Source organism: Pseudomonas putida NBRC 14164 (assembly GCF_000412675.1).
GTDB lineage: Bacteria > Pseudomonadota > Gammaproteobacteria > Pseudomonadales > Pseudomonadaceae > Aquipseudomonas > Aquipseudomonas putida.
This window is the reverse complement of the sequence record NC_021505.1, coordinates 5,992,108-6,048,407: the sequence shown is the minus strand read 5'-3', so window position 1 is coordinate 6,048,407 and position 56,300 is coordinate 5,992,108. Positions and strand designations below refer to the sequence as shown.

The following is a 56,300-nucleotide window of genomic DNA, read 5'->3' as shown; positions in this document are numbered from 1 at the left end:
TATGATCCGGTTGTTCGCAAGCACGTGGTGTACAAGGAAGCCAAGATCAAGTAATTGATCGGCGACCTGAAAAAAACCCGCATCCGAAAGGACGCGGGTTTTTTTATGGCTGCACGGGCGTCAGATCATTTCTGCTCGAACATCACATAGATCTTGCGGCAAGGCTCCAGCACCTCCCAGGTGCCCTTGAAACCGGCCGGGATGACAAACCGATCACCGGTACGCAGGGTCTTGGCACCCCCGTCCTGGTCGCGCAGCACCGAAACGCCATGGACGATCTCGCAGTACTCGTGCTCGGTGTAGTTCACCGTCCACTGCCCCACCTCACCTTCCCATACGCCCGCGGCAAACTGCCCGCAAGGGCTGGAGTAGTGGTTATAGACCGCTTGGTCTGGCTCGCCCTTGAGGATTTTTTCCGCCGCCGGGCGGTAGCGTTCGGCCTCGGTGATGACCTGCGCGAAGTCGATGATGCTGTCGATTCTCATGGTGCGGCTCCTGTTTTTGTTTAATAAAATGAACATCAGTAGGCTTTTGAGCCTTTCGTGTCAAATATATTGATAGTTTACACCGGCTGGTTTAGGGTATCGCTTGCCAGTGTGCGCTCGTCGCCCGGCCAGAATTCTGACAACGCCTGTGAGTCCTCAGTGCGGCGTTGCACCTAAACAAGAGGAGGAGTTTCGTATGACTACCCTGACCCGTGCGGACTGGGAACAACGTGCCCAGCAACTGAAGATCGAAGGCCGCGCCTTCATCAACGGCGAATACACCGATGCCGCATCCGGTGAAACCTTCGAGTGCCTGAGCCCGGTCGACGGACGCTTCCTGGCCAAGGTTGCCAGCTGCGACCTGGCCGATGCCAACCGCGCTGTGGAAAACGCCCGCGCCACCTTCAACGCTGGCGTGTGGTCGCAGCTGGCCCCGGCCAAGCGCAAGGCCAAGCTGATCCGCTTCGCCGACCTGCTGCGCAAGAACGTTGAAGAGCTGGCGCTGCTTGAAACCCTGGACATGGGCAAGCCGATTGGCGACTCCTCCAGCATCGACATCCCGGGTGCGGCGCAAGCCATTCACTGGACTGCCGAAGCCATCGACAAGGTCTACGACGAAGTCGCCCCGACCCCGCATGACCAGCTTGGCCTGGTTACCCGCGAGCCGGTAGGTGTGGTCGGTGCCATCGTACCGTGGAACTTCCCGCTGCTGATGGCCTGCTGGAAACTCGGCCCAGCGCTGGCTACCGGTAACTCGGTGGTGCTCAAGCCGTCCGAAAAATCGCCGCTGACCGCCATCCGCATCGCCCAACTGGCGATCGAAGCCGGTATCCCGGCTGGCGTGCTGAACGTGCTGCCAGGCTATGGCCACACCGTAGGCAAGGCCCTGGCCCTGCACATGGACGTCGACACCCTGGTGTTCACAGGTTCGACCAAGATCGCCAAGCAGCTGATGGTGTACGCAGGCGAATCGAACATGAAGCGCATCTGGCTGGAAGCCGGTGGCAAGAGCCCGAACATCGTCTTCGCCGACGCGCCGGACCTGCAAGCTGCTGCCGAAGCCGCTGCCAGCGCCATCGCCTTCAACCAGGGCGAAGTGTGCACCGCAGGCTCGCGCCTGCTGGTCGAGCGTTCGATCAAGGACAAGTTCCTGCCGATGGTGGTCGAGGCCCTGAAAGGCTGGAAGCCAGGCAACCCGCTGGACCCGCAGACCACTGTTGGTGCCCTGGTTGACACCCAGCAGATGAACACCGTGCTGTCGTACATCGAGGCTGGCCACAAGGACGGCGCCAAGCTGCTGGCCGGCGGCAAGCGCACCCTGGAAGAGACTGGCGGCACCTACGTCGAGCCGACCATCTTCGACGGCGTGACCAATGCCATGCGCATTGCCCAGGAAGAAATCTTCGGCCCGGTGCTGTCGGTGATTGCCTTCGACACCGCCGAAGAGGCCATCGCCATTGCCAACGACACGCCATACGGCCTGGCCGCTGGCATCTGGACGTCGGACATTTCCAAGGCCCACAAGACCGCCCGTGCCGTGCGCGCTGGCAGCGTCTGGGTCAACCAGTACGACGGCGGCGACATGACCGCACCGTTCGGTGGCTTCAAGCAGTCGGGCAACGGCCGTGACAAGTCGCTGCATGCGCTGGAGAAATACACCGAGCTGAAGGCGACCTGGATCAAGCTGTAACTCCAGGGGGCCGCGTTGCGGCCCAATCGCCGGCAAGTCAGCTCCCACAGGTTCTTCGCAGCCCGCAAGGCCTCCGTTGTACCTGTGGGAGCCCGGCTTGCCGGCGATGGGCTGCACAGCAGCCCCAACAATAGCCGGGTCGGCTCACGCTGACCCGGCTTCGTCGTTTTTGCTGTTCACGAATTCTGCCTGGGAGGCTGCAATGCGTTGGGGTACCTACTTCGCCGTACTGGCATCGGTGCTCAGTGTCGGGCTGGCGCTTGGCGTGAGCATGCCGCTGGTGTCCCTGCGCCTGGAGGCCTGGGGCTACGGCAGCTTTGCCATCGGTGTGATGGCGGCGATGCCGGCGCTGGGCGTACTGGCCGGTGCCAGCCTGGCCAGCCGCCTGGCAGGCTGGGTTGGCGTGCCCTCGGCGATGCGCCTGTGCCTGTGGGGTGGGGCGCTGTCGATCGGCCTGCTGGCCCTGTTGCCAAGCTACCCGCTGTGGCTGCTGCTGCGGCTGATGATCGGCATGTCCCTGACCGTGGTGTTCATCCTCGGCGAAAGCTGGATCAATCAGCTGGTGGTCGAGCAGTGGCGTGGCCGCCTGGTGGCGTTGTACGGCAGCAGCTACGCCTTGAGCCAGCTGGCCGGGCCGCTGGTGCTGGGCTTTCTCGGCTCCGATGACGACTTCGGTTTCTGGGCCGCGACGGGCCTGCTGCTGGTCGCGCCGCTGATCCTGCTGGGGCGTGGCGGTGCACCGAGCACGGAAGCCTGCAACGTTACCTTCGGCGACCTGTTCCGTTTCTGCCGGCGTTTGCCGGTGATCGCCTGGGCCATTGCCCTGTTCGCTTCGTTCGAGGCGATGATCCTTACCTTGCTGCCGGTGTATTGCCTGCAGCAGGGCTTCACCACCGAGATCGCCCTGTTCATGGTCAGTACCGTGGTGGTGGGGGATGCGGTGCTGCAGTTGCCCATCGGCGCGTTGGCCGATCATATGTCGCGCCGCACCCTGTTCACCGGCTGCGCGGTGACGTTGCTGGTGTCCAGCCTGGCGATTCCGCTCTTGCTGCATACCCCGGCGATCTGGCCATTGTGGGTGTTGTTCGGGGCCAGTGCAGGGGGCTTGTTCACCTTGTCGCTGGTGCTGATTGGCGAGCGCTACCGTGATGATGCGCTGGTGCGGGCCAACGCCCATGTTGCGCAGCTGTGGGGTATTGGTTGCCTGCTCGGGCCGTTGCTGGCGGGGGCGGGGAGCCAGTGGGTCAGTGGGCATGCGCTGCTGTGGCTGATGGCGGCGGGGGCTGCGGGGCTGGTGGTGTTGACTCAGCGGCGTGGGGCGTTTGAACCGGTTTCTGCCTGATGGATTTTGGGGCCGCTTTGCGGCCCTTTCGCGACGCAAGGCCGCTCCCACATTGATCGGTGTACACCGTACCCTTGTGGGAGCGGCCTTGTGTCGCGATGGGCTGCGAAGCAGCCCCAACGATAGCGGCTACAACATCTTCTCCAAGCCAACCGCCTTGCTGATCCAGGCATTGAACCGCCGCCACATCCCACCCGGTTCAGACGTCAGTACGTGCCGCTGGCCATTGTCCTCGGTGGCCCACACCAGCTTGTCACCCATCAATTTCACCTGATAGCTCAGCGCGGGCGCCATGCCCTGTTGGGCCAGTTCGCGTGTGTATTCGGCCAGCTCCGGGCTGTCTACCAGCACCCCGACCTCGGTGTTCCACAGCACTGAACGTGGGTCGAAGTTGAACGAGCCTATGAAGGTCTTGCGCCGGTCGAAAACGATCGCCTTGGTGTGCAGGCTCGAATCCGAGCTCCCACGGAAGCTCAACCGCCCTGCGCTGGGATCGCCTGGCTGGCGGCGAAGCTCGTAAAGCTCCACCCCGTGCTCAAGCAAGGCCCGGCGATAGGGTGCATAGCCGCCATGCACCGCCGGCACGTCGGTGGCTTCCAGCGAGTTGGTCAGCAGTTTCACCGAAACGCCGGCGTCGGCGCGGCCGGTCAGGTACAGCAGCCCCGGTTCACCCGGCACAAAGTAGGCCGAAGCCAGGATCAGCTCGTGGTGCACGTTGGCCAGGTCTGGTGCCAGTTGCTGGCTCAGCAGCAGTTGCGGGTCTGGCTCGTCGTCAGCCAACACCTTGCTTGGGGCATCCCATAGCGCTTGGGCGTGTGCCCAGATCAGCTCGTTGCGCCACACATCGAGGCGCGGTTGCGACTGGTAGGCCATTAACCGGTCATACAGGGCTTTGCGCTGGGTGCGCGCCTCGGCCAGGGACACTTCCAGGCGATGGCGGCTGGCACGCAGGTCGTTGGCATCCGGCTCACGCCAGAGGAAGTCGGTGATCGGCCGGCTGAGGGCGCTGTTCCAGTATTGGTCGAAACTGTGCCCCAACTGCTCGGCCACCGGGCCTATACCCAGCAGGTCGATGTCGGTGAAGTTGAGGTTGGGCTCGGCATCGAAATACTCGTCGCCCAGGTTACGCCCGCCGACAATCGCCATGCTGTTGTCCACCAGGAACAGCTTGTTGTGCATGCGCCGGTGCTGGCGCGACAGGTTGAACAGCCGGCCCATGGCGCGCGTTACGCCTGTGCTGCGGCCCAGGTGCAGCGGGTTGAACACGCGGATCTGGATGTTGGGGTGGGCATCGAGGGTGCCCATGATGGTGTCCAGGCCATCGCTGGTGGTGTCGTCCAGCAGGATGCGCACACGCACGCCACGGTCGGCGGCACGCAGCAGTTCATGCACCAGGGCGCGGGTGCTGAGGCCGTCGTGGACGATGTAGTACTGCAGGTCGATGCTCGCTTGGGCGTTGCGGATCAGTTCGGCACGGGCGCGGAACGCTTCATTGCTGTTGGGCAGCAGGCGAAAGCCCGAACGGCCGCCATAGGGTGCTGCCTGGCGCAGTACCGAGCGGCCGAAGGCGGAGTCATTGGCGGGCAGCGCCTGGCTGGTTTCGCGGGGCGAGCTGACGCTGGCGCAGCCGGCAAGGCCGAGCAGCAGCACCAGCAGCAGAGGCAAGGTGTGCTGGAGTCTCAAGGGTGGATCGTCCTGTGCAGCAAGGGCTTTGAGGTTGGACCGTGGCGGGCGGCGCAAAGTTACGCGTTAGCGCTTTCTTCATCCAGTAGACGAAGGGCGGTTTCCCCTACCTTGCGCACGGCAGCCTCGATCTGCGGCGTCGGCCGCGCGGCGAAGTTCATGCGCAGGCAGTGGCGAAACTTGCCCGAGGCCGAGAAGATGCTGCCCACCGCAACTTGCACACCTTGCTCCAGTAAAGCCCGGTTCAGGCGCAGCGTATCGAAATGTTCGGGTAGTTCCACCCACAGCATGAAGCCACCTTGGGGGCGGCTGACGCGGGTGCCCGGCGGGAAGTAGCTGTTTACCCATTCGCTCATCAGGTCTCGGCCACGCTGGTATTGGCTGCGCATGCGCCGCACGTGGGGCTGGTAGTGGCCGCCGGCGATGAAGTCGGCGATGGCCAGCTGCGGCTGGCTGGCGCTGCTGCCGGTGCTGATGTACTTCATGTGCAGCACCCGCTCCAGGTAGCGCCCGGGCGCCACCCAGCCTACCCGCAGGCCGGGGGCGAGGGTCTTGGAAAACGAGCTGCAGAACAGCACGCGGCCATCGTCGTCGAACGACTTGAGCGTACGCGGGCGCGGGTAGGTGTACGCCAGGTCGCCGTACACATCGTCCTCCAGAATCGCCACGTCGTAGCGCTGGGCCAGGCTCAGCAGGGCCTTCTTGCGGGCCTCGGGCATGATGTAGCCGAGCGGGTTGTTGCAGCTGGGGGTGATCTGGATGAGCTTGATCGGCCACTGTTCCAGCGCCAGTTCCAATGCCTCCAGGCTGATGCCGGTCACCGGGTCTGTGGGGATTTCCAGCGCCTTCATGCCCAGGCCCTTCAGGGTTTGCATGGCACCGTGGAAGCTGGGCGAGTCGACCGCGACGATGTCGCCTGGCTCGCAGACCGCACGAATGCTGCACGACAGCGCCTCGTGGCAACCGGTGGTCACGACCAGGTCGGCCGGGCTCAGGCGGCAACCGGAGTCGAGCATCAGCCGCGCCACCTGCTCACGCAGGGCCAGGTTGCCGTGGATGTTGTCGTAATACAGGCCAGGCATGTCCTGGCGCCGGCTCAGCTGAGCCAGGCTACGCAACAGCGGCTTGAGGGTAGGGCTGTTGATGTCGGGCATGCCACGGCCGAGCTGGACCACATCCTGGCGCGGCGTGCTGCGGATCAGCTCCAGCACTTGTTCCCACTGCGAGATATCCACCGGGCGCTGGGCCGGGCGGCTGACGGCGGGCAGCGCTGGCAGGTGGCGGCGGTCGCTGACGAAGTAGCCGGATTTGGGCTTGGGCGAGACCATGCCGCCGTCTTCCAACATGCGATAGGCCTGCTGCACGGTGCTCAGGCTTACTCCGTGTTCCACACTCAGGGCGCGCACCGATGGCAGGCGCTGGCCGGGGCGATACAGGCCTTGCTCGATACGGGCGCCGAGCAGTTCGGCCAGGTTCAGGTAGAGGGTCACGGCATACTCCTGCGCTGCATTGGCATAGCGACCGGTACAGTTGGGCTGAAAATACAGCATTCAGTCGGCCGACGGCCAATTCTGTATGGGAATAATAAGGCTGTATTGGATCTGTATTGTCGATGGTGCCGACGCGCATCCTGTCTCCACGGTATCAACTGAACGAGAGGGTGCGGTGATGGGCGGCATGAGCGATGTGCGCTTGCAACTGATGGCCAGGGAACTGGAAGCCGGGCAGCAGGCCAAGGTATTCAACGCGCCGGAAGGGCTTGGGCGTTGGGGGCTGATGCTGCATCGCTGGCACACCCGTAGGGCGCTGCTGCAGCTGACGGATGACGAGTTGCGCGATGTCGGGCTGAGCTGGGAGCAGGCCCGTACCGAAGGGCGTAAACCCTTCTGGAAAGACTAACAACGAGACGCAAGGCCGGTCCTACACCGACCGCGTCAGTTTTCAGATCAGCTCTTTAAGCCTGTGCCACAGCATGCCCAGCGCCAGTAGCGGCGAGCGCAGGTGCTTGCCGCCGGGGAAGGTGATATGCGGCACTTTGGCGAACAGATCGAAACGCCCGCTTTCCTGGCCACTGATGGCCTCGCCCAGCAGGCGCGCGGCCAGGTGGGTGGCGTTGAGCCCATGGCCTGAGTAAGCCTGGGCGTAATACACGTTCTGCTGGCTGGCCAGGCGGCCCACCTGCGGCAGGCGGTTGGCGCCAATGCCGATCATGCCGCCCCACTGGTAGTCGATACGCACGTCGGCCAGCTGCGGGAATACCTGGAGCATCTTCGGGCGCATGTAGGCGGCGATGTCTTTCGGGTCGCGGCCTGAATAGTGGCAGGCACCGCCGAACAGCAGGCGGTGGTCGGCGGACAGGCGGTAGTAATCCAGCGCCACGCGCTGGTCACATACCGCCATGTTCTGTGGCAGCAACGTGCGGGCGCGCTCTTCGCCGAGCGGTTCGGTGGCGATGATGTAGCTGCCGGCCGGTAGCACCTTGCCGCCCAGCTCGCGGTTGAGGCCATTGAGGTAGGCGTTGCAGCACAGCACCAAGGTCTTGGCGCGTACCCGGCCCTGGGCGGTATGCACCTGCACTTCGGGGCCGTAGTCGATGCGGGTAACCTCGGACTGCTCGAACAGCTTTACGCCCAGGCTGCTGGCCACGGCCGCTTCACCCAAGGCCAGGTTGAGCGGGTGCAGGTGGCCGGAGCCCATGTCGATCAGCCCGCCCACATAGCAGTCGGCGCCGACCACGCTGTGGATATCGTCCTTGCCGACCAGCCGCAGCTCATGCGCGTAGCTCAGGCTGCGCAGTTCTTCAGCGTCTTCGGCAAAGCCCAGCAGCTCGGCCGGCTTGTTGGCCAGGTCGCAGTAGCCCCAGGTCAGGTCGCAGGCGATGGCATGCTTCTCGACCCGCTCGCGTACGATCTGCACGGCCTCCAGGCCCATCAGCTTCATGCTGCGCACGCCTTCCTCGCCTATCACCGGCAGAAACTGTTCCAGGCCGTGGCCGACGCCGCGGATCAACTGCCCGCCATTGCGCCCGCTGGCGCCCCAGCCCAGTTTGCGCGCTTCCAGCAGGATGACCGACAGGCCGCGTTCGGCCAGTTCGATGGCAGTGTTCAGGCCCGAGTAGCCGCCGCCGACGATGCATACATCGGTGCTGTGCTCGCCCTGCAGGAAGGAGTAGTCAGGGTGTGGCGCGCTGCTGGCGGCGTAGTAGGAGGCGGCATGCTGCGCGCTGTGGATCATGGGGTTGGTCCTGAGGCTGGTGGGCTAGGGGAGGAGGATAAGTCGGGGTGGGGTAGTGGGCAACAAGGCGAGGGCTGCGCCCTCGTTCGCGGGCTCGCCCGCTGCCACAGGTACTCTACAATCTGAGACCTGCGAGTTACCTGTGGGAGCGGGCAAGCCTGCGAATGGGCTTATAATCCAACTTTTCCATCAGCTTTGTACTTGGTCATGTCCTGCAACCGCCACAAGATCCACTTCCTGCGCGAACTCATCCCCTCGTTCGAGTGCGAGCCCGGCTGCCACGACTGCTGCGGCCCGGTCACCACGTCGACAGAAGAAATGGCCCGCCTGCCGCGCAAGTCCCAGGCCGAGCAGGCAGCTGCCCTGGAGCGCCTGGACTGTGTGCACCTGGGCCCCAACGGTTGTACGGTGTATGAAGAGCGCCCGATGATCTGCCGCCTGTTTGGCACCACGCCACGCATGGCCTGCCCGCGTGGCCGTGGCCCTGAGCCGATGATCGAGCCAGCAGCCGAGCAACTCGTGCACCAGTTCATCGCCACAACCCGGCAGGTGCTGGTCTAGCCTCAGTCCGGGATCGGCAGGCAGAGGCTTTCTTTCACCTCTTCCATCACGATGTAGCTCTTCGATTCGCGCACGTGCGGCAGCTTCAGCAGGATGTCGCCAAGCAGCTTGCGGTACGACGCCATCTCCGAAATGCGCGCCTTCACCAGGTAGTCGAAGTCACCTGACACCAAGTGGCATTCCAGCACGTGGGGCAGCTTCAAGACCGCGCGGCGGAACTCCTCGAAGGTGTCGCCCGACTTGTAGTCCAGGCTGATTTCCACGAACACCAGCAGGCTGCCCTTGAGGTGCTGCGGGTTCAGGCGGGCGTTGTAGCCCATGATGATGCCCTCGCGCTCCAGGCGGCGTACCCGCTCGGTGCAAGGGGTGGTGGACAGCCCAACTTTCTCGCCCAGTTCGGTGAAGGAAATACGCCCGTCATTCTGCAGGATCCGCAGGATGTTACGGTCGATCTTGTCCAGTTCACGCTTGCTCTGGTGCTGGGTTCTCATAGGGGATGCCCCTCCGTGAAAGGCGATTTTGCCGAGAATTCTCGCCAATAATAGGCTTTTATATAGTGAATTGCACTGGTCTCAAATTCCTATACTGCGCCCATTCATGCCATATCAATAAAAGTCTGCGGCGTGCCGCGTGTGAGGGATATAACGATGCGAGTTCTGGTACTTGGTAGCGGTGTAATCGGAACCGCCAGTGCCTACTACCTGGCCCGGCAAGGTTTCGAAGTGACGGTGGTCGACCGCCAGCCGGCGGTGGCCATGGAAACCAGTTTTGCCAACGCCGGCCAGATCTCGCCCGGCTATGCCTCGCCCTGGGCCGCCCCAGGCGTGCCGCTGAAGGCCATCAAGTGGCTGCTGGAGCGCCACGCTCCCCTGGCCATCAAGCTCACCGGCGACGTCGACCAGTACCTGTGGATGGCACAGATGCTGCGCAACTGCACCGCCAGCCGTTACGCGGTGAACAAGGAGCGCATGGTGCGCCTGTCCGAGTACAGCCGCGACTGCCTGGACGAACTGCGCGCCGAAACCGGCATTGCCTACGAAAGCCGCTCTTTGGGTACCACCCAGCTGTTCCGCACCCAGGCCCAGGTGGATGCCGCGGCCAAGGATATTGCCGTGCTCGAGCAGTCCGGCGTGCCTTACGAACTGCTGGACCGCGAGGGTATTGCCCGGGTCGAACCCGCCCTGGCTGGCGTGAAGGACATTCTGGCCGGCGCCCTGCGGCTGCCTAACGACCAGACCGGCGACTGCCAGATGTTCACCACCAAGCTCGCCGACATGGCCATCAAGCTGGGTGTGGAGTTCCGTTTTGGCCAGGACATCCAACGCCTGGACTTCGCGGGCGACCGCATCAATGGCGTGTGGATCGACGGCAAGCTGGAAACCGCCGACCGCTACGTGCTGGCGCTGGGCAGCTACTCGCCGCAGATGCTCAAGCCCCTGGGCATCAAGGCGCCGGTGTACCCGCTGAAGGGCTACTCGCTGACCGTACCGATCACCAACGGCGACATGGCCCCGACTTCGACCATTCTCGACGAGACCTACAAGGTCGCGATCACCCGTTTCGACAACCGTATCCGGGTTGGCGGCATGGCTGAAATTGCCGGTTTTGACCTGTCGCTGAACCCGCGTCGGCGCGAAACGCTGGAGATGATCGTCAACGACCTTTATCCTCGCGGTGGTGACCTGAGCCAGGCCAGTTTCTGGACCGGCCTGCGCCCGGCGACCCCGGACGGCACGCCGATCGTTGGTGCCACGGCGTTCCGCAACCTGTTCCTGAACACCGGTCACGGTACCCTGGGCTGGACCATGGCGTGCGGCTCCGGTCGCCTGCTGGCCGACCTGATTGCGCGCAAGAAACCGCAGATCAGTGCCGAAGGCCTGGACATTTCCCGTTATGGCAACAGCCGGGAAGCGACCAAGCAAGGGCAGGGCGCGCCGGTTCACCAGCAGTAATAGCCTGTACCGGCCTTTTCGCGGGCTCGCCCGCTCCCACAGGTACTGCACAGTTTTCAATACCTGTGATGCTCCTGTGGGAGCGGGCGAGCCCGCGAAGAATCCAACACCGATTTCAACCCGAACCACCATAAGGCAGCCGCCATGCGTCCCGCCCGCGCCCTGATCGACCTCCAGGCCCTGCGCCACAACTACCGTCTGGCCCGTGAACTGACCGGTGCCAAAGCCCTCGCAGTGATCAAGGCCGACGCCTATGGCCACGGTGCCGTACGCTGCGCCCTGGCCCTGGAGGCCGAAGCCAACGGCTTTGCCGTGGCTTGCATCGAAGAGGCGCTGGAGTTGCGCGCCGCCGGTATCAAGGCCCCGGTGCTGTTGCTGGAAGGCTTCTTCGAAGCCAGCGAGCTGGCGCTGATTGCCGAGCACGACCTGTGGTGCGTGGTGCACTCGCTGTGGCAGCTGGAAGCCATCGAGAAGACCCAGCTGCACAAGCCGCTCACCATTTGGCTGAAGCTGGACAGCGGCATGCACCGCGTCGGCCTGCACCCCAAGGACTACCATGACGCCTACCAGCGCCTGCTGGCCAGCGGCAAGGTTTCGCGCATCGTGCTGATGAGCCACTTTGCCCGCGCTGACGAACTGGATGCCGACGCCACCGCCCAGCAGATCGCCGTGTTCGAAGCCGCCCGCCAGGGCCTGGCTGCCGAGTGCAGCCTGCGTAACTCACCCGGCGTGCTGGGCTGGCCGCAAGCGCCCGGCGATTGGGTACGCCCAGGCCTGATGCTGTACGGCGCCACGCCGTTCGAAGTGCCCCAGGCCCAGGCCGCACGCCTGCAACCGGTGATGACCCTGCAATCGCGGGTCATCAGCGTGCGCGAGCTGCCTGCCGGCGAGCCGGTGGGCTACGGCGCCAAGTTCGTCAGCCCACGGCCAACCCGTGTTGGCGTGGTCGCCATGGGCTATGCCGATGGCTACCCACGCCAGGCGCCCAACGGCACCTCGGTGCTGGTCGCCGGCCAGCGCACCCAGCTGATCGGCCGGGTGTCGATGGACATGCTCAACATCGACCTGACCGACGTGCCGCAAGCCACCGTCGGCAGCCCGGTCGAATTGTGGGGCAAGCAGGTGCTGGCCAGCGAAGTAGCCGCGCAAGCGGGCACCATTCCCTACCAGATCTTCTGCAATCTGAAACGGGTACCTCGGGACTACATCGGCGAATGAAACGCTGAAGCGGACAGGTTGCAGGGCGGTGTGTTGTAAATACTGAACGGCATTGCCATGATATCGTTCACATCCACCCCCTTTACCACCGTTTCAGGAGGCTCCAGCTTTGGACGTCGGCGAACGACTGCAAGTCATCCGCAAGCTCAAGGGCCTGTCCCAGCGTGAACTCGCCAAGCGTGCCGGCGTGACCAACAGCACCATCTCGATGATCGAGAAGAACAGCGTGAGCCCTTCTATCAGCTCGCTGCGCAAGGTGTTGAGCGGCATTCCCATGTCCATGGTCGAGTTCTTTTCAGTCGAGCTGGAACCTGAAAGCCCCGCGCAAATCGTCTACAAGGCCCACGAGCTGATTGATATCTCGGATGGCGCGGTGACCATGAAGCTGGTCGGCAAGTCGCACCCCAACCGTGCCATCGCGTTTCTCACCGAGGTGTATCCGCCAGGTGCCGACACCGGTGCCGAGATGCTCACCCATGACGGCGAGGAAACCGGCATCCTGCTCGAAGGGCGGCTGGAGCTGGTGGTCGGCAACGAGATCTTCATCCTTGAAGAAGGCGACAGCTACTACTTCGAAAGCACCCGCCCGCACCGCTTTCGCAACCCTTTCAACCAGCCTGCGCGCCTGATCAGTGCGGCGACGCCTTCAAACTTTTGATCCAGCGCAGTGCATTGATTCGGCAATACCCCTTTCCCGTGTAGGGTCGTTTCACGGCCTCTGGGTTCCCGCTATACTTTTCAACGCTCGCCGTTCCGTGGCCGCGAGCGTGATTAGCCACCATGAGGGTGTTCGCGTGAACCAAATCAAGAAGATGCTGGCCGTACCAGCAGCCGTATTCGCCCTCTGGGCAATGAGCGCAACCGCTGCGACCAATGACGACATTGCCAAACGCCTGGAGCCGGTTGGCCAGGTGTGCGTCCAGGGCCAGGAATGCAAAGGCATGGAAGTGGCTGTTGCAGCGGGGGGCGGGGGTGCCAAGACCCCAGATGAGATCATCGCCAAGCACTGCAATGCTTGCCATGGCAGCGGTCTGCTCGGCGCGCCGAAGATTGGCGATACCGCCGCGTGGAAAGAACGCGCTGACCATCAGGGCGGCCTGGATGGCATCCTGGCCAAGGCCATTACCGGCATCAACGCCATGCCACCCAAAGGCACTTGCGCGGACTGCTCGGATGACGACCTGAAAGGGGCGATCAAGAAAATGTCCGGGCTTTGAGCAGCAACTGAATTGCACGAGGCCCGCCGTTGATGGCGGGCTTTGTTTTTGTGGCGTCTGTACTCGCCCGCCAATGCCATGTCCCATCCCTGAATCTATGGAAGCGCAGGTGCCCGCTTAGGTCTGAGTCGGGTGACTGTATAACTAGCATTTTTACCAGTTTTGTTTTTCGGGCTTCAGGAGAATGCTTAAGCTTGTCATTGCGCTGGTAGGTGCGTTGCAATGGATTCGGGCTGGGAGAGCAATAACTGTTCAGAGCAGGCTGCAGGCAGTCGGGCGCAGCCGCAAAGGCTGATGCCCGGCACTGCCCGTGGGCATCCAGGCTATTTGCCGTATGGCTATCTCTCAATTTCACAGACCCTGCTCGGTTTTAATGGTGACCGACGGGATCCTGTTACAGACTGTTATCTATTGGGCAATGGTCGTCGAGCATTCAACCCAAGATTGATGCGTTTCATTAGCTCGGACAGGATGAGCCCTTTCGCAGCGGGTGGATTGAATTCATATGCGTATTGTTTGGGTGACCCTGTAAATCGTCACGACCCACAGGGAAATGTTTCGATAAAAAATTAGCCTTGTCGTTATCGAGACGGGGAAACCATAGGACGGCAAAAGGCCCGGGGAAAGTAAATTCGTATGGGGGCAGCTACATTAGTGAAACTAGGGTTCATACAAAAATCGAAGAGAATTTTTCACCCGCCATCAATAAGATAACAATCAATCAGGATGCCAAGATTCCTGCAGGTTATGAATTGATTGGGTATCACGGCAGCAGGCGCCCGAATGCTGAGAAAACGCTGCTGTCAGGGCTTAATTCTCGACATGGCACGGTAATGTGGTATGGGCATGGATTTTATACTTCGCCATATGTCAATGTTGCCAGTATTTACGCTGGTAGGGATGGCAGAATATACGGAGTCTACGCAAAGAATTTTAGCGAGTGGGTTCATGGAAAGCATTTTAAATTGCCCAATAGGGAGGAAATGGTGATTCTTGAGTCAGCCTATAAAAATGTTATTGTGAGGCGCGAAGTCAAATTTCCACTGGTGCTCAGCGATACATTCGAAAAGTTTATGAATTCGCCTCCAGATGAAAATTGGCGGTTATGGTCTTCCTCCCGCATGTAGTCGTCCCCCGAAGGCCATGGCAGTTCGGAATGCTGTTCTCTTCGGTCAAGGCTGTGGAAGAGCAGGCCGGTACAGGCAACCAACCCGCCAGTGCCATGTCCAACCCCTGAACCCATGGATGTCTCAGGAGGCCCCGATGCACCTCTGCTCCATCGACCAGGCTGTCGAGCAGGTCTTGTCCCGCCTGCCAGCCCACATCCACATGGGCCTGCCGCTGGGCCTGGGCAAGCCCAATGCCTTCGTCAACGCCCTCTACGCCCGGGTGCGTGAGCTACCCGAACGGCGCCTGACTATCTACACCGCGCTGTCCCTCGGCCGCCCGCCATTGGGCGATGGCCTGCAGCGGCGCTTTCTCGAACCCTTCGTCGAGCGCGTCTTCGCCGACTACGAAGAGCTCGACTACCTCGCCGACCTGCGCAACGCCAGCCTGCCGCCGAACATCCGCGTCGAGCAGTTTTTCATGCAGCCCGGCAGCCTGCTACACAGCGAGGCTGCCCAGCAGGATTACATCAGCAGCAACTACAGCCACGCCGCACGCGACATCAACGCCAAGGGCCTGAACCTGGTCGCGCAATTGGTGGCCGCCACACCTGAAAAGCCTGTTCACCTGAGCCTTGCCTGCAACCCCGACATCACCCTCGACCTGCTGCCGATGATCTCCAAGCGCCGTGCGGCCGGCGAGACCATACTCATGCTCGGCCAGGTGCACGCCGAACTGCCCTACATGCCCGGCGATGCGGAACTGCCCATCGATGCGTTCGACCTGCTGATCGACGAGGCCGAGCAACGTCGCCTGTTCTCCACACCGAACATGCCGGTGGGCACCCAGGACCACTGCATCGGCCTGCACGCCAGCACACTGGTACGCGATGGCGGCACCCTGCAGATCGGCATCGGTGCCATGGGCGATGCAGTTGCCGCCGCGTTGCTGGCCCGCCAGGGTGACAATGCAGGCTACCGCGCCTTGCTCGACGAGCTGGATACGGGCCCGTGGCATGCGCTGATCGAGCGCGAAGGGGGGCTGGGGACGTTTGCCCAAGGCCTGTACGGCTGCAGCGAGATGTTCGTCAATGGCCTGCTGGTACTGGCCGAAGCAGGCCTGCTGCGGCGCCCGGCCGATGAGCAGGGGCCAGTGGTGCATGGCGGCTTTTTCCTTGGCCCGCAGGCGTTCTACCAGCGGTTAAGGGAGATGCCACTCGAACAGCGCGCACGTTTTGCCATGACCCGTATCAGCTTCATCAACGAGCTGTACGGGCAGGAAGAACTCAAGCGACGTCAGCGCCGCGATGCGCGCTTCATCAACACGGCGTTCGCCATGACCTTGCTCGGCGCCGGGGTGGCCGATCAGCTGGAAGACGGCCGCGTGCTCAGTGGCGTGGGCGGGCAGTACAACTTCGTCGCCCAAGGCCATGCGCTAGAGGGAGGGCGCTCGATTCTGCTGCTGCGCAGCTGGCGCGAGGCAGGCGGGGAGGTGACCTCAAACCTGTTCTGGACGTATGGCCACTGCACCATACCTCGGCACCTGCGCGATATCGTGGTGACCGAATACGGCATTGCGGATTTGCGCGGGCAAACCGACAGCGAGGTGATTGCACGGTTGCTGGCAGTGAGCGATTCGCGTTTCCAGCAGGGGCTCATCGAGCAGGCAAAAGAGGCCGGCAAGCTGCCCAAGAGTTTTGAGCTGGACGCTCGCTTTACTGACAATACGCCGCAGCGGTTGGAGGCGATCAGGGCGCGGCATGCGCGGCTGTTCCCGGAGTATCCGATGGGGACGGACTTCACAGCTGAAGAGCGCGACCTGTTGCGGGCGCTGAACTGGTTGAAGAGCAAGTTCAAGCTGAGCGAGGTGCTGGAGCTGGGCAAGGCAGCGTTGGATGCGCCGGGGCCGGAGGGGTATCAAGGGCACCTGGAGCGGATGGGGCTGGGCGCTCCGCAGGGATTGAAGGAAGAGCTGTATCAGCGGCTTTTGCTGGCAGGGTTGGCGGCGACCTGAAGATTGCCGGGGCTGCTTTGCAGCCCATCGCCGGCAAGCCAGCTCCCACAGGAGTTTCACAGAGGCCGAGCCTTGTGCAGTACCTGTGGGAGCTGGCTTGCCGGCGATGGGGCCGGTACAGGCTTACTCGATGAAGCTGACCACGCCGCCTTCCAGCGACTTCACCCGGGCCAGCGATTCAACGCGGTAGCCCTGGCTGTCCAGCTCGGCACGGCCGCCCTGGAACGACTTCTCGATCACGATACCCAGGCCGGCCACGGTGGCACCGGCTTGCTTGATGATCGAGATCAGCGCCTGCGACGCCTTGCCGTTGGCCAGGAAGTCGTCGATCACCAGCACGCGGTCGCTGCTGTTGAGGTGGCGTGGCGAAATGGCCACGGTGTTCTCGGTCTGCTTGGTGAAGGAGTACACCGAGGCAGTCAGCAGGTTCTCGGTCAGGGTCAGCGACTGGTGCTTGCGCGCAAAGATCACCGGTACGCCCAGCTTCAGGCCGGTCATCACCGCCGGGGCAATGCCCGAGGCTTCGATGGTGACGATCTTGGTCACGCCGGCGTCGGCGAACAAGCGGGCGAACTCGTCACCGATCAACTGCATCAGAGCAGGATCGATCTGGTGGTTGAGAAACGCGTCGACTTTAAGAACCTGGTCGGAAAGCACGATGCCTTCTTCGCGAATCTTCTGATGCAGTGCTTCCACTGTGTTTTCCTCGATGTAGTTAGTGGTCTGTATGGCCGATTTGTAAGCCCAACTTCGGCGCCAGACTTCGTCACACTGCGTTGCCGCTCCTCGCCGTAGCTGGGCTACGACTCGTCGCGGCGCCTTGCGTGTCGAACTCTGGCACTCGAATTTGAGCTCACAAATCGGCCATACAAACCACCGTGGCCGCAAATAGCGGCAAAGTTTAAGAGTAATGGTTGATCAGCGTTTGAGCATTGCCCGGATATCGGCCAGGGCGTTGTTGCCGCGTGCGGCCTTTACTTCGACCGGCGCATCGTCCAGGCCCTCCCAGGCCAGGTCGTCCGGAGGCAGTTCGTCAAGGAACCGGCTGGGCGTGCAGTCGATGATTTCACCGTACTGCTTGCGCTTGGCAGCGAAGGTGAAGGCCAGGGTCTGGCGCGCACGGGTAATGCCCACGTAGGCCAGGCGGCGTTCCTCTTCGATGGTGTCGGCCTCGATGCTGGAGCGGTGCGGGAGGATTTCCTCTTCCATGCCCATGATGAACACGTAGGGAAATTCCAGGCCCTTGGAGGCGTGCAGGGTCATCATCTGCACACCTTCGGCGTTCTCTTCTTCTTCCTGCTGACGCTCGAGCATGTCACGCAACACCAGCTTGCCGATGGCGTCCTCGATGGTCATGTCACCCTCTTCGTCCTTCTCGAGGGTGTTTTTCAGCGCTTCGACCAGGAACCAGACGTTGCTGATCCGGAACTCCGCCGCCTTGTCGCTGGCGGTCTGCTGGCGGATCCAGTTCTCGTAGTCGATATCGCGGATCATCTCGTGCAGCGCGGCAATCGGGTCTTCCAGGGCTACCTTGTGGCGTACCCCGTCGAGCCAGTGCTTGAAGCGCTGCAAACGCTCGGTGTAGCGGGCGTCCAGGTGCTCACCCAGGCCCAGCTCCTCGCTGGCGGCGTACATAGAAATGCCGCGCTCGGTGGAATAGTTGCCGAGCTTTTCCAGGGTGGTGGAGCCGATTTCGCGGCGCGGTACGTTGATTACCCGCAGGTAGGCGTTGTCATCGTCCGGGTTCACCAACAGGCGCAGGTAGGCCATCAGGTCCTTTACCTCCTGGCGGCCGAAGAAGCTGTTGCCGCCCGACAGGCGATACGGCACCTGGTGGTGCTGCAGCTTCAGTTCGATCAGCTTGGCCTGGTAGTTACCGCGGTAGAGGATTGCGAAATCGCTGTACGGGCGATTGGTGCGCAGGTGCAAGGTGAGGATTTCCATGGCCACGCGTTCAGCCTCGGCTTCCTCGTTCTTGCAGCGGATGACGCGGATTTCGTCGCCCACGCCCATCTCGCTCCACAGCTGTTTCTCGAACGCGTGCGGGTTGTTGGCGATCAACACGTTGGCACAGCGCAGGATGCGGCTGGTGGAGCGGTAGTTCTGCTCGAGCATGACGATCTTCAGGGAGGGGTAGTCCTCCTTGAGCAGCATCAGGTTTTCGGGGCGGGCACCACGCCAGGCATAGATCGACTGGTCGTCGTCACCCACCACGGTGAACTGGTTGCGCATGCCGATCAGCATTTTCACCAGCAGGTACTGGCTGGCATTGGTGTCCTGGTATTCGTCCACCAGCAGGTAGCGCACGCGGTTCTGCCAGCGCTCCAGTACCTCGGGGTGCTCCTGGAACAGTTTGACCGGCTGCAGGATCAGGTCGTCGAAGTCCACCGCGTTAAACGCTTTGAGCGTGCGCTGGTAGTGGGTGTAGACGATGGCGGCGGTCTGCTCGCGCGGGTTGCGCGCCTTTTCCAGGGCCTCGGGTGGCAGGACCAGGTCGTTCTTCCAGGCACCGATCATGTTCTTGATCTCGTCGATGCCGTCGTCGCCGGAGTATTCCTTCTGCATGATGTCCGACAGCAACGCCTTGATGTCGGACTCGTCGAAGATCGAGAAGCCTGGCTTGTAGCCCAGCTTGTCGTGCTCCTTGCGGATGATGTTCAGGCCCAGGTTGTGGAAGGTACACACCGTCAGGCCACGGCCTTCCCCCGGGCGCAGCAGGGTGGCGACCCGCTCCTTCATCTCGCGTGCGGCCTTGTTGGTGAAGGTCATCGCCACGATGTACTGGGCACGGATGCCGCAGTTCTGGATGAGGTGGGCAATCTTGCGCGTGATCACGCTGGTCTTGCCCGAACCTGCACCGGCGAGCACCAAAAGAGGGCCGCCGACGTAGTCACGGGCTTCTTGCTGCCTGGGATTGAGTCGGGACATGCTAGAAACCGGGGGTCGCCAGAAAATAGCCGCGCATTCTAACAGGCATGGGGCGGTTGTGGCGCGACCGTCTGACGTCTGAGTCAGACTTTTGTCCGCATCATTATTAGCGCCACTAATGCTAGCAACTGAAAAAATCATATTTGCCGGCTCGTCTGGTTTCGAGCACGATGCACGACAAAATACGTCGGGATGCTACGCCCGCAAATGCATGTATAAAAGTGAAAATCATTTTCATTAATGCAGTAGCATACTGGCAGATATCGTTGCACCGTGAAGTCCTAAGGAGCCCGCTTGTCCACGCCTGTCGAACCTTTGCGTTTGCTGCTGTTGGCTGATGAGCCGCAATGGGCCGCCTTGTTGCACGCCTGCATGCCTGCCCTTAACGGCAGTGCCGTGCTGCTGACCGCGCCTGACTGGGACTCGGTCGATAGCCTGTTCAGCCATGATCGCCAGGCCGTGGTGCTGGCAACTCCGGCCTTGCAGCCGGTGCCTGGGCGCTGCGAGCTGCCAACTATTCTGCTGCTGGACCACGAGCCCGAGGTGGCGCCCAGCGCCGTCAGCGACTGGCTGGTACGCGACCAGCTCAATGCCGACACCCTGCGCCGCTCGCTGCGCCATGTGCGCGAACGCGGGGTGCTGGTGGCCACTTTGCAGCGCCTGGCCGAACAGGACCCACTGACCGGCATCGCCAACCGCCAGGGCTTCCAGGCCTTGCTGACCGCGCGCCTGGCCGAGAACGAGGGCCGTGGCATTGCCTTGGGCCACCTGGACCTGGACAACTTCCGCCACGTCAACGATGCGCTCGGCCACCAGAGCGGCGACCGCTTGATCCTGCAGGTGGTGGCGCGGCTGCAAAACCAGCTCGAAGCAGGCGACCAGCTGGCTCGCCTGGGCAGCGACGAGTTCGCCTTGCTGATCGACACCCGCCGCGACGCCAACCGTGCCGAGTGGATTGCCGAGCGCATCGTCGAGGCCCTGGCCGAACCCTACTGGATCGACGGCGAAAGCCTGCTGCTGGGTTGCAGCCTGGGCCTGGCCCATGCCCGCGCGCAGAGCGGTGCCGACCCGCTGATGTGGCATGCGCACATCGCCATGCGCCAGGCCAAGGGCAGCCAGGGCTGCACCTTCCATGTGTTCAATGAACGCATCAATCGCAACGCCCGCAGCCTTGCCGACCTGGAAAGCGAGCTGCGCCGCGCGCTGCGCCGTGACGAGCTGGAGCTGCATTACCAGCCGCGGCTCGACCTGGCCGACGGGCGCATTGTCGGCCTGGAGGCGCTGGTGCGCTGGCGCCATGCCGAACGCGGGCTGTTACCGCCCAGCGAATTCGTGCCTCTGGCCGAGCAGAGCGGCCTGATCGTGCCCTTGGGCTACTGGGTCATCTCCCGTGCCTTGCGCGACATGCAGGCGCTGTGCGAGCGCGGCCTGGAGCCGCTGCACATGGCGGTCAACCTGAGTTTCCGCCAGTTCCAGGACAGCCAGCTGCTAGCCACCCTGAGTCGCCTGATCCTTGAGCATGGCGTGGACGCCCGCTGGCTGGAATTCGAACTGACCGAAACGGCGGTGATGCGCCGCAACGAGCTGGTACGCCAGACCATGGACGCCCTCGGCCGGCTGGGCGTGCGCTTCTCGCTCGACGATTTCGGCACCGGGTTTTCTTCGTTCGTACACCTCAACAGCTTGCCGATCACTTTGCTGAAGGTGGACCGCAGTTTTGTCGCGGGAATGGAAATGCGCGAGGAAAACCGCAAGCTGGTGCACGCCATGATCAACCTGGCGCACAACCTCAACCTCGAAGTGGTGGCCGAGGGGGTGGAGAGCGAAGAGCAGCTGGCGTTGTTGCGTGGGTTTGGCTGTGATCAGGTGCAGGGCTTTTTGGTCAGCAAGCCGCTGCCGGTCGGGGAGTTGATCGATTTTTTGCTGAAGGTGCCTGGCTGTCAGTTGGATGCTGTCCTTTAGGGCCCTTTCGCGGGCACGCCCGCTCCCACAGGGACCGCACAACCCTGTGGGAGCGGGCGTGCCCGCGAAGAGGCCCTGAAGTCAGGCCGAAGCAGCAGCCCCTGCGCGCGCCACCGCCTTTCTCAAAAGCCGCTTCATCCGCCACTCAAAGCCAAAGGTCAGCGCCACCGCCGCACACGCCAGCCCCAGCGCCAGCCCCCACCAGATCCCCACCGCCCCACCGCCCAGGGTAAAGGTGAACAACCAGGCGCTCGGCGCCCCCACCAGCCAGTAGCACACCAGCCCGATCAGGAAGGTGGTCTTGGCATCTTTCAGGCCACGGATCGAGCCCATGGCAATCGTCTGCATGCCATCGAACAGCTCGAACCACGCCGCCACCATCAACAATTGCACGGCCACCTGGAAGATCGCGGCAAAGGCCGGGTCATTGCGGTCGATGAACAGCCCCACCAGCGCTTCGGGCAGCAGCAGGAACAGGGCGGCGAAGGCAAACATGATCATTGCCCCGAACCCGATACCCACGCGCCCGGCACTGCGCGCCGCCAGCAGGTTGCCAGCGCCGTAGTACAAGCCCACGCGCATGGTCACCGCATAGGACAAGCCCGTCGGCACCATGAACGCCGTGGACACGATCTGCAGGGCGATCTGGTGTGCCGCCAGTTCGGTACTGCCCAGCACGCCCATGCACAGCGCGGCGAAGGCGAACAGGCCCACTTCCACCATGTAGGTACCACCAATTGGCAGGCCCAGCCGCCACAGCTCGCGCAGGGCTGGCAGCGACGGGCGTGACAGGCCTTTGCGCAGCGGGTAGGCGGCGTAGGCCGAATGCCAGCGGATGTACAGGGCAAGGGCGATGGCCATGCCCAGCGATACCACTGCGGTGACCAGGCCGATGCCCATCAGGCCCAGCTTTGGCAGCCCGAACATGCCTTCGATCAACGCCACGTTGAACAGGTAGTTGAGCACCGTGCCGACCACACTGATCACCATCACCGGGGTCGAGCGACCCAGCGCGCTGGTAAAGCCACGCAAGGCCATGAAGGTCAGGTAACTGGGCAGCGCCAGCGGCAGCAGGGTGAGGAATTCGGCGGCCGAGGCAACGTTTTCGGGCTGTTGCCCGAACAGTAGCAGTACCGGCTCAAGGTTCCAGAGGGCCAGCGCGGCGATCAGCGCCAGGCCCCAGGCCAGCCACACGCCGTTCTGTGCCAGGCGGGTGGCACCTTCGATGTCGTTGGCGCCCTTGCGGATCGCCACCAGCGTGCCGACCGCAGCGATCACGCCCAGGCAAAAGATCGACACGAATGAGTAGCTTGCCGCGCCCAGGCCGCCACCGGCCAGCGCTTGCGGGCTGATACGGGCCATCATCAGGGTGTCGGTCAGCACCATCAGCATGTGCGCCAACTGCGAGGCGATCAGCGGCCCGGCCAGGCGCAGCAAAGCCTTGAGTTCTGTGGTGGGCGCGACATGCATGGGGTGGTCCTTTTTCCTGGGGAAAACAACGAAGGGCGATTCTGAGGCTTCGGTCAACTTTGCACAAAAGGATAAAAGCGATCCTTGGCATGAGTCTGACTCATGTATATATGCTCATTGGTGATTCGCTCCACAGTCCCGTATGGCAGGTGCCTCATGTCCCGACAGCTCCCTCCGTTGTATGCCCTGCGCGCATTCGAAGCTGCTGCACGGCTTTGCTCGTTCACCCGTGCGGGCGAAGAGCTGTCGATTACCCAAAGTGCTGTCAGCCGGCATATCCGTACGTTGGAAGAGCACTTTGCCTGCCGCCTGTTCGTGCGCAGTGGCCGCAGCCTGCAGTTGACCGAAGCGGCGCGGGTGCTGTTGCCCGGGGTGCGCGAAGGCTTTGCGGCGCTGGAGCGGGCCTGCGATAACTTGCGCGGCGAAGATGACATCTTGCGCATGAAAGCCCCATCGACCCTGACCATGCGCTGGTTGCTGGCGTGCCTTAGCCGGTTCCGCCACCTGCAACCGGGCAACGAAGTGCAGCTGACCAGCGCATGGATGGACGTCGACCATGTGGACTTCAACCAGGAACCGTTCGATTGCGCAGTGTTGCTCAGCGACGGCGTGTTCCCGGCGGAGTGGGAGGTGCGCAAGCTGTTTCCGGAGTTGCTGATCCCGGTCGGTGCGCCGGACCTGCTCGACGAAGAGCCTTGGGACGTGGGCCGGCTGGCCTCTATCGAACTGCTGCACCCCACGGTAGACAAGCGTGACTGGCGGGAATGGCTGGAGCGCATGGGGCTTGGCGACAAGGTTTCGCTCAAGGGCGGGCAGGTGTTCGACACCCTGGAGCTGGGCATGATTGCCGCTGCACGGGGCTACGGGATTTCCATGGGTGATTTGCTGATGGTGGCCGAAGATGTGGCGCAGGGGCGGTTGAGCCTGCCTTGGCCGACAGCAGTGCCCAGTGGGATGGACTACTACCTGGTATGGCCGCGCACCCGGCCGGGTGGCGAACGGTTGCGGCGCTTGAGTGATTTTCTGGCAGACGAGGTGGCGGCGATGGATTTGCCGGATGTGGAAATCCTGCCGCCTCTCTGATCGCCCGTACCGGCCTCTTCGCGGGCTCGCCCGCTCCCACACGGATCGCACAGGCTTCAATACTGTGTATTACCTGTGGGAGCGGGCAAGCCCGCGAAGAGGCCCGTACGGTTTTACATCGAACCCAGGTTCAACGCCTGCGCACAGGCCTGCAGCGAGCGGCGCTCGCTTTGCGCATACAGTGCCAGCTCATCCTGCACCGGCAGCCCGAGCGCCGCTTCGAACGCATCGCGGTTGGCATTGCTGCCGTATTCGGCCTGTGCATCGTCGCCCAGGTTGGACTGGAAGATCCCCGCCGCACTCACCGGCAGGAAGTCCTCATACACCAGCGCTTCGAAATGCACATGGCCAGCGTCGATCAGCCCTTGCAGGGTGGTCGGGCGGCCCTCCTGGCCACGCGCAGCCAGGCCTTTCTCAGTGGCAAAGTAGCGGAAGTACGCCAGGCCCTGTTCACGCATCTGCGCCAGGTCATCCGGGAATTCGGCAAAGGTATCTTTGAGCAAGGTCATGTAGCGCTCGGCATTGGCTTCGGCCGGTGCGCCACCCAGGGCGGCGCGGGTGGCGTCGAGCAGCTTGTCGTACAGCTGGCGGCCTTTCGGCGTCAGGGCCGCGCCACGTTGCTCGATCTCGCCAAAGCGCGCGGTGTGGCTGCCTTCGCTACCCTGCTGGTCGCTGAACGCGACCTTTTCCTGCAAGGCCTTGAAGCTGGTCTGGCGCAGCAGGATCGGATGGCGGCGGGTGGGCGGGCCTTCGACCACGGCCTTCGGCGGGATGCCCTTGGCCGGCATGCCGAGCTGGATCGCATCGATGTCCAGGGTGCGTGGGGTGAGGTGGTTGATGTGTGGGCCCTTGAAGGCCACCACATCGGCAATCAGGCGGTGCTGGTCGTGCAGTTGCTGGTACTGCTCGGCGGTGACGGTGGCGTCATGGTGCCAGCGGAAAGTGTGCAGCGCTTCCTGCACGAACGCTTCGGCATCGGCTGCGTTCAGGCCGCCATCGCGCTCGCACTGGGCGATCAGTTCCAAGGCGCGGGTGGTGAAGATCTGCCGCTTGGCCAGGATGCTCTGTGCCAGCTCACGCAGCTGCGGGTTGTCGATCAGCTCCAGGCGCAGCAGCGAGGTGAACACACGGAACGGGCTGACGTGCAGCGACTGCTCGTGTACTGCGCGAAAAGCGGTGGAGTGCACCGGCACGCCGGCGGAGCTCAGGTCGTAGTAGCCGACCGGTTGCATGCCCATGACGGCAAACAGGCGGGCGATAGTGGCCAGTTCTTCAGCGGTGCCGACGCGGATGGCGCCGTGGCGTTCGTGGTCCAGGCGCTCGATTTCGCCGGTCCAGCGCAGGGCTTCGGCAACCTTGGGCTGCTGGGCCATGACCTGCTGGTTGATTTCGCTCACCAGCTCCAGCAGCGTGCCGTACAGCGGCACTTCCTGTTTGTACATGAGCGACATGGCGGCAGAGAACTGCGCGCGGATGCTGTCTGGGCTGACGAAATCGTGGGCGGGCATCGCTAGCTTCCTGGTTGGGTTCGGACGCTTACATGAAAGCTGGGAATGCACTTGGCTCACAAGCGAAAAAAAGTGAGTGTGTCATTCCTTTTTTGATCGACCTTCAGGGCCATTGGGGCCGCAAAGCGGCCCCGGCAATCTCAAGGCTGAAGCTGCTCCTGAATCCACTCCACCAACGCCCGCACCTTGGGCACCTCCGCCGCATGCTCGGCATACGCCAGGTAATGCGCCCCGGCACTGCGCATCGCATGGCTCCACGGCACCACCAGGCTCCCTTCCGCCAGTTCCTTCGCCGCCAGGTAACGCGGCACCAGCGCCACCCCGCAACCGGCCTGTGCCGCGCTCAACGCCATATAGAACGTATCGAAGCGCGGCCCGTGGTAGGCGCTGACGCTCTGCAATCCCAGCTCCAGGAACCACTCATGCCAGGCCTCCGGCCGCGAAGTGCTTTGCAGCAGCACCAGGTCGGCCAGGTCTGCAGCATCGCCCAGCGTGCGCCCGGCCAGCAGCTCCGGCGCACACACCGGCACTACTTCCTCACGGAACAGCTCCACGCAGGTGGCCCCCGGCCACGTGCCTTGGCCATAGAAGAACACCACGTCCGCCGAGCCCTGCAGCAGGGCGAACGGCTCCATCTCGTTGCGGATGTCCAGGTGGATGTTGGTGTGGCGTTTGCCAAAACCCTTGAGGTGCGGGATCAACCAGCGCACGCCAAAACTCGGTTGAGTGGCTACCTTCAATATCTCGGTCTGCTCGCCGTAGGTGAGCACGTAGCGGCTGGACATATCCACCTGGGTGAGGATCTTGTTGACCTCGGCCAGGTACAGGCTGCCGGCTGGGGTCAGTTGCAAGCGCCGCCGGATGCGCAGGAAAAGGTGGTGGCGCAGCATGTCTTCAAGCTGCGCCACCTGCTTGCTGACGGCGCTCTGGGTCAGGTGCAGTTCTTCGGCGGCACGGGTAAAGCTCAAATGGCGGGCTGCAGCTTCAAAGCACTGCAGGGCGGTCATGGATGGCACCAGGCGTTTGGACATAGCGGTCTCTGCGGCTCAAATCATTACCTGACGGAATGATATGCGGAATAAAGGTCGTTTGTTGTACCTATGTGATCGGATTAATACTGATCCACATCATTTTTCCACCCCATCACCGATGTAGGAGATGCACAAATGGTTGCTGGATTGCTCGAGCGCCTTGGCGTTGCCGCCGAGGCTTATACCCAGGGCGACTACCCTGTTCACACGCCGATCGACGGCAGCCAGATCGCCTCGGTGAAACTGCTCGGCAAGGCCGAGACCATCGCGCGCATCGATCAGGCCCAGAGCGCTTTCGACGCCTGGCGCACTGTGCCGGCCCCGCGCCGTGGCGAACTGGTGCGCCTGTTCGGTGAAGTGCTGCGTGAGCACAAGGCCGACCTGGGCGAGCTGGTCTCGATCGAAGCCGGCAAGATCACCCAGGAAGGCCTGGGCGAAGTGCAGGAAATGATCGACATCTGCGACTTCGCCGTGGGCCTGTCGCGCCAGCTGTACGGCCTGACCATCGCCTCCGAGCGCCCGGGCCACCACATGCGTGAAACCTGGCACCCGCTGGGCGTGGTTGGCGTGATCAGCGCCTTCAACTTCCCGGTCGCCGTCTGGGCCTGGAACACCGCCCTGGCCCTGGTGGCCGGTAACTCGGTGGTGTGGAAACCGTCTGAAAAGACCCCGCTGACCGCCCTGGCCTGCCAGGCGCTGTTCGAAAAAGCCCTGAAAGCCTTCGGCGACGCCCCGGCTGGCCTGGCACAACTGGTAATCGGTGGCCGTGAAGCCGGCGAAGCCATGGTCGATGACCCGCGCGTACCGCTGGTCAGCGCCACCGGCAGCACCCGCATGGGTCGCGAAGTCGGCCCACGTGTGGCTGCCCGCTTCGGCCGCAGCATCCTCGAACTGGGCGGCAACAACGCCATGATCCTGGCGCCGAGCGCCGACCTGGACCTGGCCGTGCGCGGCATCCTGTTCTCGGCTGTCGGCACCGCCGGCCAGCGTTGCACCACCCTGCGCCGCCTGATCGTGCACCGCTCGATCAAGGACGAAGTGGTTGCCCGCGTCAAAGCCGCCTACGGCAAAGTGCGTATCGGCGACCCGCGCAAGGACAACCTGGTGGGCCCGCTGATCGACAAGCTGTCGTTCGACGCCATGCAGGGCGCGCTGGCCAAGGCCCGCGACGAAGGTGGCCAGGTGTTTGGTGGCGAGCGTCAGCTGGCCGACCAGTACCCGAACGCCTACTACGTGTCGCCTGCCATTGCCGAAATGCCGGCGCAGAGCGACGTGGTGCGCCACGAAACCTTCGCCCCGATCCTGTATGTGCTGGCCTACGACGACTTCGAAGAGGCCCTGCGCCTGAACAACGAAGTGCCACAAGGCCTGTCGTCGTGCATCTTCACCACCGACATCCGTGAAGCCGAGCGCTTCCAGAGTGCTTCGGGCAGCGACTGCGGTATCGCCAACGTCAACATCGGTACCAGCGGCGCCGAGATCGGCGGTGCGTTTGGTGGCGAGAAGGAAACCGGCGGTGGTCGTGAGTCGGGTTCGGATGCCTGGAAAGGCTACATGCGTCGCCAGACCAACACCGTGAACTACTCGCGCGAGCTGCCGCTGGCGCAGGGTATCGTGTTCGACTGATTCGATGCTACATGGCCGGGGGCAAAGCCCCCGGTTCGCGGCACAAGGCCGCTCCTACACAGGCATCGCGATCTCCTGTAGGAGCGGCCTTGTGCCGCGAATGGGCTGCGAAGCAGCCCCAACAAGAACAAATTGCTGGAGCCGGCCATGTCCGAACTGCGTCAAGAATGCTTGTGGGAATTCGTCAGCAAACCGACCGTTGCCGCCCAGGCCCTGGCCGGTGAGCACAAGGCTGATGTCTGCGTGATCGGCGGTGGCATCACTGGCCTGTCGGCGGCCATCCACCTGCTCGAACAGGGCAAGTCGGTGATCCTGCTTGAGGCCTGGAAGATCGGCCACGGTGGCTCCGGGCGCAACGTCGGCCTGGTCAACGCCGGTACCTGGATCCGCCCCGACGACGTCGAGGCCACCCTTGGCCAGAAGCAGGGCAGCCGCCTGAACAAGGTGCTTGGCGAAGCCCCGGCTGAAGTGTTCGCCATGATCGAGCGCCTGGGCATCGACTGCCAGGCCCAGCACAAAGGCACGCTGCACATGGCGCACAACGCCACCGGCATCGCTGACCTCGAGGCCCGCCACGAACAATGGCGCCGCCGTGGTGCCGACGTGGAGTTGCTGACCGGCACCCAGTGCCAGGAATACTGCGGTACCAACAAGATTTCCGCCGCGTTGCTCGACCGCCGCGCCGGCACCATCAACCCCATGGGCTATACCCAAGGCCTGGCGGCTGCCGTGGCGCGCCTGGGTGGCAAGCTGTTCCAGCAGTCTTCGGTCGAAGGCCTGGAACGTGATGGCGATGGCTGGCGGGTGAAGACTGCGCGTGGCTCGGTGCGCGCCGACAAGGTGGTTGTTTCCACTGGCGCGTACACCGAAGGCGACTGGAGCAACCTGCAGAAGCAGTTCTTCCGTGGTTACTACTACCAGGTGGCGTCCAAGCCGCTGCAGGGTGCCGCGGCCGACAAGGTACTGCCACATGGCCAAGGCTCGTGGGACACCCGCACCGTGCTTAGCAGCATCCGCCGCGACGATCAGGGCCGCCTGCTGCTCGGCAGCCTGGGGCGGGTCGATAACAAGCCAGCGTGGTTTGTGCGCAGCTGGGCAGACCGTATCCAGAGCCACTACTACCCGGAGCTGGGCAAGGTCGAGTGGGAAATGCACTGGACCGGCTGTATCGACTTTACCCCTGACCACCTGATGCGCCTGTTCGAGCCGGCGCCAGGGTTGGTTGCGGTTACGGGTTACAACGGGCGGGGCAACACCACGGGTACCGTAATCGGCCGTGCGTTTGCGGAGTTTCTGCTCAAGGGTGACGCGGACAGCCTGCCGATTCCGTTCTCGCCAATGAGCGGCGTGAGTGCGCCTTCGCTGCGGACCGCGTTCTACGAATCCGGCTTCTCGCTGTACCACGCGGGGCAGTGCCTGAGGGTTGTGTTGTAAGTACTGGCCTCTTCGCGGGCACGCCCGCTCCCACAGGAATCGCGCAGATGCTGAAGCCTGTGGGGTTCTTGTGGGAGCGGGCATGCCCGCGAAGAGGCCGGCCAGATTTACTTGTGCAACCAGCTGAGGAAGCCGCCTTTCTTGATCAGGGTTGGCTTTTGCAGCAACAACGACTCTCGGCTTTGCCGCCGGAACCGCTGCAGTTTGCTCAACGCCGTCTGCACCTCGCCACGCTGCTGCAAACAGCTCTTCACCTGGTCCTTTTCGATGCGGTACAGCACGCAACCGGTCAGTGTGCGGAACTCGGCGAACGAGTCATCCTCATCGATGATCCCCTCGATCCCCAGCACCTCACCCGGCCCCATGCGCCCAGCCTCGATCCGCTTGTCGCCATCACGCACCGACGCCGACACCACCCCGCTGCCAATCACCAGCAGGTGCTCGGAATGCTCACCCACGCCCAGGATCACCTGGTCCGCCAGGTACTCCACCGCCGTCATGCGCTGGCTCAGCGCGTCACGCTCCTCATCGCTTAGCGAGCGGAACACCCGCACTTCGTCCAGCACCTCGCGCTGGCGGCTGCGCGGCGGCAGGGCCAGGTCCACGTTCCACATCACCCCGCTGGCCTCCAGGTGCCGGTGGGCAAGGTCGAACAGCTGATTGCGTGCGTCGCCCTTGGTGCCCGCGTCGGCCACGAAGCCGCTGGCCTCGTACTCCACGGACTCCAGCGTCGAGGCCTTCACCGTCACCTTCGGCTTTGGGGTCGCAAGAATGGCACTCACGCCCTGCAAGGCCTTTTCCAGCGCATCGAACACCCGCTTGGGCCGCACCTTGGCCGGCACCACCACGCTGATCGACACCCCATGCACATCGGCCGGGCGGCTGTGGTTGAGCAGCCGCGCCTTGGCCGCGACCGAGTTGGGTATCACCGCCAGGCTGCCGGTGCCGGTCAGCAGCCGCGTGGCGCGCCAGTCGATGTCCAGCACCTTGCCTTCGGTGCCGTCGATGGAGATTGAATCGCCAATCTGATAGGGCCGCGTGGTGTTCAGCACGATGCCGCTGAACACGTCCGCCAAGGTGCTCTGCAACGCCAGGCCGATGACGATGGCCATCACCCCGGACGTAGCCAGCAAGCCCTTCACCGGCAATTGCATCACATAGCCCGCGGCAGCCACTACAGCGACCAGAAAGATCAACGCCCCCAGCACATCCTGCAGCAACCGCCCGCCATGGCTGCCCCGGGCCACCAGCAGCAGGCCGAACACCACCGTGACCGTGCGCGCGCCAAACAGCCACCAGCCGATGGCCAATACCGTGGCCATGAGGTTGCGCGAGACATCGTCGGGCCAGGGTGGCGGTTGCAGCGGGCTCATGCCGGCGGCCACCAGCACCGAGCTGAACAGCAGGAATATCACCAGCCGCGTGCCGATGCGCCAGGCACGGCGCTGCATGGGGATGACTTGCCAGAGCACGAGGTCGAGCAGGATGAGGGTAGTGCCGAGCAACAACGGGGACGACTGGATGAACGCCAGCATGGTGGTCTCGGGGGTGAGGGGAGGGCTGTGGGTAGTAATAGAGCAGGTTTGCCGGGCAGGCAATGCAAGCCTGTGCTGGCCCCTTCGCGGGCTTGCCCGCTCCCACAGGTAAAGCGGTGGTTGTGAATCTTGTGCGATCCCTGTGGGAGCGGGCGAGCCCGCGAAGAGGCCAGCAAAACTAACGCCAATCTATCGTTCCTAAAACAGAACGCTAAAGCCAAAAACCGCTATCTACCGCTCCAAAGGTGATGGTTTTAATCTTCTCCCATCAACGCGAAACACCCAACTTACTGAAGACATAAACCCTTAGGAGCAACCACCATGACCAACTTCAAATACAACCGCCTGAACAAAGACGACGCTGCCGTACTGCTGGTCGATCACCAGGCTGGCCTGCTGTCGCTGGTGCGTGACATCGAACCGGACGCTTTCAAGAACAACGTGCTGGCCCTGGCTGACCTGGCCAAGTTCTTCAACCTGCCGACCATCCTCACCACCAGCTTCGAGCAAGGCCCCAACGGCCCGCTGGTCCCCGAGCTGAAAGCCCTGTTCCCGGATGCGCCGTACATCGCTCGCCCCGGCCAGATCAACGCCTGGGACAACGAAGACTTCGTCAAGGCAGTAAAGGCCACCGGCAAGAAGCAGCTGATCATCGCCGGCGTCGTGACTGAAGTGTGTGTTGCTTTCCCGGCCCTGGCGGCCCTGGAAGAAGAGTTTGATGTGTTCGTGGTGACTGATGCCTCCGGCACCTTCAACGCCATGACCCGCGACGCCGCCCACAACCGCATGAGCCAGGCCGGTGCGCAGTTGATGACCTGGTTCGGCGTAGCGTGCGAGCTGCACCGCGACTGGCGCAACGACGTTGAAGGCCTGGCCGCGCTGTGCTCCAACCACATCCCGGACTACCGCAACCTGATGACCAGCTACAACGCCTTCAACGCCGGCAAGTAAGCCGACGTCCCCGGGCACCGCCAGTCGGTGCCCGCCAAGGCCAGCACACCCATCCAATCCTCCGCCCGTTCACCGTTGCACAGTGGATGCGGGCAAGCTCATCCAAAGGAACGCCGATGAACACTGCACTCCAGGACAACCGTGAAGTGGTGACCGTATGCCTGCAACACCAGGTTCTCGCTAGCCCGACGGGCGCCACGCCGGCCCAGCCGCCGCGCTGGAAGCAGGCGCTGCTGACCTACCTGGTGATCTGCCCGATGACCATGATCATTCCGCAGCTGCTGGCGCCGCTGTTCGCACGCTTTCCGCAGGTGGGCGGCCCGATCACAGGCAACCTCATCGTCAACCTGTTCGTCATCCTGCCCGTGGTGTTCTACATCATGCCTTGGGTAACCCGCCGCTGTGCCAACTGGCTGCGCGGGCAGCACAAAGTATGAACACGGCTAACCTTCTTCAACCCACCGCACATCCATCCAAGCCCTGACCGTGCATCAACCGGCATGCTTCGCAGTCGCCCTGCCGGCCCCAGTCGGAGAAGCCTATGTCCCAGGACCGCAACGACAAGACCCGTCGCCAGTTCCTCGCCACCAGCACCGTGCTCGGTGCCGCCGGCGCGCTCTGGTCTGCATTGCCCTTCGCCGGCCAGGCCGGTTCCGCTTACGCATCCATCCAAGGAGGTTCCATGACCGCTGACCTGATTCTGTTCAATGGCAAACTGCACACCGTTGACCGCGAAAAGCCCACCGCGACTGCTGTCGCCATCAAGGATGGGCGCTTCATCGCCGTGGGCAACGACGCCGAGGCCATGGCCCACAAGGGCACTAGCACGCAGATCATCGACCTCAAGCAGCGCACGGTCATCCCCGGCCTGAACGACTCGCACCTGCACCTTATCCGCGGTGGCCTGAACTACAACCTGGAGCTGCGCTGGGAAGGCGTGCCGTCGGTGGCCGATGCCCTGCGCATGCTCAAGGACCAGGCTGCGCGCACGCCCACCCCGCAGTGGGTACGCGTGGTGGGTGGCTGGAACGAATTCCAGTTCGCCGAAAAACGCATGCCAACCCTTGAAGAGATCAACCAGGCTGCGCCCGATACCCCGGTGTTCCTGTTGCACCTGTATGACCGTGCGTTGCTCAACCGCGCCGCGCTAAAGGCTGTCGGCTATGACAAGGCCACCCCGAACCCGCCGGGTGGCGAAATTCAACGCGACAAGTTCGGCAACCCGACCGGCATGCTGATCGCCCGCCCGAACGCGATGATCCTCTACGCCACCCTGGCCAAAGGGCCGAAGCTGCCGCTGGAGTATCAAGTCAACTCGACGCGCCAGTTCATGCGTGAGCTGAACCGCCTGGGCCTGACCAGTGCCATCGACGCCGGTGGCGGCTATCAGAACTTCCCTGACGACTACTCGGTCATCCAGGAGTTGGCCGACAACAACCAGCTGACTGTGCGCATCGCCTACAACCTGTTCACCCAGAAGCCCAAGGAAGAGCTGGACGACTTCAAGAAGTGGACCTCCAGCGTAAAGCTGCACAGCGGCACCGACTTCCTGCGCCACAACGGCGCCGGCGAAATGCTGGTGTTCTCCGCCGCCGACTTCGAGGACTTCCTCGAACCGCGCCCGGACCTGCCACAGACCATGGAAGAAGAGCTGGAGCCGGTGGTGCGTCACCTGGTCGAGCAACGCTGGCCGTTCCGCCTGCACGCCACCTACAACGAATCGATCACGCGGATGCTTGACGTGTTCGAGAAGGTCAACCGCGACATCCCGTTCAACGGCCTGCCGTGGTTCTTCGACCACGCCGAAACCATCACCCCGCAGAACATCGAGCGCGTGCGCGCCTTGGGCGGTGGTATCGCCGTCCAGGACCGCATGGCCTTCCAGGGTGAGTATTTTGTCGACCGCTACGGCGCCAAGGCTGCCGAGCAGACCCCGCCCATCAAGCGCATGCTCGACATGGGCGTACCGGTGGGTGCCGGTACCGATGCCACCCGCGTGTCCAGCTACAACCCGTGGACCTCGCTGTACTGGCTGGTCAGCGGCAAGACCGTCGGCGGCATGGAGCTGTACCCGGAAGGCCTGGATCGCGATACCGCACTGCAACTGTTCACCCAGGGCAGTGCCTGGTTCTCCAGCGAGCAGGGCAAGAAGGGCCAGATCAAGGTGGGCCAGCTGGCCGACCTGGCGGCGCTGTCGCTGGACTTCTTCAGTGTCGATGAAGAGGCGATCAAGGGCATCGAGTCGGTGCTGACCATCGTCGATGGCAAGGTGGTGTACGGCGCTGGCGAGTTCGACAGGCTTGGCCCGCCGCAGGTGCCGGTACTGCCGGAGTGGTCGCCAGTGGCCAAGGTGCCGGGGCACTGGCGCGTCGGTACGCCATCGTTGGCAGCCGCCGTGCACCAGTGCAGCGGGCCATGCGGCGTGCATGCGCACAGCCATGAAAAGGCCCGGCATTCGAGTGTGCCGGTGAGTGACTTCCAGGGCTTCTGGGGTTCGCTGGGTTGTTCCTGCTTTGCTTTCTAAGCTGCTTTGCCTGGATAAATGACGGCCGCTTCGCCGGACAAGCCCGCTCCCACAGGTTCACCACCCATCCCGAGGGCAGTGGGGTAACTTGTGGGAGCGGGCTTGCCCCGCGAAAGGGCCGTTACTGACAGCCACCGACTCACGCCATGTCGCTGATCGCAAATTCCTCAGCCAGATGATCGATCAGCGCCCGCACCGACGGCAATAACCCCCGCCGCGACGGGAAGATCGCATGCACGATGCCGCAACGCGGATGCCACTCAGGCAGTAATTCCACCAACCGCCCCGAAGCCAGGTCCTCGCGGACCGCCACCCGCGGCAAATGCGCGATCCCCACCCCAGCCACCACGAAATGGCGCAGGGCAAACAGGTCGTCGGTCACCATGCGCGGTGTATGCGGGATGACGATGCTGCGGCTGTTGTCCTCACCCTGGAACAGTTCCCACTGGTACTCGCGCTGGGCGCTGCCCCAATGCACGCTCGGTAGCGTGCCCAGCAGCTGTGGGTCAAACCCTTTGGGCAACTGCGCCAGGTAGTGCGGCTGGCCGACCAGGCACTGGGTGCTGTTGCTCAGCACCTTCATCACCATGTCGGTGTTCTCCAGCGGCGGAAAGCGCACGCGCAGGGCGATGTCGAAGCCCTCGTGCAGCAGGTCGACGCGGCGGTTGGTGCTCTCGATGAACAGTTCCACCTGGGGGTACTTGAGCATGTAGCGGGTCAGCATCGGCCCGACCCAGGAGTTGAGCAGGGTGGTGGGGCAACTGATGCGAACCAGCCCGCGTGGCTCGCTGCGGTTGCGCTCGATGATTTCCGCCGCGCCCTCGGCCTCCACGCGCATGGCCAGGCAACGGTTGTAGTAGGCCTGGCCGATTTCGGTCAGCGAACAGTGCCGGCTGGTGCGGTGCAGCAGGCGCACGCCCAGGCGGTCTTCAAGGTCGGCGATGCGCCGGCTGAGTTTCGACTTGGGCATGTCCAGCGCCCGCCCGGCCGGGGCGAAGCCGCCGTGCTCCACGACTTGGGTGAAGTAGTAGAGGGAGTTGAGGTCTTCCAATGATCGTTCTCCAAACGGAACGCTAAGGACGGTTTTCGCAGTCTAGTGCAGCAAAGGTGATGATTTTAATCTGTGCCCATCAACGCGAAACACCCCGGATTGCTGAAAAATTCATAACCCTTAGGAGCACAGACCATGAGCAAATTTACCTACAACCGCCTGAACAAAGACGACGCTGCCGTACTGCTGGTCGACCACCAGGCTGGCCTGCTGTCCCTGGTGCGCGACATCGAGCCGGACAAGTTCAAGAACAACGTACTGGCCCTGGCTGACCTGGCCAAGTTCTTCAACCTGCCAACCATCCTCACCACCAGCTTCGAGCAAGGCCCTAACGGCCCGCTGGTGCCAGAGCTGAAAGCGCTGTTCCCGGATGCGCCGTATATCGCCCGCCCAGGCCAGATCAACGCCTGGGACAACGAAGACTTCGTCAAGGCGGTGAAGGCCACTGGCAAGAAGCAGCTGATCATTGCCGGTGTGGTGACTGAGGTCTGCGTAGCCTTCCCGGCGCTGTCGGCGCTGGAAGAAGAGTTCGATGTGTTCGTCGTGACCGATGCCTCCGGCACCTTCAACGAAATGACCCGCGATGCCGCCCATGACCGCATGAGCCAGGCCGGTGCGCAGCTGATGACCTGGTTCGGCGTGGCCTGCGAGCTGCACCGCGACTGGCGCAACGATGTCGAAGGGCTGGCTGCGCTGTGCTCAAACCACATTCCGGATTATCGCAATTTGATGACCAGCTATAACGCGCTGACTGCGGGTAAGTAAGCAAACCAGTAGCGGTACGCACAAAGGCCGGCTCCCTCTGCAGGAGCCGGCTTTTTTTGTTTGCTGTACCAGCCTCTTCGCGCGCACGCCCGCTCCCACAGGTACTGCACAGTTTCAGAACCAGTGGTGATCCTGTGGGAGCGGGTTCACCCGCGAAGAGGGCGGTACAGGCAGCATCAATTCATGGGCTGTGGCTCAAGCAACCTTCTGCCGTTTAGAGCGCATTCAGGTTGCTCCGGAACAGGCTTTTGCCGGTGTCATCTGTTCACGCTGGAAGTGGTGAGCATGACGTGCCCCCCGCCTATCACCCTTTTTGGGAAATCTCCTACATGAAAGAGCGGAAGGCGTAACGGCGCTAAACGGGCACGCCAAGAGCAAACTGAGCACCCGGAAATTTTTCAGGAGTGACTCCATGCGCAGCGTCAATGCTAGCTTGAAAAGTGTAAGGTGCAGCCTTACACTCAACCATCAATGATAAGAAGTTTCAGGCACAAAGGCCTGAGGCTGCTCCATCAGCATCGTGACACGTCTGGAGTACGTGCAGATCATGTGAATCGCTTGCGGCGTTTACTGGCTTCTCTTGAAGTTGCACAAACCGCAGCAGACATGAACCGGCCGGGTTACCGTCTTCATCCACTGCACGGAAAGCTGGAAAGCTATTGGGCAGTAAATGTCTCGGGTAACTGGCGAGTGGTGTTCCGCTTCGTGGGCACCGATGTGGAGCTTGTTGACTATCTGGATTACCACTAGGAGGCTTGAGTCATGCCTATGTTCGATCCTCCCCATCCTGGGGAGTCTTTGCGCGAAGATGTGTTGCCCGCAGTTGGCATGAATGTTTCTGAGTTAGCTCGCCACCTCGGCTATTCGCGGGGGCAATTGTCCACCGTACTCAATGGGCGCGCCGCCATTTCTGCCGATCTTGCTTATCGACTTGAGCTGGCAGGTCTTGGGCCTGCCCGGCAATACCTTGCCGAACAGGCAGCTTACGATCTTTGGCAAGCCGCTCAGCGTGAGCATCCTCAAATAGAGCGGTTGGTGTTCGCCTGACTTCTCAATCCGCATCCGAATCAAACAACCGCTCCAGCTCCACCCGCGCCTCCTTGGCTGTCTGCATCACCTTGGCCCGGTCATCGCGTACCTGCCCCTGGGCCACCAGTACTTCTTCGTCATGCTGGGTAAACCGCGCAATTCGGTCCGCGGCCTGTTCATCGCTCAAGCCCAGCCCTACCAGTGCCAGACGGGTCATCTCCAGGCTGGAGTAGAACGTCTCGCGAATCGGCTCGGCGCCTGCATCTACCAACTTGTGCACATGTTGGCGGTTACGTGCCCGGGCCAGCACCTTCAGGTGCGGGTACAGGCGCTTCACCCGTTCGGCGGTATGAATGGCAGCTTCTGGGTCATCGATGGTGATGATGAAGTACTCCGCTTCACCCACCTTGGCGGCGTGCAGCACCTCGGGGCGCAGCGGGTCGCCGTAGAACACCGGCACCTGTTCGAACATGCGGGTCATCTCGATGGTGTCCACCGAGGTTTCCAGGGCTATGAACGGGATTTTCTGTGCCCGCAGGATGCGCGCGACGATCTGGCCCATGCGGCCCATGCCGACGATCACCACCCGCGGTGTATCCGTCTGGATCTGCTTGTACTGCTCGGGCACTTCACGCGCCGGTTGCGGGCGTTTGAGGGCGCGGGCGCAGCCCAGCATCAGCAGCGGGGTGATGGCCATGGACAGGGTAATGGTCATCAGCAGCAGGTCGTAGGTCTGGGTGTCGAACAGGCCTTGGTCCTTGCCCAGCTTGAACACCACAAAGGCGAACTCGCCCCCGGCTGCCAGCACCATGCCCAGGCGCAGGGCGCTGGCGCTGTTCAGGCCACCGACCAGGCGGCCGACGCCTATCAGCAGCGCCAGCTTTACTGTCACCAGCAGCAGGGTCAGGCCCAGCACCACCAGTGGCATGTCCAGCAGCAGGCGCAGGTTGGCGCCCATGCCCACGCTGATGAAGAACAGCCCCAACAGCAGGCCCTTGAACGGCTCGACCTGCGATTCCAGCTCGTGACGGTATTCCGAGTCGGCCAGCAGCAGGCCGGCGAGGAAGGCGCCAAGGGCCATGGAGATGCCGGCTTCTTCCATCAGCCAGGCCGTGCCGATCACCACCAGCAGTGCGGTGGCGGTGGACACTTCCGGCAGGCCGGTGCGGGCCACGGTGCGGAACACCGGGCGCAGCAGGTAGCGGCCACCGACGATCACCACGGCGATGCTGGCGAATACCTTCAGGCCGTGTTGCAGGCTGTCGCCATGGCTGGTGTCCGGACCACTGGCGGCCAGTAGCGGCACCAGGGCGATCAGCGGGATCGCGGCGATGTCCTGGAACAGCAGGATGGCGAACGCCAGGCGGCCGTGCGGGGCGTTGAGCTGCTTGCTCTCGGCCAGGCTCTGCAGGCCAAGGGCGGTGGACGACAGCGCCAGGCCCAGGCCGAGCACGATGGCTGCCGGCAGTGTCTGGCTGAAGCCGAACAGGGCAATGGCGCCGATCAGCGCGCCGGTCAGCAGTACCTGGGCGGTACCGACACCGAACACCGACTTGCGCATCAGCCACAGGCGCTTGGGCGACAGTTCCAGGCCAATGATGAACAGCAGCAGGACCACGCCCAGCTCGGAAATGTGCGCCACGCTCTCGGTGTCGCGGATCAGGCCAAGTGCCTGCGGGCCGATGGCTACACCGGCCAGCAGGTAGCCGAGCACGGCGCCCAGTTGCAGGCGCTTGGCCAAGGGGACGGCGACGACGGCAGCGAGTAGAAAGATCACCGCGGTTTGCAGAAGGCTGCCTTCGTGTGGCATTGGCTCTTACTCCATGAGCTGCCGGGGCAGCGTTTGAACAGTTTGGCCGACGATTCTGAGGGGTGAGGTGGCGTCAGACAATCAGCTGCCCGGAAGAAACATTGTCCCGTAAAAAGGGACAGTTGCCGCGGGCCGTTGCCAATTGCAGGTTCTGCTGATGGGGCTGAAATTTCCAGGGCCGCTTTGCAGCCCTCATCTAACTGCTCCCCGGCCGGTACTGCAGGGCCTCGGCCAGATGTGGCCGGCCAATCGCCTCGCACCCCTCCAGGTCCGCCAGTGTTCGTGCCACTTTCAATAACCGGTGCGCTGCCCGCAACGACAACGTCAACCGTTCGCATGCCCCTTCCAGCCAGGCCTGGTCCGCCGCGGCCAATCCGCAATGGCGGCGCAACCCTTCGAGGTCGAGAAACGCATTCACACACCCTTGCCGGCGCTGCTGTACCTCCCGCGCCTGCGCCACCCTTGCAGCCACATCGGCACTGGCTTCACCACAGGGCTGGTTGTTCAGCGTGGTGCTTTCGCGGGCCACGGTCAGGTGCAGGTCGATGCGGTCCAGCAGCGGCCCGGACAGCTTGTTGCGGTACCGCGCGATCTGCTCGGTGCTGCAACGGCAGCGGCCAGTGGGGTCGCCCAAGTAGCCGCAAGGGCATGGGTTCATCGCCGCCACCAGCTGAAAGCGTGCCGGAAAGCGCACCTTGTCGCGGGCGCGGGCAATCACGATCTCGCCCGATTCCAGCGGCTCGCGCAGTACCTCCAGCACACGCCGCTCGAACTCTGGCAGCTCATCGAGAAACAGCACCCCATGGTGGGCGAGGGTGATTTCGCCCGGTTGCGGACGGCTGCTGCCACCGACCAGTGCCGGGCCGGATGCGGAGTGGTGGGGGTGGCGAAAGGGGCGCTGCGGCCAGCTGCTGAGCGGTGTATGCCCGCTGACCGACTGGATGGCCGCCACCTCAAGTGCCTCGTGCTCGTCCAACGGTGGCAGCAGCCCTGGCAGGCGGCTGGCGAGCAAGGTCTTGCCGGTGCCGGGTGGCCCGGTGAATAGCAGGTTGTGCGCCCCAGCCGCCGCCAGCATCAATGCGCGTTTGGCCGCCAGCTGGCCTTGCACCTCGCTCAGGTCAGGGTAGGGACGTTGATGCAGGACCAAACCGTTGGCCGCGTAAGGCGCCAGCGGCACCTGGCCGCTCAGGTGGGCGACCAGCTCCAGCAGGTGCCCCACCGCATACACCACCAGCCCGCCGGCCAGGCTGGCTTCCTCGGCATTCTCCCGTGGAACCACCAGCGAGCGGCCCGCCTCGCGTGCCGCCAAGGCCGCCGGCAGCACGCCTTGCACCGCCCGCAATTTGCCCGACAACGCCAGTTCGCCCAGGCACTCGACCTCTGCAAGGCTGGCCGTGGGCACCTGGCCGTCGGCGGCCAGGATGCCCAGGGCAATGGCCAGGTCGTAGCGCCCGCCGTCCTTGGGCAAGTCGGCGGGGGCCAGGTTCTGGGTTATGCGCCGCTGTGGATAGTTCAGCCCGGAGTTGACGATGGCACTGCGTACCCGGTCCTTGCTTTCCTTGACCGTGGTTTCTGGCAGGCCAACCAGGGTGAGATGAGGCAGGCCGTTGGCCAGGTGGGTTTCGACGCTGACCGAGGGTGCCTGCACACCCACCTGGGCGCGGCTGTGGACGATGGCTAGGGACATGGACGCTCCGTTGTCGCTGAAAAGGGCCGCTTCCTGCGGCTGGGTCAAGGATAGCGATGGTGGCCACGACAGGCGCAACAAGTGTGCGTCGTGGTTTTGCAGAGCAGGTTTTTTCCCTGTGTTTTCTTAAAAATCGGCAAAAAATGGATCCAATAATCTTTGCGCAGGTGCGTGGTATGGCTTAGTGTTGTTGGGCAAATGCCGTTGCCATGGGATGGCACAGCGTCTTCTTTCAAATGGACTTGAGGTATTGCGCCGTGCAAACGCTCACCCACATGCGCCAGGTCATCCGCGAACTGGTGCAGGCCAAATCATTCATTGAACTCACCTGCTTTTTCGACAGCCTTGAGGCGCAATGGCGCCAAGCCCCGCCCGGCGAGTTCCCGGCCTACCTTGTGGCCATCGAAGGGCACATGCTGGTCGACCCGCAAAGCCAGGGTGACAGGGCCCTGAGCCAAGTTATCAAAGCCTGGATTCACGCCTGCCCGAAGGCTTATCACCCACAGGTGGTAATGGGCATGCACTGCTTCCACCGGGCTTGCCAGGTGCAGGGTGCTGGCCAGCACAACGCTGCGCGCTTGCTGGCCGTTGAGCAAATATGTGAAACCGCGACCGCGCACCTGTTGCGTGCAATGGACCGCTGCGCACAACCCGTGGCAGCGGCCATTGGCATGCTGCGTATCAGTGCGCAGCTGCGCGAGCCTGGCTGGTTGATCGAACTGTTTCAGGGGCAGCCTGCGCGGTACAGGCCCAGCGCCCATGCCGATGTGGAAGTGCAGGAAGCCGCGGCGCCATTACTGGTGAAGCATGGGTTGTTGCCCTTGGCCGAGCTGCCCCAAGCGTTGCCGGCGTGCCTGAGCAGGCGGGTCGATCACGAAAACGAAGCACCACGCTATTACTGGTTGCGCCATGCGCTGGTGGCACGCCCTGGTTGTTTCGAAGCGGTCCAGGCCCTTGCCGTTTACCTGCTGCCCCGTTGGGGTGCCAGTTTCGATGCGCTGGAGCTGTTGGCCAATGGACCGTTGTGCGAGGCGTGGGACGAAGCGCTGCGCAATGCGTTGCGCTGGATGGCCGTCGAAGACCGGCTGAAGCTGCCACATGCCGAGCAGTTGCAGGCCGTCGCCGATTGGCAGCAACTGTTGGATGCCTGGCTGCAACGCCCGCTAAGGCCTAGGGAAAGCGCCGTCGTGCTGGCTTGGCGCGGCGCGCTGCGTAGCAGTGCCTTGCAAGACCATGCCGGCGGCATGCGCGATTTCGCCGCGAGCTTGGCATGTAACGCCGATCACGGTGCCATCGCTGCCATGGGCGAGCCATTTCGCTGCCTGGTCGGGCTGATAGTTCGCGATGGCATGGCAGATGAACACCAACTGTTGCGCACCGCCATCGAGCGCCTGTGTGAAGGCCGCTCGCATGCTGGCGCCTGTGCAATGCGTGCTGCCGGGCATCGCTTCGGCCTGTGGGGGCTGCCACGTTCGGCCGAGCAGGCAAGGCTATGGTCGCAGGTGGCGGTAACGCGCCAGCGCGCGGGCCAGGCGCCAGGCTTCGAGGTGCTCGCTGTTGCGCGGCTGCTGTGGGCTGCCAACCGGCATGAGGTGGCGTGTTACCTGTACGAGCGCTGTGCCGAGCTGAGCTTGCCGGGGGCTGCCCTAGGCCTGTACGAGCTGCACAGTGGCGGCCTGGGCAACACCCCGGCGGACTATCTGGATGACGAGGCGGCTGAGTATTGGCTGCAGCGTGCGGTAGAGGCGGGCAGCAGGCAGGCCAAGTACAACCTCGCCTGCCTGCGCATGGATGGCGATGAGGACCTGAATGAGCGAAGTGCCATGCTGGCTGTCAGGCGCCTGCTGGTCGATGCATTGGGTAATCCGCAGACCAATGCTCGCGCGCGCTTGCATCTGGGAATGCTGTTGCGCCAGTTTGGCGAAGTGCAGGAGCGATCCGAGGCGGTTGCCTACCTGTCGAGCCTGGTCGAGCACCCGGACGCGTGGATTGCCGGGCGTGCCAGTGCCGAACTGGGGTTGGCCTGGATGCAGGGGCGCGGCACCCGCAAGCAGAGCCGTTTTGCCGCCATCGAATGGGCCAACCGTGCGGCTGCCTTGCAGCCTGGGGATTCAGCCATCGAAGACATCCAGGCCGAGATCCTCAACTCGCACAACCGGGTGAAGACCCTGGTTACCCAGTGTGGTGCGACCTTGTTTCGCGGCACCTTGCACGCCAGCGAGTTGCCGCCGAAACAGTCAGTACCCGAGCCGGCCCGGCTACGGGCCTCGGCCTGATACCCTCAGGGCTTGGCGCCGAGGATGATGTGCGAGGCCTTGATCAGTGCAGTGGCCTTCACACCCGGTGCCAGGCCCAGCTCCTGCACGGCTTCGCGGGTCACGATGGCAAACACCTCGGTGCCGCCGGCCAGCTTCAGCACCACTTCGGCATTCACTGCACCATCACCCACCCGCACCACTTCGCCTTCCAGTGCGTTACGGGCCGATAGCTTGTAGCCTGCGGCGTCGGTCAGCAGTACCACCCACGGCGCCTTGACCAGCGCCACGGCGTCTTTGCCGACGTTGATGCTCAGTTTATGCAGGCTGGCCATGGTGACCACCGCTACCAGCTTTTCGCCGCCCCCCAGGGTCAGCTCGACTTCGGCATTGACCGCGCCGGGCTGAACGTTGGTGACTTTGCCTTCAAAAACATTGCGTGCGCTGACTTTCATGGGGAACGCTCCGTGTATCGGTTGTTATTCCTGCGCGCTGGGCGTCATGCGTGCTTCCAGCTCGGCAACTTGTTTTTCCAAGGCCTCCAGGCGAGCGCGGGTGCGCGCCAGCACGACCATCTGGCTGTCGAATTCGTCACGGCTGACCAGGTCCAGCTTGCTGAAGGCACCTTGCATCAGCACCTTGAACTGGCTTTCCAGTTCTGCGCGGGGCTGTGCAGTATCGCTGCTGAACAGGCGCGAGGCCTGGTCGCTCAGGGCATCGAGAAGGGCTTTGGGCGCAAGCATGGGGCAGTCCACTGAAACTGAGAATGGCCGGCAGTGTAGCACGCACAAACCTGACGTTTGAGTGCACGTTTTTCGCGCAATGCGCCCTGCTTGTGCGCACCGGAACTGTGCATGTTTCCCATGCTGGCGACTGGCCAATCCCGGCCCTTTCGCATAACTCGCTGTTTTCTGGTGATTTGCCGGAACTGGCAAGGTTTCTGCAAAGACCTGTACGAGCCATGCACTGATGCAGTTCTTTGTGACCAAGCAGTGCGCACGCGGAGCCGGATGCCGACGACGCGTTACAAAGCCAACCGCTGCGCTTAGACTTGAGACGGGTTTGTTTTCCTGGGGCAAGTCCACCAAATCGGGAGAGAGTTTCATGAAGCTAGTCACAGCCATCATCAAGCCGTTCAAGCTGGACGACGTGCGCGAGTCGCTGTCGGAAATCGGCGTGCAGGGCATCACTGTTACTGAAGTCAAAGGCTTCGGCCGGCAGAAGGGCCACACCGAGCTGTATCGCGGTGCTGAATATGTGGTCGATTTTCTGCCCAAGGTGAAGATCGATGTCGCCATCGATGACAAGGACCTTGATCGGGTAATCGAAGCCATCACCAAGGCAGCCAACACCGGCAAGATCGGTGACGGCAAGATTTTCGTGGTGAATCTGGAGCAGGCGATCCGCATCCGTACCGGCGAAACCGATACCGACGCGATCTAAGCAGCAAAAAAGCCTCACCAAACCCAACGCCCCAGGAGAAAACAACATGACTCTGCGTAAGATCGCAGGGCTAGGAGCCCTATTGTCCCTCGTAATGCCCGGGCTTGCCCTGGCAGAGGAAGCTGCCCCAGCGCTGAACTCCGGCGACACCGCCTGGATGCTGACTGCAACGGCGCTGGTGCTGTTCATGACTATCCCCGGCCTGGCCCTGTTCTATGGCGGTATGGTGCGTTCCAAGAACGTGCTGTCGGTGATGATGCAGTGCTTTGCAATCACCGGCCTGATGAGCATTCTCTGGGTCGTCTACGGCTACAGCATGGCCTTCGATACCACCGGTATGGAAAAGGGCGTGCTCAACTTCAATTCCTTCGTCGGCGGCTTCTCCAAGGCCTTCCTCAGCGGCGTAACGCCCGAGAACCTGACGTCGGCCACCGCGCTGTTCCCTGAAGCGGTCTTCATCACCTTCCAGATGACCTTCGCCATCATCACCCCGGCACTGATCGTGGGTGCTTTCGCCGAGCGCATGAAGTTCTCCGCGATGCTGGTGTTCATGGGCATCTGGTTCACCCTGGTGTATGCGCCGATCGCGCACATGGTGTGGAGCGGTGACGGTGCACTGATGTGGGACTGGGGCGTACTGGACTTCGCTGGCGGCACCGTGGTGCACATCAACGCGGGTATCGCAGGCCTGGTCTGCTGCCTGGTGCTGGGCAAGCGCAAGGGCTACCCGACCACGCCGATGGCCCCGCACAACCTGGGCTATACCCTGATGGGCGCCGCCATGCTGTGGATCGGCTGGTTCGGCTTCAACGCAGGCTCCGCCGCTGCCGCCAACGGCACCGCTGGCATGGCCATGCTGGTCACCCAGATCGCCACCGCTGCTGCTGCACTGGGCTGGATGTTCGCCGAGTGGATCGGTCACGGCAAACCCAGCGCCCTGGGCATCGCTTCGGGCGTGGTTGCCGGCCTGGTTGCCATTACCCCGGCTGCAGGTACCGTGGGCCCGATGGGCGCCCTGGTGATCGGCCTGGCTTCGGGTGTGATCTGCTACTTCTGCGCCACCACCCTCAAGCGCAGGCTCGGCTATGACGACTCGCTGGATGCCTTCGGCGTGCACGGCATCGGCGGCATCATCGGTGCCATCCTTACCGGTGTGTTCGCAGCCCCGGCGCTGGGCGGCTTCGGTACCGTCACCGATATCGGCATGCAGGTCTGGATCCAGGCCAAGGGCGTGATCTTTACCGTGGTCTACACCGCCATCGTCACCTACGTGATCCTCAAGGTGCTGGATGTGGTGATGGGCCTGCGGGTCAACGAAGAAGAAGAGTCGGTCGGCCTCGACCTGGCTCAGCACAACGAACGCGGCTACAACCTGTAACTGCGACGCGGTAAAAACTTGCCCGGCTTGCCGGGCATTTTTTTGCCAGATTTTCAGCATTTCGCGCTTGGCAAACGGTTTATCCGTCACGTTCGCGTCGTAGGTAAAAAACTTACAAGTCGTAGGGCGTTTATGGTGCTTTGCTTTTTCCACGGGCGCGCTAGAATGCGCGCCGAAGGGTGTTTGACGTGTAGTCCACACACTTCGCCAGCCTTTGCTAGGCTTGCCAATAGCGTGTGGCCAGCAGGGGCTAGATGGATTTGTCAGGTCCTGCCAGGAGCAGGGCCTGCTGGGTGCCGCCTCCCATCAGGAGCGCCGACCCAAGGGCAGTGGCCTAACCCACGGCCAGTTGAATTTTCACTGGTGGCTGCCGGTCTACGGCTGCACTGGTCTATAACTAACCTGCTTTTCGCAAGTCATGAGGTAGAACATGAGCGACGACGATCTGGAAAACGACGACCTCGAAGTAGGCGATGAAGACGAGGTTGATGAAGGCCTCGAAGCTGCGGCTGACGACGGCGTTGAAGACGCTGGCGATGACGACAGCAGCCCGGCACCTGCTGCCAAGGGCAAATCCAAGGCGGCTGTCTCGGTAGACGAGATGCCGAGCATGGAAGCCAAGCAGAAGGAGCGTGATGCACTGGCCAAGGCGATGGAAGAATTCCTTTCGCGCGGTGGCAAGGTGCAGGAAGTCGAGGCCAACGTGGTCGCCGACCCGCCCAAGAAGCCGGACAACAAATACGGCAGCCGCCCTATCTGAGTGGCTGAACGCAAAAAAGCCCGCCGTCGCTGCGGGCTTTTTTTGTGCCTGTGAGTTTTGTGCTGGCTGTACTGGCCCTATCGCCGGCAAGCCAGCTCCCACAGGATCACCGAGGGCCTCAGCCTTGCGCGATCCCTGTGGGAGCTGGCTTGCCGGCGATAGGGCCGCACACCGGCCCCTGTCAGCGCCAGCGCGAAAGGATATCGGGCAACTGCGAAAGGCGCTGGATCTCGGCATCCGGTGCCTGCTCACCCGTCCAGGCCTTGCCCTGGGGGTTGAACCAGACGGCCCGTAGCCCGGCGCGCTGGGCGCCTGCGATGTCATCCCCGGGGTGGTCGCCGATGTGAACGGCGGCGCTGGCGTCCGCCTCGCCGCGGCGCAGGGCTTCCAGGAACGGTGCCGGGTCCGGCTTGCCGATGCCGAGGTCTTCGGCGCACAGGGCAAAGCGAAAGTAGTCGGCCAGCCCCAGCCGGCTCACATCGGCATTGCCGTTGGTGACCACGCCCAGGGTGTAGTGATGGCGCAGGATCTCCAGCACCGGCTGCACCTCGGGGAAGATCTCCACCTGGTGGCGAGCATGCAGGAACACTTCAAAGCCTTCGTTGGCCAGCGCCTGCGCTTGCTTCTCGCTGTAGCCGACCTCTTCCAGGGCATGGAACAGCACCCGTCGGCGCAGGGCGCTGATGCGGTGCTTGAGGCCGGGCTCGGCCTGTACCAGGCGCTCGCGGATGGCGAACAGGTGCTCCACCGGCACGCCGCCCAGGATCGGGGCGTTGGCTTCGAGCCAGTCGCGCAGCACGACTTCAGCGCTGGCGATGACCGGCGCGGTGTCCCACAGGGTGTCGTCGAGGTCGAATGTGATCAGCTTGATGCTCATGAGTCTGTGCCTTTGCTGCGTTTGGCCCGAGGGTGGGCGCTGTCGTACACCGCGGCCAGGTGCTGGAAGTCCAGGTGGGTGTAGATCTGCGTGGTACTGATGTCGGCATGGCCGAGCATCTCTTGCACCGCCCGCAGGTCCTGGGACGATTCCAGCACATGGCTGGCGAAGGAATGGCGAAGCATGTGCGGGTGCAGGTGCTGGCCCAGCTCGCGCTCACCCGCCTTCTTCACCCGTTGCTGCACAGCCCGTGGCGTGATGCGGTTGCCCTGGCGGGTGATGAACACTGCGCGGTCACGCGGGTTGCCGATGCCGCGCAGGCGGTACCAAGCCTGCAGCGCCTCGCGGGCCTTGCGGCCAACCGGCAGGACGCGGGCCTTGCCACCCTTGCCCAGCACCTGCACCAGGCCGGCGGCGAGGTCGATGTTATCGAGGTCGAGGTTGGTCAGTTCGGACAGGCGCAGGCCAGACGAATAAAACAGTTCAAGAATGGCTTGGTCACGGCGGGCGATGAAGTCGTCGTCGACGCCGCCATCAAGCAGCTGCAGGGCGCGGTCGGTGTCCAGCACCTTGGGCAGCCGGCGCTCACCCTTGGGCGCGCTCAGGCCGGTGGCCGGGTCGTGCTGGCACAGGCCTTCGCGGTTGAGGTAGCGGTACAGGCCGCGCACCGCCGACAGCAGCCGCGCCAGGCTGCGTGAGGACTGGCCATGGTGGTGCAGGCGCGCGATCAGCTGGCGCAGCTGCTGGATCTGCAGCGCCTGCCAACCGTCAATAGCGTGTTCCTTGCAATAGGCGATGACCTTGTCCAAGTCGCGGCGGTAGCCCAGCAAGGTGTGCTCCGACACCTGGCGCTCGTTGCGCAGGTGTGCGCAATAAGCCTCCAGCTGGCGTTCCATCAGCGTACCGAGCGCAGGGTCTGGGTAAGGCGCGGTACAACGCGGCCGAGCACTTCGGCGATGTAGCCGAGGAACAGGGTGCCGACGCTGCTCTTGTAGTGTTGCGGGTCGCGGCTGCCGATCGCCAGCACCCCGTGCAGCCCCTGGTATTCGAGGGTGGCCACGGCGCTGGAACCCACCTCCCGGCGCTGTTCTTCACCGAACAGGAACGCCAGCTCGTGTTCACGGAGGTTGCCACTGACCGTCTTGCCGCCGCCCAGCAGGGCACCGATGGCCTGTTGCGCCTCGGCGTTGCTGACCCAGCGCCCGACCGGCGCAACGTTGTCGCCGAACAGGATGAGGCTGACGAAGGGCACCTGGAACTCCTGGCGCAGGCTGTCTTCGACCGCCATCACCACTTCTTCCAGGGTACCGGCGTCGAGCAGGTCGAGGATCAGCCGTCGGGTCTTGTCGAACAGCCGGTCGTTGTCGCGGGCCACGTCCATCAGTTGCGACAGGCGATGGCGCATCTCGATGTTGCGGTCACGCAGCAGCTTGAGCTGGCGTTCCACCAGGGACACGCTGTCGCCACGCTGGTGCGGGATGTGCTGTTCGATCAGCAGCTCATCGTGCTCGGCGAAGAAGGTGGGGTGGGCGCGCAGGTAGGCGACCACCGCTTCGGCATCGAGCTCGGCGGACTGCTGGGGTACAACCTTGGGCTGATCGGTCATGGCGGTTACTCGCTTAGAGACGAACCTGTCCTTCGTAGACGCGCACGGCAGGGCCGGTCATCAACACGGGCTTGCCGGGGCCGGCCCATTCGATGTGCAGGCGGCCACCGGGCAGGTCGAGGGACACCGGGGAATCCATCCAGCCTTGGCTGATCGCTGCCACGGCCGCGGCGCAAGCGCCGGTGCCGCAGGCCTGGGTTTCGCCCGCGCCGCGTTCCCACACGCGCAGGTTGGCGCGGTGGCGGTCGATGACCTGGAGGAAGCCGGCATTCACCCGCTGCGGGAAGCGTGGGTGGTTTTCGATCTTCGGGCCCAGCTCATGCACGGGGGCAGTATGCACGTCGTCGACGCGCAGCACGGCATGCGGGTTCCCCATGGACACGGCGGCAATCGAATGCAGCTGGCCGTCGACTTCCAGTGGGTAGTTCAGCGCCTGCTCGTCAGCGACAAAGGGGATTTCGGCAGGAATGAACCGCGGTGGGCCCATGTCGACACTCACCTGGCCGTCGTTCTGCACGTCCAGCACGATGATGCCGCTTTTGGTTTCCACGCGAATGCGCTTTTTCGCGGTCAGGCGCTTGTCCAGCACAAAACGGGCGAAGCAGCGCGCACCGTTACCGCACTGTTCCACTTCAGAGCCGTCGGCGTTGAAGATGCGGTAGCGGAAGTCCACTTCCGGATTGTTCGGCGCCTCGACGATCAGCAACTGGTCGAAGCCGATGCCGGTATGGCGGTCACCCCATTGCTTGGCGTGCTTTGGCTGGATATGCGCGTGCTGGCTGACCAGGTCGAGGACCATGAAGTCGTTGCCCAGGCCGTGCATCTTGGTAAAACGCAGCAGCATGGGCTTACTCCGGCAGCAGGCTTTCGCCAGCGTACAGTTCGGCGATGGTCTCGCGGCGGCGTACTTCGAACGCCTGGTCGCCGTCGACCAGGATTTCAGCGCAACGGCCACGGGTGTTGTAGTTGGAGCTCATGACAAAACCATAGGCGCCCGCGGACTGCACGGCCAGCAGGTCACCTTCGGCCAGGTTCAAGACGCGGTCCTTGCCGAGGAAGTCGCCGGTCTCGCAGATCGGGCCGACCAGGTCGTAGGCACGGCCTTCGCCTTCGCGTGGGATGACCGCGCTGACACCCATCCAGGCCTGGTAAAGGGCCGGGCGAATCAGGTCGTTCATTGCCGCATCGATGATGGCGAAGTCTTTGTGTTCTGTGTGCTTGAGGTATTCCACGCGGGTCAGCAACACGCCGGCGTTGGCCACGATGTAGCGGCCCGGCTCGAACACCAGGGCCAGGTCGCGCTTGCCTACGCGTTCGCGAATAGCCTTGATGTAGTCGGCCACCAGCGGTGGCTCTTCGTCGCGGTAGCGCACGCCAACGCCGCCACCCAGGTCCAGGTGGCGCAGGTGGATGCCGCAGTCGGCGAGGCGATCGACCAGGTCCAGCAGGCGGTCGAGGGCATCGAGGAACGGCTCCACGGTGGTCAGCTGCGAGCCGATGTGGCAGTCGACGCCGACCACTTCCAGGTTCGGAAGCTGCGCGGCACGCACGTAGATGGCCTCGGCGTCGGCGATGGCGATACCGAACTTGTTTTCTTTAAGGCCCGTGGAGATGTACGGGTGGGTGCCGGCGTCTACATCCGGGTTTACCCGCAGCGACACCGGGGCAACCTTGCCCATTTCGGCGGCCACGACTTGCAGGCGCTCCAGCTCGTCGGTGGATTCGACGTTGAAGCAGTGCACGCCCACTTCCAGGGCGCGGCGCATGTCTTCGCGGGTTTTGCCGACGCCGGAGAACACCACGCGGTCGGCGCGCCCGCCAGCAGCCAGCACGCGCTCCAGCTCACCGCCGGAGACAATGTCGAAGCCTGCGCCCAGGCGTGCCAGCACGTTCAGCACGCCGAGGTTGGAGTTGGCCTTGACCGCGAAGCACACCAGGTGCTCCGCGCCTTGCAGGGCGTCGGTGTAGCTACGGTACTGGGCCTCGATGTGGGCGCGCGAATACACGTAGGTGGGGGTGCCGAAACGTTCGGCGACGGCCGACAGGGCCACCCCTTCCGCGAACAGCTGGCCGTCGCGGTAGTTGAAAGCGTTCATCTGGTTTCCTTACTGCGCAGGCGACTGCTCGGGCTCGGACTGCAGCTCGGGCTGCTGCGCTGGCGCCGGGGCGGGCTTGGCTTTTGGCTGGTGCTGGTGCGACTTGTGCGCTTTGCCGTTATCGCCGTCTTCAGGCAGATACAGCGGGCCTTTCTGGCCGCAGGCCGAAACGAGGCAGGCAACAGCGACCAGCGCCGCGAAGGAGGAAATCAGGCGCTTCATGGGTGAAATCCTTAGAAAAATGCAGTATTGCGCCCGAGTATACCGAGCGACCGGCGGCTTGCCTATGCAAGGGCCGGTCCGCCGGGCGGGCTATTCTTACCGCCTTCAATGGCTAATCTTTGCATTCGGCGCCAAGCGCCCGTATCTTGCCCGGCTTGCCTGTAACGCAGCCAATTTCGAGGTTCCTGCAATGAGTTTGAGTGAAGCGCGTTTCCATGATCTGGTCGACGCGACCCAACAGGCCCTGGAAGACCTGTTCGACGAGAGCGGCATGGACCTGGACATGGAGAACTCCGCCGGGGTCCTCACCGTCAAGTTCGAAGGTGGCGCCCAGCTGATCTTCAGCCGCCAGGAACCGCTGCGCCAGCTGTGGCTGGCCGACCGTTCCGGTGGCTTCCACTTCGACTACGACGAAGAAAGCGGCAAGTGGGTGTGCGAGAAGAGCGAAGAGCTGCTCGGCGAAATGCTCGAGCGCATCGTCTGGGAGCGGGCCGGCGAGAAGCTGGACTTCGACGAGATCTGACATGAGTAGCGCCCCGGCCCGGCCACCCAAGCCGCTCTACAGCAACGTCAGCCCCGCCGTGCCATCGCCGTGCATCAGCGTTTGCCGGCTGGACGAACAGCGGGTGTGCACCGGCTGCCAGCGGCATGTGGAGCACATTCGTGAATGGCGTTCCGCCGATGACGAACGGCGTCGACAAATCTGCCGCGAGGCCCAGCTCCTGCGCGACCAGGCTAAGGCACACTGAGAGCAGGGGCTTGAGTATTTGCCCGGCTGTGGTAGTGTCGAGTTCTGCGTCGGTGACGCCAAAGCATTCACAAACCCCGCCCTTGGGCGGGGTTTTGCTTTATCTGCCCGACGAAAATCGCCTGTTCAAAGGAGTCTGACTGGATCATGAGCACCAAGCCTTCCCTCATCCTCACCCGATTGGACGTACAGCGTCTGGAGCGTCTTATCGACAGCCTCGACGAGAGTACGCCGGGTGTGCTCGCCCTGCAGGACGAGCTGGACCGCGCCGAGCAGGTGGTCGGTCACGAGGACGTGCCAGCGGGCGTGGTGACCATGAACTCGCGCGTGCACTGCCGTGAGGAAGCCAGCGGCAAGGACTACCACCTGACGCTGGTCTATCCGAAGGACGCAGGGCCGGAAGGCAATGTCTCGGTCCTGGCACCGATCGGCTGCGCTTTGCTGGGGCTGTCGGTGGGCGAGCAGATCGACTGGCCGGCACCGGGTGGCAAGACCCTCAAGCTGAAGCTGCTGGAAGTGGAGTACCAGCCCGAAGCGGCGGGCGATTACGACCTGTAAGGGCAAGGGGGCCGCTGCGCGGCCCATCGCCGGCAAGCCAGCTCCCACAAGGGTTGCACAAGGCCCGAGGCCGGCGCCGTACCTGTGGGAGCTGGCTTGCCGGCGATGGGCTGCAAAGCAGCCCCCGATCATTCACTTAGCACCTGCTCCAACCCCTCATTCAACGCCTGCTCCAGCACCCGCTTGTAGCTCAGGTACACCTGCGTCGCGCCCAGCCGGTCATCCAGCAGCTCGGACAAATCCAGGTCGGTGATGTAGCACCGGTATTGTCCGGCACCGCGCCGTTGCCCGATGATCTGCCTGGCCACCACTGCATACAGCTGACCACCATGCTCCAGCTCGGAAAACTCTTGCTGGTCGCAGTACAGCGTCACATGTGCCGCACCCGCCATTCCGGCCTGGATGATGGCCTGCACCTCATAGTAAGGCTGGCCGCTGCCTTCGACCGGAGCCTGGCGCGCCTCGATGCTGCGCGCCTTGCCAGCGCCGGAAGGCAACAGTTGCGCGTAGTGGATGTCCAGCGAGGCAGCGCGCTGGGTATCCAGCGGCAGCCGGGCATCACGGCGCATCACCACTGATCGCAGGAAGCGTTGCAGTGGCAGCAGCAGGTGGGCTTCGTCATGCAGGGGAAGGCGCTGCTGCCACAGGGCATTGTATTCATCCAGCACATACAACTCGGCCCAGCCACCCTGCAGGCGGTAGAACACCTGGATGCAACCCGGGCGGCCCTGTTCCAGCACCAGGCGCAAGTCGTGGTCCAGCAGTGCGTTGCTATCCAGGTACAGCGGGCTGTAGGCGCTACGCTCCTCGCCCAGGTGGGCCAGCAGGGCTTCGTGCTCGGCCAGGGTGGCCAGGCCGACATGCCCGGCCAACAGCTCCAGCACATGCGTGTGTTGGGCCACCTGTAGCAGGTAGCGGTGGTTCAAGCCTTGGTCCAGCAGCAGTTGCACCGTGTCGAAAATTTCCTCCACGCGCTGGCCGATGGCCTGCGCGCGGCTCTGGCAAAAACAGCGCACCCGTACCCGTGGCCGGTGGCCGCGCAGCACCGGGCTGTTGAGGAAGTCCCGCAGGCAGCGCACCAGCGCGTGCTCACCGTCGTAGCGCTGGACCAGCACTTCGTTCCAGCTGTTCAGGGTGACCTGGTCCAGGGTCAGCACCAGGTTTTCGCGCACGCCTGCGTAGCTCAACGAATCGGTACGCTCGGTTGTCATCAGGATGTTCAGGTCGCGGTGATGGCGCAGCGGGTCGATGGCGACATTGACCAGCAACAGCACCTCGTCGGCAACGCTGGGCTGCAGCAGGCGCACTTCGCTGACGATCGGCAAGGGCAGGGGAATGCTTTGCTGCAGGCAACCCATCAGGTTGAACAGCTCGAACTCGCTGAGGTCGCTGACGCCCGGGTGCAGCGCCAGGCGCGTGCTGCTGTCGATCACGCCGTTGCGGTGGGCCCAAGCCAGCAGTTCAAGCAGCTCGCGGCAGCGTTTGATCGGGCTGAAGTGCTCCACCTCGTGGGTACTCAGGTTGCCGCTGTACAGCTCCCAGTGGTAGCTGCCGGGCTCCTTGCGGTTGGGCGCCTGGACCAGGGTCAGGGTGCCTTCGGCCAGGTCCGGTGCGATGCCGGGGTTGATCACCTCGACCTTGCCGGCGCGGCGCTCGAATGCCGCATACAGGCGCCGGCCCAGCACATTGAGGTCGCGCTGGTCGGCGCGGCTGCTGGCGTTCTGGGTGCTGGCAAACTGGCTGAGGAAGCGGTAGCTATGGTTCAGCTCAGCCACCAGTTCGCGGCGCTCGACAGCGACTTGCTGCACTTTCCATTGGCTGCGGCTATCCAGCAGGGCCAGCTGACGCTCGTCCCAGCCCCACTCGTCTGCCAGGCGCTGCAACAGCCGGCGCTGCCAGCCATTGGCGCGGCCTTGGTCGCTGAGCTTCTTGTTCACCTTCAGGTACAGGCTTCGCCTTACCAGTTCCAGGCGCGCGGGCTCGCCACGTTGCAGCAGGTAACGTTCGATGCGTCGGTACACCATCACATACGGGTCCAGCTCGTCGAGGTCGAGCTGGTTGGCGAACACCGCCTGCTTGTAATCCAGGCTCAGGCAGCGGACGGCCGGGTGTTCACTGGCGTAGGTCTCGGTCAGCAGCAGCTTGAGCAGCGATTTGTAGGGCGAATCGATGCCCTTGAACAGTTGCCACAGGCCGGCACCGACGAACTCGCCGGGCGGGATGTGCGCCAGGTTGCCGAGGTCGAGGGCATCCTGGCTGCGGATGAAACGCTTGGTCAGCAGGGTCTGCGTGTAGGCGCGGTAATTGTGCTCCTGGTAGACGGGTACCAGCCACCACAGGGGTGTGCGCCCTGCCAGCCAGAGGGTGGTGCGGTAGAACTCGTCCAGTAGCAGGTAGTGCTGGGTGGTACCGCAGTCGTCGGAGCCCAGTTGGCCGTCGCGTTGGCCCTGGGCAAAGCCTTGCGTGTCGATCAGGAAGAAATGCGCCTCGGCGCCCAGGCTTGCCGCCCAATCCTCCAGCAATTGGCACTTGCGGCGCAGTTCTCCCAGCAAGTGCTCGGGCAAGCCGGGCGCATGGCACACCCACAGGTCCATGTCGCTGTGCTCGGCCTGGGCCAGTGAGCCCAGGCTGCCCATCAGGTAGAGGCCGTGGATCGGGCGTGGCGGGTTGCCATGGCGGGCCTTGTAGGTGAACGAGCGGGCCAGGCGCTGGGCCTCGACCACCAGCTCGGCACCTGGCTCGTAGCCCGACACGCCAGCCGGTGTGCTACCCGAGACGTAGCCCGGCAACAGCGGATGGTTCACGTGAAACAGCAGCGGCAGTAGCGTCAGTACCTGTTGCTGGCGTGTCGACAGGCCTTCCATTGCCCGTTGCAGCCTCCCCTGGTTCAGCTGCAGGAAACGCGCACGCAATGTCGCCAGGACCTTGCGATCGATGCCTTCGTCCAGGTCAGGGCGGATTTCGTGAGGGTGGTTCATTGTGCGCTCGGGCAGGCCAGTAAAGCTGTGGCGAGTGTAGCCTGAGTGGTGGGGCCGGATAAGCGCTAATTGGGATTTTTGGCGCCATTTTTCCAGCGCGCGCCTGCTCCAGCTTTGGCTGCGCTTCAGGCATGATGGGCGCACTGATTTCATGTAGAGAAATTCCGATGCGTGTATGGATCGATGCCGACGCCTGCCCCAAGGCGGCCAAGGATCTGATCGTCAAGTTCGCCCTCAAGCGCAAGTTCGAAGTGGTGATGGTGGCGGGCCAGGCCGTGGCCAAACCAGCGTTCGCGATCGTGCGCCTGATCGTGGTACCCAGCGGCATGGACGCAGCCGACGACTACCTGGTCGAACACGCTGTGCCGGGCGAGCTGGTGATCTGCAGTGATGTGCCGCTGGCTGACCGCCTGGTGAAAAAGGGTGTGAGCGTGCTGGACCCGCGCGGGCGCGAATTCGACGAGCGCAACATGGGTGACCGCC

General features: G+C 63.3%; 52 protein-coding genes (2 of these 52 only partly in view). 29 read left to right on the top strand and 23 right to left on the bottom strand.

Annotation, left to right across the window (positions count from 1 at the left end; all coding sequences use genetic code 11):
* Positions 1 to 54: the final stretch of a 50S ribosomal protein L33 gene (gene rpmG / locus PP4_RS26925; protein WP_003253507.1), read on the top strand. The gene continues 102 nt to the left of window position 1, outside the view; only the last 54 of its 156 coding nucleotides appear in the window; the start codon falls outside the window, past its left edge; its stop codon occupies positions 52 to 54.
* Positions 55 to 125: 71 nt separating this feature from the next.
* Here the strand turns inward: rpmG and PP4_RS26920 are convergent, their stop codons facing one another.
* Positions 126 to 485, bottom strand: coding sequence for a cupin domain-containing protein (locus PP4_RS26920; RefSeq protein WP_016502222.1), 360 nt, complete (start codon positions 483 to 485; stop codon positions 126 to 128).
* A gap of 196 nt (positions 486 to 681) precedes the next feature.
* On the opposite strand from PP4_RS26920, the gene PP4_RS26915 reads away from it, so the two are divergent.
* Both PP4_RS26915 and PP4_RS26910 read left to right on the top strand, forming a co-directional pair.
* A complete protein-coding gene (locus tag PP4_RS26915) occupies positions 682 to 2,175 on the top strand; it encodes an aldehyde dehydrogenase (protein WP_016489812.1) in 1,494 nt (497 codons plus the stop codon).
* Positions 2,176 to 2,377: 202 nt separating this feature from the next.
* Complete coding sequence (locus PP4_RS26910) at positions 2,378 to 3,517, top strand: MFS transporter (RefSeq protein WP_016502221.1); 1,140 nt, start codon at positions 2,378 to 2,380, stop codon at positions 3,515 to 3,517.
* A 129-nt stretch (positions 3,518 to 3,646) separates the two neighbouring features.
* Here the strand turns inward: PP4_RS26910 and PP4_RS26905 are convergent, their stop codons facing one another.
* A complete protein-coding gene (locus PP4_RS26905; RefSeq protein WP_041167938.1) occupies positions 3,647 to 5,200 on the bottom strand; it encodes a phospholipase D family protein in 1,554 nt (517 codons plus the stop codon).
* Between the two features lie 59 nt (positions 5,201 to 5,259).
* Positions 5,260 to 6,690 (bottom strand): aminotransferase-like domain-containing protein, encoded by a 1,431-nt coding sequence (locus PP4_RS26900; protein WP_162471776.1) that lies wholly within the window; start codon positions 6,688 to 6,690, stop codon positions 5,260 to 5,262.
* 178 nt (positions 6,691 to 6,868) lie between these two features.
* Between PP4_RS26900 and PP4_RS26895 the strand changes: the two genes are divergently transcribed.
* Positions 6,869 to 7,099, top strand: a complete 231-nt coding sequence (locus PP4_RS26895) for a DUF1127 domain-containing protein (protein ID WP_016502218.1) — start codon at positions 6,869 to 6,871, stop codon at positions 7,097 to 7,099.
* 42 nt (positions 7,100 to 7,141) lie between these two features.
* Here PP4_RS26895 and PP4_RS26890 read toward each other — a convergent pair whose 3' ends face one another.
* Positions 7,142 to 8,434 carry an NAD(P)/FAD-dependent oxidoreductase gene (locus PP4_RS26890; protein ID WP_016502217.1) on the bottom strand — a complete coding sequence of 431 codons (1,293 nt, stop codon included), beginning with the start codon at positions 8,432 to 8,434 and terminating at the stop codon, positions 7,142 to 7,144.
* Positions 8,435 to 8,641: 207 nt separating this feature from the next.
* Here PP4_RS26890 and PP4_RS26885 point away from each other — a divergent pair, with 207 nt between their 5' ends.
* Positions 8,642 to 8,995 carry a YkgJ family cysteine cluster protein gene (locus PP4_RS26885; protein WP_016502216.1) on the top strand — a complete coding sequence of 118 codons (354 nt, stop codon included), beginning with the start codon at positions 8,642 to 8,644 and terminating at the stop codon, positions 8,993 to 8,995.
* Between the two features lie 2 nt (positions 8,996 to 8,997).
* Here PP4_RS26885 and dadR read toward each other — a convergent pair whose 3' ends face one another.
* Positions 8,998 to 9,486, bottom strand: a complete 489-nt coding sequence (dadR, locus tag PP4_RS26880) for a transcriptional regulator DadR (protein ID WP_003258963.1) — start codon at positions 9,484 to 9,486, stop codon at positions 8,998 to 9,000.
* Positions 9,487 to 9,642: 156 nt separating this feature from the next.
* On the opposite strand from dadR, the gene dadA reads away from it, so the two are divergent.
* From dadA to PP4_RS26855, 6 genes are all read left to right on the top strand, one after another.
* Complete coding sequence (gene dadA / locus PP4_RS26875; protein ID WP_016502215.1) at positions 9,643 to 10,947, top strand: D-amino acid dehydrogenase; 1,305 nt, start codon at positions 9,643 to 9,645, stop codon at positions 10,945 to 10,947.
* Positions 10,948 to 11,091: 144 nt separating this feature from the next.
* On the top strand, positions 11,092 to 12,165 hold the full coding sequence (alr, locus tag PP4_RS26870) for an alanine racemase (protein ID WP_016502214.1): 1,074 nt from the start codon (positions 11,092 to 11,094) through the stop codon (positions 12,163 to 12,165).
* 109 nt (positions 12,166 to 12,274) lie between these two features.
* Entirely contained in the window at positions 12,275 to 12,823 is a 549-nt protein-coding gene (locus tag PP4_RS26865) for a cupin domain-containing protein (RefSeq protein ID WP_016502213.1), read from the top strand.
* Between the two features lie 154 nt (positions 12,824 to 12,977).
* Positions 12,978 to 13,382 (top strand): c-type cytochrome, encoded by a 405-nt coding sequence (locus tag PP4_RS26860; RefSeq protein ID WP_041168151.1) that lies wholly within the window; start codon positions 12,978 to 12,980, stop codon positions 13,380 to 13,382.
* A gap of 222 nt (positions 13,383 to 13,604) precedes the next feature.
* Positions 13,605 to 13,955 carry an RHS repeat-associated core domain-containing protein gene (locus PP4_RS29645; RefSeq protein WP_080642830.1) on the top strand — a complete coding sequence of 117 codons (351 nt, stop codon included), beginning with the start codon at positions 13,605 to 13,607 and terminating at the stop codon, positions 13,953 to 13,955.
* A gap of 690 nt (positions 13,956 to 14,645) precedes the next feature.
* Positions 14,646 to 16,502 (top strand): acetyl-CoA hydrolase/transferase C-terminal domain-containing protein, encoded by a 1,857-nt coding sequence (locus PP4_RS26855; RefSeq protein WP_016502211.1) that lies wholly within the window; start codon positions 14,646 to 14,648, stop codon positions 16,500 to 16,502.
* Positions 16,503 to 16,625: 123 nt separating this feature from the next.
* Here PP4_RS26855 and PP4_RS26850 read toward each other — a convergent pair whose 3' ends face one another.
* Together PP4_RS26850 and rep are read right to left on the bottom strand one after the other, a co-directional pair.
* A complete protein-coding gene (locus tag PP4_RS26850) occupies positions 16,626 to 17,198 on the bottom strand; it encodes a xanthine phosphoribosyltransferase (RefSeq protein ID WP_003253535.1) in 573 nt (190 codons plus the stop codon).
* A gap of 222 nt (positions 17,199 to 17,420) precedes the next feature.
* Positions 17,421 to 19,430, bottom strand: a complete 2,010-nt coding sequence (rep, locus tag PP4_RS26845; RefSeq protein ID WP_016502210.1) for a DNA helicase Rep — start codon at positions 19,428 to 19,430, stop codon at positions 17,421 to 17,423.
* A 294-nt stretch (positions 19,431 to 19,724) separates the two neighbouring features.
* On the opposite strand from rep, the gene PP4_RS26840 reads away from it, so the two are divergent.
* A complete protein-coding gene (locus PP4_RS26840) occupies positions 19,725 to 21,392 on the top strand; it encodes a putative bifunctional diguanylate cyclase/phosphodiesterase (RefSeq protein ID WP_016502209.1) in 1,668 nt (555 codons plus the stop codon).
* A gap of 81 nt (positions 21,393 to 21,473) precedes the next feature.
* On the opposite strand, the gene PP4_RS26835 is transcribed toward PP4_RS26840, so the two are convergent.
* Positions 21,474 to 22,862, bottom strand: coding sequence for a NorM family multidrug efflux MATE transporter (locus PP4_RS26835; RefSeq protein WP_016502208.1), 1,389 nt, complete (start codon positions 22,860 to 22,862; stop codon positions 21,474 to 21,476).
* A 156-nt stretch (positions 22,863 to 23,018) separates the two neighbouring features.
* Between PP4_RS26835 and PP4_RS26830 the strand changes: the two genes are divergently transcribed.
* Positions 23,019 to 23,945 carry a LysR substrate-binding domain-containing protein gene (locus tag PP4_RS26830; RefSeq protein WP_016502207.1) on the top strand — a complete coding sequence of 309 codons (927 nt, stop codon included), beginning with the start codon at positions 23,019 to 23,021 and terminating at the stop codon, positions 23,943 to 23,945.
* A gap of 113 nt (positions 23,946 to 24,058) precedes the next feature.
* Here the strand turns inward: PP4_RS26830 and hglS are convergent, their stop codons facing one another.
* The gene (hglS, locus tag PP4_RS26825; RefSeq protein WP_016502206.1) at positions 24,059 to 25,453 is read right to left on the bottom strand and encodes a 2-oxoadipate dioxygenase/decarboxylase HglS; all 1,395 of its coding nucleotides are present in this window, start codon (positions 25,451 to 25,453) and stop codon (positions 24,059 to 24,061) included.
* Between the two features lie 140 nt (positions 25,454 to 25,593).
* Positions 25,594 to 26,484 carry a LysR family transcriptional regulator gene (locus PP4_RS26820; protein WP_016502205.1) on the bottom strand — a complete coding sequence of 297 codons (891 nt, stop codon included), beginning with the start codon at positions 26,482 to 26,484 and terminating at the stop codon, positions 25,594 to 25,596.
* Between the two features lie 135 nt (positions 26,485 to 26,619).
* On the opposite strand from PP4_RS26820, the gene amaB reads away from it, so the two are divergent.
* Positions 26,620 to 28,110 carry an L-piperidine-6-carboxylate dehydrogenase gene (amaB, locus tag PP4_RS26815; protein WP_012274799.1) on the top strand — a complete coding sequence of 497 codons (1,491 nt, stop codon included), beginning with the start codon at positions 26,620 to 26,622 and terminating at the stop codon, positions 28,108 to 28,110.
* 147 nt (positions 28,111 to 28,257) lie between these two features.
* Entirely contained in the window at positions 28,258 to 29,544 is a 1,287-nt protein-coding gene (gene amaA, locus PP4_RS26810; RefSeq protein ID WP_016502204.1) for an L-pipecolate oxidase, read from the top strand.
* 107 nt (positions 29,545 to 29,651) lie between these two features.
* Here the strand turns inward: amaA and PP4_RS26805 are convergent, their stop codons facing one another.
* Positions 29,652 to 31,079 carry a mechanosensitive ion channel family protein gene (locus PP4_RS26805; protein WP_016502203.1) on the bottom strand — a complete coding sequence of 476 codons (1,428 nt, stop codon included), beginning with the start codon at positions 31,077 to 31,079 and terminating at the stop codon, positions 29,652 to 29,654.
* Between the two features lie 321 nt (positions 31,080 to 31,400).
* On the opposite strand from PP4_RS26805, the gene ycaC (PP4_RS26800) reads away from it, so the two are divergent.
* The 3 genes from ycaC (PP4_RS26800) to PP4_RS26790 all read left to right on the top strand — a co-directional run bounded on the left by ycaC (PP4_RS26800) (position 31,401) and on the right by PP4_RS26790 (position 34,554).
* Positions 31,401 to 32,030: an isochorismate family cysteine hydrolase YcaC gene (gene ycaC, locus PP4_RS26800; RefSeq protein WP_016502202.1), complete on the top strand. Its 630-nt coding sequence runs from the start codon at positions 31,401 to 31,403 to the stop codon at positions 32,028 to 32,030.
* 116 nt (positions 32,031 to 32,146) lie between these two features.
* Positions 32,147 to 32,467, top strand: a complete 321-nt coding sequence (locus tag PP4_RS26795) for a hypothetical protein (protein WP_016502201.1) — start codon at positions 32,147 to 32,149, stop codon at positions 32,465 to 32,467.
* Positions 32,468 to 32,712: 245 nt separating this feature from the next.
* Complete coding sequence (locus PP4_RS26790) at positions 32,713 to 34,554, top strand: amidohydrolase (RefSeq protein ID WP_162471789.1); 1,842 nt, start codon at positions 32,713 to 32,715, stop codon at positions 34,552 to 34,554.
* Positions 34,555 to 34,693: 139 nt separating this feature from the next.
* Here the strand turns inward: PP4_RS26790 and PP4_RS26785 are convergent, their stop codons facing one another.
* Complete coding sequence (locus PP4_RS26785; protein WP_016489788.1) at positions 34,694 to 35,605, bottom strand: LysR substrate-binding domain-containing protein; 912 nt, start codon at positions 35,603 to 35,605, stop codon at positions 34,694 to 34,696.
* Positions 35,606 to 35,740: 135 nt separating this feature from the next.
* Here PP4_RS26785 and ycaC (PP4_RS26780) point away from each other — a divergent pair, with 135 nt between their 5' ends.
* The 3 genes from ycaC (PP4_RS26780) to PP4_RS28395 all read left to right on the top strand — a co-directional run bounded on the left by ycaC (PP4_RS26780) (position 35,741) and on the right by PP4_RS28395 (position 37,417).
* Positions 35,741 to 36,370, top strand: coding sequence for an isochorismate family cysteine hydrolase YcaC (ycaC, locus tag PP4_RS26780; RefSeq protein ID WP_012274792.1), 630 nt, complete (start codon positions 35,741 to 35,743; stop codon positions 36,368 to 36,370).
* A gap of 471 nt (positions 36,371 to 36,841) precedes the next feature.
* Complete coding sequence (locus tag PP4_RS28400; RefSeq protein ID WP_080642829.1) at positions 36,842 to 37,120, top strand: type II toxin-antitoxin system RelE/ParE family toxin; 279 nt, start codon at positions 36,842 to 36,844, stop codon at positions 37,118 to 37,120.
* 12 nt (positions 37,121 to 37,132) lie between these two features.
* A complete protein-coding gene (locus tag PP4_RS28395; RefSeq protein ID WP_016502199.1) occupies positions 37,133 to 37,417 on the top strand; it encodes a HigA family addiction module antitoxin in 285 nt (94 codons plus the stop codon).
* Between the two features lie 4 nt (positions 37,418 to 37,421).
* On the opposite strand, the gene PP4_RS26770 is transcribed toward PP4_RS28395, so the two are convergent.
* Both PP4_RS26770 and PP4_RS26765 read right to left on the bottom strand, forming a co-directional pair.
* A complete protein-coding gene (locus tag PP4_RS26770) occupies positions 37,422 to 39,209 on the bottom strand; it encodes a monovalent cation:proton antiporter-2 (CPA2) family protein (protein ID WP_016502198.1) in 1,788 nt (595 codons plus the stop codon).
* Positions 39,210 to 39,405: 196 nt separating this feature from the next.
* Entirely contained in the window at positions 39,406 to 40,896 is a 1,491-nt protein-coding gene (locus tag PP4_RS26765; RefSeq protein ID WP_016502197.1) for a YifB family Mg chelatase-like AAA ATPase, read from the bottom strand.
* Positions 40,897 to 41,153: 257 nt separating this feature from the next.
* Here PP4_RS26765 and PP4_RS26760 point away from each other — a divergent pair, with 257 nt between their 5' ends.
* A complete protein-coding gene (locus PP4_RS26760; protein ID WP_016502196.1) occupies positions 41,154 to 43,172 on the top strand; it encodes a DUF4034 domain-containing protein in 2,019 nt (672 codons plus the stop codon).
* A gap of 5 nt (positions 43,173 to 43,177) precedes the next feature.
* On the opposite strand, the gene PP4_RS26755 is transcribed toward PP4_RS26760, so the two are convergent.
* Entirely contained in the window at positions 43,178 to 43,606 is a 429-nt protein-coding gene (locus PP4_RS26755; RefSeq protein WP_016502195.1) for a TOBE domain-containing protein, read from the bottom strand.
* Between the two features lie 24 nt (positions 43,607 to 43,630).
* Positions 43,631 to 43,894 (bottom strand): accessory factor UbiK family protein, encoded by a 264-nt coding sequence (locus PP4_RS26750; RefSeq protein ID WP_016502194.1) that lies wholly within the window; start codon positions 43,892 to 43,894, stop codon positions 43,631 to 43,633.
* A gap of 361 nt (positions 43,895 to 44,255) precedes the next feature.
* Here PP4_RS26750 and glnK point away from each other — a divergent pair, with 361 nt between their 5' ends.
* From glnK to sutA, 3 genes are all read left to right on the top strand, one after another.
* Positions 44,256 to 44,594, top strand: a complete 339-nt coding sequence (glnK, locus tag PP4_RS26745; protein WP_002555808.1) for a P-II family nitrogen regulator — start codon at positions 44,256 to 44,258, stop codon at positions 44,592 to 44,594.
* Positions 44,595 to 44,640: 46 nt separating this feature from the next.
* Positions 44,641 to 45,972: an ammonium transporter gene (locus PP4_RS26740; RefSeq protein WP_016502193.1), complete on the top strand. Its 1,332-nt coding sequence runs from the start codon at positions 44,641 to 44,643 to the stop codon at positions 45,970 to 45,972.
* A gap of 430 nt (positions 45,973 to 46,402) precedes the next feature.
* A complete protein-coding gene (gene sutA / locus PP4_RS26735) occupies positions 46,403 to 46,732 on the top strand; it encodes a transcriptional regulator SutA (RefSeq protein ID WP_016502192.1) in 330 nt (109 codons plus the stop codon).
* 181 nt (positions 46,733 to 46,913) lie between these two features.
* Here sutA and PP4_RS26730 read toward each other — a convergent pair whose 3' ends face one another.
* From PP4_RS26730 to lptM, 6 genes are read right to left on the bottom strand one after another with little or no spacing between them, the layout of a single operon-like run.
* Positions 46,914 to 47,609 (bottom strand): HAD family hydrolase, encoded by a 696-nt coding sequence (locus tag PP4_RS26730; RefSeq protein ID WP_016502191.1) that lies wholly within the window; start codon positions 47,607 to 47,609, stop codon positions 46,914 to 46,916.
* Positions 47,606 to 48,505, bottom strand: coding sequence for a tyrosine recombinase XerC (gene xerC, locus PP4_RS26725; protein ID WP_016502190.1), 900 nt, complete (start codon positions 48,503 to 48,505; stop codon positions 47,606 to 47,608). Before xerC ends, PP4_RS26730 begins: the two co-directional genes overlap by 4 nt.
* Entirely contained in the window at positions 48,505 to 49,215 is a 711-nt protein-coding gene (locus tag PP4_RS26720) for a DUF484 family protein (RefSeq protein WP_016502189.1), read from the bottom strand. The genes xerC and PP4_RS26720 overlap by 1 nt, the downstream gene beginning before the upstream one ends.
* Before the next feature lie 13 nt (positions 49,216 to 49,228).
* A complete protein-coding gene (gene dapF, locus PP4_RS26715) occupies positions 49,229 to 50,059 on the bottom strand; it encodes a diaminopimelate epimerase (protein ID WP_016502188.1) in 831 nt (276 codons plus the stop codon).
* 4 nt (positions 50,060 to 50,063) lie between these two features.
* Positions 50,064 to 51,311 (bottom strand): diaminopimelate decarboxylase, encoded by a 1,248-nt coding sequence (gene lysA / locus PP4_RS26710; RefSeq protein ID WP_016502187.1) that lies wholly within the window; start codon positions 51,309 to 51,311, stop codon positions 50,064 to 50,066.
* Positions 51,312 to 51,320: 9 nt separating this feature from the next.
* The gene (lptM, locus tag PP4_RS27535) at positions 51,321 to 51,533 is read right to left on the bottom strand and encodes an LPS translocon maturation chaperone LptM (protein ID WP_016502186.1); all 213 of its coding nucleotides are present in this window, start codon (positions 51,531 to 51,533) and stop codon (positions 51,321 to 51,323) included.
* 190 nt (positions 51,534 to 51,723) lie between these two features.
* Here lptM and cyaY point away from each other — a divergent pair, with 190 nt between their 5' ends.
* The 3 genes from cyaY to rnk all read left to right on the top strand — a co-directional run bounded on the left by cyaY (position 51,724) and on the right by rnk (position 52,839).
* Positions 51,724 to 52,056, top strand: coding sequence for an iron donor protein CyaY (cyaY, locus tag PP4_RS26700; RefSeq protein WP_016502185.1), 333 nt, complete (start codon positions 51,724 to 51,726; stop codon positions 52,054 to 52,056).
* A 1-nt stretch (position 52,057) separates the two neighbouring features.
* Positions 52,058 to 52,282, top strand: a complete 225-nt coding sequence (locus PP4_RS26695; RefSeq protein ID WP_016502184.1) for a DUF1289 domain-containing protein — start codon at positions 52,058 to 52,060, stop codon at positions 52,280 to 52,282.
* A gap of 146 nt (positions 52,283 to 52,428) precedes the next feature.
* Positions 52,429 to 52,839 (top strand): nucleoside diphosphate kinase regulator, encoded by a 411-nt coding sequence (gene rnk / locus PP4_RS26690; RefSeq protein WP_016502183.1) that lies wholly within the window; start codon positions 52,429 to 52,431, stop codon positions 52,837 to 52,839.
* A 128-nt stretch (positions 52,840 to 52,967) separates the two neighbouring features.
* Here rnk and PP4_RS26685 read toward each other — a convergent pair whose 3' ends face one another.
* Positions 52,968 to 55,817, bottom strand: a complete 2,850-nt coding sequence (locus PP4_RS26685) for a class I adenylate cyclase (RefSeq protein WP_016502182.1) — start codon at positions 55,815 to 55,817, stop codon at positions 52,968 to 52,970.
* A 167-nt stretch (positions 55,818 to 55,984) separates the two neighbouring features.
* Between PP4_RS26685 and PP4_RS26680 the strand changes: the two genes are divergently transcribed.
* Positions 55,985 to 56,300 carry the 5' portion of a YaiI/YqxD family protein gene (locus tag PP4_RS26680; protein WP_016502181.1) on the top strand. It continues 137 nt past the right edge of the window, so only the first 316 of its 453 coding nucleotides appear in the window; the start codon lies at positions 55,985 to 55,987; the stop codon falls past the right edge of the window.

Bases quoted from the DNA above. Each gene is read 5' to 3' on its own strand.
- PP4_RS26920 (WP_016502222.1), bottom strand. From the start codon at position 485: ATGAGAATCGACAGCATCATCGACTTCGCGCAGGTCATCACCGAGGCC.
- PP4_RS26915 (WP_016489812.1), top strand. From the start codon at position 682: ATGACTACCCTGACCCGTGCGGACTGGGAACAACGTGCCCAGCAACTG.
- PP4_RS26910 (WP_016502221.1), top strand. From the start codon at position 2,378: ATGCGTTGGGGTACCTACTTCGCCGTACTGGCATCGGTGCTCAGTGTC.
- PP4_RS26895 (WP_016502218.1), top strand. From the start codon at position 6,869: ATGGGCGGCATGAGCGATGTGCGCTTGCAACTGATGGCCAGGGAACTG.
- PP4_RS26890 (WP_016502217.1), bottom strand. From the start codon at position 8,434: ATGATCCACAGCGCGCAGCATGCCGCCTCCTACTACGCCGCCAGCAGC.
- PP4_RS26885 (WP_016502216.1), top strand. From the start codon at position 8,642: ATGTCCTGCAACCGCCACAAGATCCACTTCCTGCGCGAACTCATCCCC.
- dadR (WP_003258963.1), bottom strand. From the start codon at position 9,486: ATGAGAACCCAGCACCAGAGCAAGCGTGAACTGGACAAGATCGACCGT.
- dadA (WP_016502215.1), top strand. From the start codon at position 9,643: ATGCGAGTTCTGGTACTTGGTAGCGGTGTAATCGGAACCGCCAGTGCC.
- alr (WP_016502214.1), top strand. From the start codon at position 11,092: ATGCGTCCCGCCCGCGCCCTGATCGACCTCCAGGCCCTGCGCCACAAC.
- PP4_RS26860 (WP_041168151.1), top strand. From the start codon at position 12,978: ATGCTGGCCGTACCAGCAGCCGTATTCGCCCTCTGGGCAATGAGCGCA.
- PP4_RS29645 (WP_080642830.1), top strand. From the start codon at position 13,605: ATGGATTCGGGCTGGGAGAGCAATAACTGTTCAGAGCAGGCTGCAGGC.
- PP4_RS26855 (WP_016502211.1), top strand. From the start codon at position 14,646: ATGCACCTCTGCTCCATCGACCAGGCTGTCGAGCAGGTCTTGTCCCGC.
- rep (WP_016502210.1), bottom strand. From the start codon at position 19,430: ATGTCCCGACTCAATCCCAGGCAGCAAGAAGCCCGTGACTACGTCGGC.
- PP4_RS26835 (WP_016502208.1), bottom strand. From the start codon at position 22,862: ATGCATGTCGCGCCCACCACAGAACTCAAGGCTTTGCTGCGCCTGGCC.
- PP4_RS26830 (WP_016502207.1), top strand. From the start codon at position 23,019: ATGTCCCGACAGCTCCCTCCGTTGTATGCCCTGCGCGCATTCGAAGCT.
- hglS (WP_016502206.1), bottom strand. From the start codon at position 25,453: ATGCCCGCCCACGATTTCGTCAGCCCAGACAGCATCCGCGCGCAGTTC.
- PP4_RS26820 (WP_016502205.1), bottom strand. From the start codon at position 26,484: ATGTCCAAACGCCTGGTGCCATCCATGACCGCCCTGCAGTGCTTTGAA.
- amaB (WP_012274799.1), top strand. From the start codon at position 26,620: ATGGTTGCTGGATTGCTCGAGCGCCTTGGCGTTGCCGCCGAGGCTTAT.
- amaA (WP_016502204.1), top strand. From the start codon at position 28,258: ATGTCCGAACTGCGTCAAGAATGCTTGTGGGAATTCGTCAGCAAACCG.
- PP4_RS26805 (WP_016502203.1), bottom strand. From the start codon at position 31,079: ATGCTGGCGTTCATCCAGTCGTCCCCGTTGTTGCTCGGCACTACCCTC.
- ycaC (WP_016502202.1), top strand. From the start codon at position 31,401: ATGACCAACTTCAAATACAACCGCCTGAACAAAGACGACGCTGCCGTA.
- PP4_RS26795 (WP_016502201.1), top strand. From the start codon at position 32,147: ATGAACACTGCACTCCAGGACAACCGTGAAGTGGTGACCGTATGCCTG.
- PP4_RS26790 (WP_162471789.1), top strand. From the start codon at position 32,713: ATGACCGCTGACCTGATTCTGTTCAATGGCAAACTGCACACCGTTGAC.
- ycaC (WP_012274792.1), top strand. From the start codon at position 35,741: ATGAGCAAATTTACCTACAACCGCCTGAACAAAGACGACGCTGCCGTA.
- PP4_RS28400 (WP_080642829.1), top strand. From the start codon at position 36,842: ATGATAAGAAGTTTCAGGCACAAAGGCCTGAGGCTGCTCCATCAGCAT.
- PP4_RS28395 (WP_016502199.1), top strand. From the start codon at position 37,133: ATGCCTATGTTCGATCCTCCCCATCCTGGGGAGTCTTTGCGCGAAGAT.
- PP4_RS26770 (WP_016502198.1), bottom strand. From the start codon at position 39,209: ATGCCACACGAAGGCAGCCTTCTGCAAACCGCGGTGATCTTTCTACTC.
- PP4_RS26765 (WP_016502197.1), bottom strand. From the start codon at position 40,896: ATGTCCCTAGCCATCGTCCACAGCCGCGCCCAGGTGGGTGTGCAGGCA.
- PP4_RS26755 (WP_016502195.1), bottom strand. From the start codon at position 43,606: ATGAAAGTCAGCGCACGCAATGTTTTTGAAGGCAAAGTCACCAACGTT.
- PP4_RS26750 (WP_016502194.1), bottom strand. From the start codon at position 43,894: ATGCTTGCGCCCAAAGCCCTTCTCGATGCCCTGAGCGACCAGGCCTCG.
- glnK (WP_002555808.1), top strand. From the start codon at position 44,256: ATGAAGCTAGTCACAGCCATCATCAAGCCGTTCAAGCTGGACGACGTG.
- PP4_RS26740 (WP_016502193.1), top strand. From the start codon at position 44,641: ATGACTCTGCGTAAGATCGCAGGGCTAGGAGCCCTATTGTCCCTCGTA.
- sutA (WP_016502192.1), top strand. From the start codon at position 46,403: ATGAGCGACGACGATCTGGAAAACGACGACCTCGAAGTAGGCGATGAA.
- PP4_RS26730 (WP_016502191.1), bottom strand. From the start codon at position 47,609: ATGAGCATCAAGCTGATCACATTCGACCTCGACGACACCCTGTGGGAC.
- xerC (WP_016502190.1), bottom strand. From the start codon at position 48,505: ATGGAACGCCAGCTGGAGGCTTATTGCGCACACCTGCGCAACGAGCGC.
- PP4_RS26720 (WP_016502189.1), bottom strand. From the start codon at position 49,215: ATGACCGATCAGCCCAAGGTTGTACCCCAGCAGTCCGCCGAGCTCGAT.
- dapF (WP_016502188.1), bottom strand. From the start codon at position 50,059: ATGCTGCTGCGTTTTACCAAGATGCACGGCCTGGGCAACGACTTCATG.
- lysA (WP_016502187.1), bottom strand. From the start codon at position 51,311: ATGAACGCTTTCAACTACCGCGACGGCCAGCTGTTCGCGGAAGGGGTG.
- lptM (WP_016502186.1), bottom strand. From the start codon at position 51,533: ATGAAGCGCCTGATTTCCTCCTTCGCGGCGCTGGTCGCTGTTGCCTGC.
- cyaY (WP_016502185.1), top strand. From the start codon at position 51,724: ATGAGTTTGAGTGAAGCGCGTTTCCATGATCTGGTCGACGCGACCCAA.
- PP4_RS26695 (WP_016502184.1), top strand. From the start codon at position 52,058: ATGAGTAGCGCCCCGGCCCGGCCACCCAAGCCGCTCTACAGCAACGTC.
- rnk (WP_016502183.1), top strand. From the start codon at position 52,429: ATGAGCACCAAGCCTTCCCTCATCCTCACCCGATTGGACGTACAGCGT.
- PP4_RS26685 (WP_016502182.1), bottom strand. From the start codon at position 55,817: ATGAACCACCCTCACGAAATCCGCCCTGACCTGGACGAAGGCATCGAT.